This window comes from Qipengyuania triglochinis (genome assembly GCF_054655615.1).
On sequence record NZ_BAAHND010000001.1, the window covers coordinates 902169 to 958181 of the forward strand.

Genomic DNA, 56013 nt, shown 5'->3' on the forward strand with positions numbered 1-56013 from the left:
AGGTCATTTACGGTTTCACAGAGTGGAAAACCCATGCCAAGGTCAGCCTCGTCGTGCGCCGCGAAGAGGACGGCTACCGCACATACTGTCATTTCGGCACCGGTAACTATCATCCGGTAAATGCCAAGATTTACACGGATCTCAGTTATTTCACTGCCGATCAGGCGCTCGGACGCGATGCGGCAAAGATGTTCAACTTCATTACCGGTTACATCGAGCCGGACGAACTGGAAAGGATTGCGATCTCGCCGCTGGCCATGCGCGAAAAGCTGTATGAGCTTATCGATGCGGAAATCAGCAATGCGAAGGCCGGCAAGCCGTCCGGTATCTGGGTCAAACTGAACTCGATCACCAACCGCGCTGTCATCGACAAATTGTACGAAGCCAGCACCGCCGGGGTCGAAATTCGCATGGTGGTCCGCGGCATATGCTCGCTCCGCGCGGGCATTCCCGGCCTCAGCGAGAACATCAGCGTCAAATCCATTATCGGGCGTTTTCTGGAACACGGCCGCATGTGGGTATTTGCCGATGGCAAGGAACTGCCGAGCAGGCAGGCGAAAGTCTATATCACCAGTGCGGACGCCATGGGCCGCAACCTCGACCGCCGCGTCGAGGTCATGGTGCCCGTCACCAACAAGACCGTGCACGACCAGATGCTCAAACAGGTCATGCTGGCCAACATCCTCGATACCGAACGAAGCTGGTGCCTCGATGCCGACGGGCAATACCGCCGAATGGCCAAGGGCGAAGACGGGTTTAATTGTCACGAATATTTCATGTCCAACCCATCCCTTTCGGGCCGAGGTTCCGCCTTGGAGAAGCATGACGTGCCGCACCTGACGCTGCCGGGGAATGAAGCGTGAACCGTTCAAAGACGCGCAATCCGCAATGGCAGCGCCGACTGATTCATCCCCCGCGAGCCGTCATCGATATCGGGTCGAATACGGTCCGCCTGGTAATCTACGCAGGAACGGGAAGAGCGCCCGAAACGGTCTGGAACGAGAAGGTTTCGGCCCGGCTGGGACGTGACCTGTCCGACACCGGCCGCATACCTGACGAAGCTGCGGAAGAAGCGCTTGCCGCCCTTGCCCGATATCAGCTCCTCGTCAGCGATCGCGGGATCGAGAACATCCAGACCGTTGCTACAGCCGCCGCGCGCGATGCCGAAAACGGCAAGGAATTTCTCGACAAGGTTGCCGCTCTCGGCCTCGAACCGCGCCTTCTGAGCGAGGAAGAAGAGGCTTTTGCATCGGCCTATGGCGTTATCGGAGCCTTTCCGGGCGCCGAAGGGATCAGCGCAGACCTTGGCGGAGGAAGTCTTGAGCTGGTTTCGCTGGGCGAAGGCGATTGCAGAGAGGCAGTGAGCCTGCCTTTCGGAACGCTCCGGCTGCCTGCCCTGCGAACGACCGATCACAACCTCAACCGCACCATTCACGAGCGCCTGGATCGCATTCCCTGGATAAAATCACAGCAAGGGCCGCTCTACATGATCGGCGGGACATGGAGAGCTCTCGCCCATTACGCGATGGTCGAGGCCGACTATCCGCTGACCGATCCGCATGGCTTCAGCCTTTCGGTAAGCGAAACGCGCGACCACGCCCGTCAGCTTATCGATGCCCAGCCTGACAAACTGGTCAAAATATCCGGCATCAGCCAGATGCGGGCCGAATATCTCCCGGATGCTGCCGCAATGCTGTTGCCGCTGCTCGACGTGATCGAGCCCGAACGGCTGATTTTTTCGAGCTGGGGTATCCGCGAGGGCCTGCTTTACTCTCGTCTCTCCGACCTTCAACGCGCGCTCGACCCGCTGCTTGCCGGCGTGCATGCATTTGCGGAACCGCGCGATGCGCCGGTGGTCGATGCGGCGCGCGTGGTGGGCTGGACCGTCGATCTCGCCGATGGGAAGGGAAAGCGCAACGAACGCCTCAGGCTTGCTTCGGCACAGCTCGCTGCCGCTCTGCAGCGCGTCGAGCCAAACCTTCGGGTGAATCATGCAACCGAATGGTCGCTCGACAAGCGCTGGATCGATTGCTCTCCTCGCGACCGCGCGATGATGTGTGCGGCCCTTTACGGCAGTATCGGCAAAACCGAATTGCCGGACAAGCTGGACCTTCTGGCGGATAGCGAAGACCTGCGAGAAGGGCTGACCTGGGGCCTGGGCTTCCGGCTGGCGCGCAGGCTCGGTGCAGGTGCCCGCACGGCGCTCAGCTTCAGCAAGCTTAGGCTCAAGAAGAAATCGCTCGTCCTTTATCTCGATGAAAGCCGGGCCGCGCTCGCCACTTATCCGCTTACCCGGGATCTGGATATTCTGGCGGAATGGCTTGGGCGGCAGGCCAAGATCAAGATCGGGGAATTCAACTTTACCGACACGATCGAGGAGGAAGAAGAAGAATAGCCTTCAGGACGCGGTGGCAGGGGCTGCCAGCGGGAAGAAAGGAATGCGGACTTCGAACGGAGATCCATCCTCGCGATGGAAGGTGTAGAAACCCTCCATCGAACCACGCGGCGTATCGAGCGGGCAACCCGAAACGTAGTCGTGGCTGCCGCCCGGTTCGAGCACGGGCTGTTCGCCAACCACACCTTCGCCATCGACATGCGCAACCATTCCCGCACCATCGGTGATGCGCCAATGGCGCGTCATCAGCTGAACACGCTCGTGCGAGGCGTTTTCGATGCGGATATGATAAACCCAGAACCACTTTTCCGCTTCCGGCTGGCTTTGCTCGGGAAGGAAATTCACCGCGACGCGCACGGTGATGCCGTCGGTCATGGCACTGTGCTGAAAGAGTTCCTTGATCACATCTCCAACCTAATGGGTCGGGTGGCTGGCGCAAGGGCGGTGACCCGAACGGATACGATTAAACTTCGTTAACCAATATGTGTCAGACAATCCTAAGCGCCGAATGCGACTTTGTGTCAACAAAAGGGCTCTTTCGATGATTTTCGCTTTTATCAACAGAATGATAGCCGATCAGGATGGCGAAGGCCGAATCGAACTGATGCTTGCAGCGCAAGTCGTTATCGCGGCTCTCGCATTCTGAAAGTATACCTCGAAAGAGCATAGCTCTTCGCTTCCGGTCAATATCTCACGCTTGAGAGCGGCATTCACCTTTGCCGCGATTTCGGGCTGCGACCAGCGCACATCGCCCTTTTCATCCTCCTTCCTGCGGGGTTGAGGCGGCGAACCGCAACTTTCCGTATTGAATCGATGGAGGCCCTAGAGCGGCACGACCCTGAGCAGCGTTCGCAACTGGCGAATAATGTGATCGGGAGAACGCTCTAGCGTCACAAGCGAATAAATCTTTCGAAGCACTGGACAGAGTACGCTTTTGTTGCAACTCATTATCAATAGCATATTGTGGCAGCAAAGGAGAAAGCATGGCAGACACCAACGATTCGCCCGCCCTCGACATATCTCTTCCCGCACGTCGGCAGGATACGCTGGGGCTGGTCATCTTTCGCAGGATGGCGGCGCATGGCCTCAACGATGCGCGCGCGACGATGCTGGCACTCGATGCAGGGGGCCAGAATTTCCGCCGAATGCTGATCCTTTCGCGCGCTCTGGTGGTCGACCTTGCGCGCACTTCACAGCGCCGGATCCTCCTCGCCCCGTGCTGCGCCACCGGTATGACCCGTGATGAGGGCCTGCTGATGGACCTGATCAAGGGCGGCGGACTCGACATCTACGCGGCCCTCACGGATGATGCGCGCTGCAATGCGGCCCTCACCACAGCTCACGCCTATGGAGATGAGCTGGATCAGGTCGCCCGGCGAAACGGCTGGCGGCGCTAGAGGCCGCCTGCTTCCAGCGCGCGTCCCAGATCTTCCTTGAGATCCTCGATATCTTCGAGACCGACATTGATGCGGATCAGCCCTTGGGTGACGCCCATCGCGTCCCGCTCCTCGTCGGTCATCCCGGCATGGGTCGTACTGGCCGGATGACACATCAGCGTGCGGGCATCGCCGATATTGTTCGAGATATCGACGAGCTCCAGTGCATCGAGAATGGCAAAAGCCCGTTCCCGGCTCTCGACATCGAAGGCGAAGACCGGGCCCGTTGCCGTCATCTGCTCCATCGCCAGGGCGTGGCGCGGATGGCTTTCAAGACCCGGGTGCAACATCCGCGGCACGCGCGGTTCGATGAATTTTCCCAGGGCCACCGCATTCTCGCTTTGCCGTAGGGCCCGCAGGCTCAGTGTCTCGAGGCCCTTGAGCACCACCCATGCATTGAAGGGCGAGATATTGGGTCCGGTGTTGCGCTGGAAGGGCAGCAGCACTTCGTCGACCCACTCCTGCGAGCCGCAGATTGCGCCGGCCAGCACCCTGCCCTGCCCGTCCATCAGCTTGGTTGCGGAATAGGCGACCACGTCAGCGCCGAAATCCAGCGGCCTTTGCAGGGCGCTGGTGGCGAAAGCGTTGTCGACGACAGTGGTGATCCCGCGCGATTTCGCGAGCGCGCAGACATGCTTGAGATCGACGACATCGAGCGTCGGATTGGCCGGTGTTTCGAAGAAAAAGACCTTCGTGTTGGGGCGGATCGCGGCTTCCCAGGCGTCATTGTCGGCGCTGTCAACGACGGTGGTCTCGATCCCGAAGCGCGGCAAGAGATGATCGAGCAGCCAGCGGCACGAACCGAACGCGGCCCGCGCACCCACCACGTGATCACCCGCCGATAACTGACACAGAAGCGCCGTGGTCATCGCCGCCATCCCGCTCGCCTGGGCGCGGCAGGCCTCGGCACCTTCCATCAGGGCAATCCGCTCTTCCAGCATGGCCACCGTCGGGTTCTGCAGGCGCGAATAGGTCATCCCCTGCGCTTCACCGGCAAAGCGATCGGCCACCGTCTGCGCGTCGTCATAGGTATAGCCGGAGGTGAGGAAGAGCGCCTCGCTCGTCTCGCCATGCTCGCTACGCCAGGTGCCGCCGCGCACGGCCTGCGTTGCGGGGCGCCAGTTGCGGGTGATCGAACGGTCGGTTCCGGTGGTCTTCTTCATGGTGCGCGCGATAGCACGGCAGGGGCGAGCGGCAAGCAAAGGCTGTTGTCAGCACCGAAACGCTCGCTTAATCGCCGGAGAAGATGAACCGCGCGCCCGAGCAACCGACCGATCCGATCCGCTGGTGCATGGCGCTGCCTCTTGCGTTCTGGCTCCTGGTGCTGTGGAACATCGCCATCCCCAGCCAGCCCTATTTCGACGAGGTCCATTACCTGCCCGCCGCACGGGACCTGCTGGTTCTGGGCGAGTTTTCCAATCGCGAACATCCGCTGCTGGGTAAGGAACTGATCGCGCTGGGCATTGCCCTTCTCGGCGACAATCCGTGGGGCTGGCGGATCATGTCGTCCATCTCTGGCGCGCTGGCGCTCTCCGCCACCATGCGCGCCGTGTGGTTTGCGACTTGCAGCCGGTACGCCACGATTGCGGCCGGCCTGTTGGTGGCGAGCGGTTTCCACCTTTTCGTCCATTCGCGCATCGCCATGCTCGACATCTTCATGGTCTGCGCGCTGGCAATCGCCTTCTGGCAGGTGGCCGCCGCCATGCGGGAGCCGGAGACCGGCCGCCGCAGGCTGATCGGAGCCGGCATTGCACTGGGCCTTGCCATGGGTGCCAAGTGGAATGCGATAGCCCTTGCCGTGGTGCCCGGCCTTGGCTTCCTGATTTTGCGCTGGTTTGCCGGGCGGCGGCGCTTGCTCCTCAGCCGCCGCGGGATGCCTGTCCCCGGAATGACGCTGCTGGAGGCATTCGTCTGGCTCGGCCTGCTTCCGCTTGCCGTCTATTGGCTCACCTTCCTGCCCGGCTATTTCTTCGCGGCAAATCCGATCGAGGGGGGCATCGTTCAGCACCATCGCCTGATGCTCGACCTCCAGACGCAGGTGCTTCGGCCCCACCCCTATCAATCCACCTGGCCGGAATGGGTGCTGAACTGGCGGGCGATCTGGTATCTTTACGAACCCGTCGACGGTGCGCAGCGCGGCGTAATCCTGATTGGCAATCCGCTGACCATGCTACTGGGTTTGCCCGCGCTCGCATGGTGTGCGTGGCAGGGACTGAGCCGCAAGGCGGCTGCCCACGGCGGCGTGGCGCTCCTCTATGCGATCAGTCTGGGCTTCTGGATTTTCGCGGCCAAGCCGGTGCAGTTCTATTATCACTATTTCCTGCCCAGCACTTTCCTGCTTGTCGCGCTCGCACTTGCACTTGACGATATGAGGCAGGCGGGGCTGAAATGGGCAGCCAATACGGTTCTGGCCGCCAGTTTTGGCGCGTTCGCTTTTTACTACGTGGTGCTCGCTGCAGAGCCGCTCGCGGGACCGGATAGTTTCCGCACCTGGACCTGGCTGCAAAGCTGGGTCTGACGGCTTAATAGCGGCCCCAGACGAAGCGGCTCGACAGGGCGTAATTCCACACCGAACCAATTGCGATACCGACCAGCGCCGCGATCAGCGAATGGACCCCGCGTTCGAACAAGGCTGTGGCGATGGCTACATTGGCGAAGGCACCGATGGAGCATGCGAGGACAAAGCTGGCCCAGCCCCGCAGCATCTGCCCCAAGCTCTCCAGCCTGCGATCGCGATAGGTCAGGAAATTGTTCAGCCAGAAATTGAACGTCATCGCCCCCAGCGTGGCGATCGTCTGGCTCCAGACGAACTCGGCCCCCGCCGCCAGCAGACAGGCATAAAGCAGCGCGAGATGCACGCCCACGCCCATGGCGCCGACCGTGCCGAACAAGGCAAAGCGCGTAGGGATGATCCTGCCGAACGCCTTGTCGTAAAGGCCGGCAAGGAAATCGACCGCAATGGCCCGATCGAGTTTGCTTTCTCCCGATCGCCGGGCCGCAAAATTCAGCGGAAACTCGCGGACCTTCAGAGGCCTGTCGGATGTGGCGAGCAGGTCGAGCAATATCTTGAAACCGACACCTGACAAGCGCGGAGCCAGCGACAGCGCGGTGTCGGTCCGCAGCAAAAAATAGCCGCTCATCGGGTCGGTCAGTTCCACGCCGGTCAACCGCCGGGCCAGCCCGTTGGCAAAGCCCGATAGCCTTACCCGCTCGGGATTGTCCCACTCTGCCGTGCTTGCCCCCAGGGTGAACCGGCTGGCGACGGCGACATCGGCGCCTTCCTTCCGCACGCTTTCCAGCATCAGTGGGAGCAGAACAGGGTCGTGCTGGTGGTCGGCATCCATCACGGCCACGAAGGGCGCGGCGGTGGCGCAAAAGCCTTCGATGGCGGCGCTGGCGAGACCCCGCCTGCCGATCCGCTGGATCACGCGAATGCGGCGGTCCGCGCGGGCGAGGCGGCGCGCCTCGTCAGCCGTTCCGTCGGGAGAATTGTCATCCACCACGATCACTTCCCAGCCATCGGGGCCAAGCGCGGTCTCTATCCGATCGATAAGCGGCGCGAGATTCTCACGCTCGTTCAGCGTCGGCAGGATGATGGCAAGTTCCAGCGTCATGGTGAGCGGCGAGTGACGCGCTTCGCGAGCAATTTCAAGCCAGCGCAGTCAAAGCCCGCAGCACGGCGTCGCCAATCTCGCTGGTCGAGGCCGTACCGCCAAGGTCCGCGCCGCGCGTATCGCTGGCGACAACCTTGGCCACTGCCCGCTCGATCCGTCCGGCCTCCGTTTCGCGCCCCAGAGAATGGCGCAGCAGCATGGCGAGGCTAAGGATGGCCGCCACCGGATTGGCCTTGCCCTGCCCCGCAATGTCCGGCGCACTGCCATGGATCGGCTCGTACAGCCCGAAAGTGCCGTATTGGGTCTGCCGTTCGCCCAGGCTGGCGCTGGCGAGCAGGCCGATGGAGCCGACACAGGCGCTCGCCTGATCGGACAGGATGTCGCCAAACAAATTGCCGGTCAGGATGACATCGAACTGCCCTGGGCTGCGCACCATCTGCATGGCGGCGTTGTCGACATACATGTGATCGAGCGTGACGTTGGGATAATCCTTCGCCATGTCGATCACCGTTTCGCGCCAGATGCGGCTGGTTTCGAGGACGTTCGCCTTGTCCACGCTGGTCAGGCGCTTGCGGCGTTTCTGCGCGGCTTCGAACCCGATCCGGGCGATCCGGCGGACCTCATCCTCATTATAGGACATGGCGTCCCAGCCTTCGCGGCCCCCCTTGCTCTCACGCTCGCCCTTGTCGCCGAAATAGACATCGCCATTGAGTTCGCGCACCACCAGCAAGTCGATCCCCCGGGCGATTTCAGGGCGGAGCGAGGACATGTCTTCAAGCCCCGGAAATCCGGCGGCCGGGCGTAGATTGGCGAACAGACCCAGCTCGCTGCGCAGGCCAAGGATCGCCTGCTCCGGGCGGTGTTCGCGCGGCAGTTCGTCACACTCCGGATCGCCGACCGCGCCGAACAGCACCGCGTCTGCGGCGCGGGCCATCTCGATCGTTTCCTGCGGCAGCGGGTGGCCATGGCGCTTGTAGGCAATGCCGCCCACGTCCCCTTCCCACAGCGTGAGCTGCGGCAGGGAAAGCGCGTCGAGCACCCGCTTTGCCTCGGTGATGACTTCGGGGCCGATCCCGTCTCCGGGGAAGATTGCGATTTTCATGTCAGACCATCCGTTCCAGCCGCTGCATCAGAAGTTGCCTAGCGGCTAGAACGTCAGCCCTTGTGTCGGCAAGGAGATAGCGCGCAATAAGCCCCTCATTGGCGCGCAGAATTTCCAGAGCATCGTCAAGACTGTCTATGCTGGGCTTCGATCCGCCATAGCCGAGATCGCGGAGCAACAGCACTTCGTAGGACGCAAGAGCCGGCGCCCATCCCCGCGCCGATGGGGCATTGCATACCGCATCCAGCAAGGCGGAGAGCGCCTGATAGAGGCGTGGATAGGGATTGCGTTCTGGCAAGGCGCTGGCAGTGATGGCGCAGATCCAGGAGATGGCCGCCGCGGGCAGCGGCTCGCTCAGCCAAGGCCCCCTGCTTTGCGAGAGTTCCAGCCGCGCGAAGGGCAACTGGCTGTCGGACTTTGCGCGGATTTCCGCTTCGACGATATTGCCGGGGATGACCACGGGGCGCAGCTGCCGACCGCGCCCACCGGCGACATAGGCTGCCACCACGCCATGCGCTTCTGTCAGCATGCGGGCGATGACTGCCGTCTCGCCATACGGGCGGGCCGCAATCAGTATCGCAGGCGCGCGCAGGTGCATGGCCAGACCCTACCTTGCGGCAGGGATGAAGATCACTTGTGCTTGGCTTCCAGCGCAGTGACACGCGCCGCAAGGTCTTCGGCCTGTTCGCGGGCCATGGCGGCCATCTGCTTGACCGCGTCGAATTCCTCGCGCGTGACGAAGTCCATTCCGCCGAACGCTTCCTTCGCCTTTTCGCGTGCTGTTTCACGCGCCTCGCGGGTCATTCCGGCAAGCGTACCGGCCGCCGAATTGGCGAGTTTGACAAAATCGGCGATCATGGGGTTCTGGCTCTGCATGGCTCCTATCTAGGCGCCGCGCAGCCGCAGTTCAATTGCCGATGCGCACCCGTTCGACAGCGTCGCCGCCGCCCGCGCCATCCGCATCGGGATTGAGGCGCAGAAATTCGTAATTGAGCAGCGCCGCGAAGCAGACCCATGCGAGATAGGGCAACAGCAGCACTGCAGCCAGCCGGCGCACCTTCCAGAACAGCGCAATGACGACCAGAAGGCTGACAACGATCAGGCCGATGATTACCAGCGCCGCCGTGATCTGCTGCGCAGCGAAGAAGGTCGGCGTCCACGCAAGGTTGAGCGCGAAATGCACGGCGAACACCCAAAGGGCGGCTGTGCGCCCCCGCGCGCCCCATGCCGCCGCCACCAGCGCGACCGACAGGCCGATCATCACGTAGAGAATGCTCCACACGATGCCGAACCACATGGGCGCAGGAAAGATCGAGGGCTTTTCGAGCGCCTGGAACCACGCGCTGTCCGCCCCTGCCCCCATCTGCCCCGACAGGAACCCGAGCAGGACGCACAGCGGCACGAGGAAAAGCGACCAGCGCAGGAAGCTGGCGCGTATCTGGGCATGCGATGCCAACATGTTCATGGGCTAATCCTCGATCGCCGCACTTCGGCGCAGTGCATTCCGATCCACCGCGGCGGATGCGGGGCCTGTCATAGTTTGACTATGCCTTTTTGCACAAGACTGCGCACCGTATCTTCCAGCGTCCGTTCGGCGGGCGTGAAGGTGAGGCCAAGCCTGTCCTCCGTATGGCGGCCCGAGACATCGCGCATATTGCCAAGCTCGCTCCTGATCTGGCGCATCTCCGGCATGAACAGCGCCAGCAGCTTTACCAGCCAGTCCGGCATGCGGTGGCGCGGCACCTTGTGGGCGAGGTCCGGCGCGCTTTGCCGTATCGATTCCGCCATCTCGTCGAGCCACATGAACCGCTGGGCGGCGGGAAAGCGTTCGCCGCGCACCACCCCTGCTGGCGCTTCGATCGCGCGCAAGTGAGTCTCGGCCACGTCGCGCACGTCGGTCACGCAGACGCCCATGTTCGGCAGCAGCGGGATCGATCCGTCGACCAGCTTCTTCACCAGTTCCACGCTGGTCGAAAGGTCGCCGTCGTGAACCGGCCCGAACACGGCGACCGGATTGATCGAGCAGAAGACCATCCCCGGCGCATTCATCGCCACCCAGTCGCGCGCGGCCCGTTCGGCCACGGTCTTGGACTGGATATAGGGGGCGGGATTGGTGGTGAGATCGGTCCAGTCGGTATAGTCGAAGCGGTCCCTGTCCGGCTGGCCATAGGCGATGGCGGCGGCCGAACTTGTCTGCACGAAGCGCGTGATGCCCGCCTCATGCGCGAACTTGAGGACACGCAAGGTTCCGTCGCGCGCGGGGATGATCAGATCGTCCGCATTCTTCGGCACATCGAGCGGGAAAGGCGATGCGACATGGGCAACCGCATCACATCCTGCGCAAGCCTGCGCCCAGCCGCTATCGGACAGGAGATCGGCCGAAAAGACCGTAAGTCGATCACCCGCCGCGGGCCAGCGCGCCCGCAATCGTGCCTCGCTTTTCGCGGCGTGGCGCACGGTGGTGTGGACGGCGTATCCTTCCGCCAGCAGACGGTCGATAATTTCGCCGCCGATATATCCCGTGCCTCCTGTGACGAGAACCGGACCTTTCATGTGCCCTCCTGTTTGCGCCCCGGTGCGATAGTAGGCGGGCCATGGCGGGCCCGCAACGCATCCCTACCGCATCAGCACGAGTTCTTCGGCCATCGTCGGGTGGATGGCGGTGGTCGCGTCGAAATCGGCCTTGGTCAACCCGGCCTTTACCGCAATGGCCGCGGCCTGCATCATTTCGGGCGCTTCGGGCGCGATCATGTGGATGCCGACGATCTTGCCGGTCTCGCCGTCGCAGATCATCTTGAACAGGCTGCGTTCGTTGCGGCCTGCCAGCACGTTCTTCATCGGGCGGAAATCGGACAGATAGACCTTCACGCTGCCTAGCTGGTTCTTCGCCTCGCCCTCGGTCATGCCGACGGCGGCGATCGGGGGGTGGCTGAACACGGCGCTGGGGATGCAGCCATGATCCACCGCGACCGGATCGCCCTTGCCGAACACCGTATCGGCGAAGGCCTGACCTTCGCGGATCGCGACAGGGGTCAATTGCACGCGATCGGTCACGTCGCCCACGGCATAGATGTGATTGACATTGGTCTTGCTGAAGCGATCGACCTTCACCTCGCCATGTTCGCCCAGTTCCACGCCTGCCTTGCCGAGGCCGAGACCTTCGGTATTCGGGATGCGGCCCACGGCGAACATCACCAGATCGGCCTTCTCCTCGTCGCAGTCGGACATCTTCACGAAATAGCCGCCCTCGTCGCAGGGCTTGATGTATTCGAAGGTGGTGTTGAAGCGGAACTTGATGCCCTTCATCGTGCTGATCTGCAGCAGCCGGTCGCGCACCGCCTCGTCATAGCTGCGCAGGAGGCGGTCACCGCGATTGACGACATGAACATCACAGCCGAATTCGTTGAAAATGCCTGCGAATTCATTGGCGATATAGCCACCGCCCGCGATGATGATCTTCTTGGGTAGCTCGTCGAGATGGAAAGCGTCGTTCGAACTGATCGCGTGTTCCGCGCCCTGGCATTCGGGCATACGCGGGCGCGCGCCCGTGGCGATGAGGATATGTTTCGCGGTTACCTTCTGGCCGCTTGCCAGCGTGATCTCATGTGGACCGGTTATCTCGGCCCGTTCCTTGAAGATCGTGACATCATGGCTTTCGAGCGTGTTGGTATAAGCCACTTCGAGCCGGTCAACATCGGCCAGCACGTTGTCGCGCAGGACCTTCCAGTCGAACTTGCGCTCGCCGATTTCCCAGCCGAACTTCTGGCAGTCTTCCAGATCCTCGGCAAAATGGGCACCGTAGACGAGCATCTTCTTCGGCACGCAGCCGCGAATGACGCAGGTGCCGCCTACCCGGTGTTCTTCCGCAATCGCCACTTTCGCGCCATGCGCCGCCGAAACACGGCTGGCACGAACGCCCCCCGACCCTCCGCCGATGGTGAAAAGGTCGTAATCGTATTCGGTGGATTCGCTCGTGGCGGCCATGCGGCGCTCCTGTCAGGCTCGGGGAATTGTGTCCCTTGCTAACCGGACCGCCGCTGGCAAGTTCCAATTTACCTTGCGGCGCGCGACCGGCTGCGGTTGCGGTTACCGCCGGGACGACCGCCACCAGGTCGGCCCTGTCCGCCGCCCTGCCCTGCGCCCGCGGGTTTGCCCTTGCGCGCAGGATGCTTCTGCTTCGGCTTGTCCCTGCCTGCGGAACCACCGCCGGCCGGGCGCACCTTGGGGCGGGCCAGCTTGGGCTTCTGTTCGCGCTTGGTCGGGCCGACGCCTTCGACCACGGCGCGGAAATTGTCGGGCAGCGGCAGGCGTTCGAATTCCGCATCGGTTTTCTTGCGGATATCCTTCAGATAATCGCGCTCGTCCTCGGCACAGAAAGCGATCGCCACACCGTCACGGCCCGCACGCGCGGTACGGCCGATGCGGTGGACATATTGTTCGGGCACATTGGGCAGTTCGTAATTCAGCACATGGCTGACGCCGGGAATGTCGATCCCGCGTGCGGCCACATCGGTCGCGATGAGGATCGGCGTCTTGGCGCGCTTGAATTCATCGAGCGCCCGTTCACGCTGCGGCTGGCTCTTGTTGCCGTGAATGGCGTTGGCGGGAATGCCGACCTGGCCAAGCTTTTTCACGATGCGGTCGCAGCCATGCTTGGTGCGCGCGAAGATCAGCACGCGCTCGAACTTGCCTGGCACCTCATGGCGTTCCGACAGGATCATTTCGAGCAGCGTCTGCTTTTCGTCCTGCTGCACCATGAAGAGATACTGGTCGATCCGTTCTGCCGTGCTGCTTTCGGGCGTCACACTGACCTTGACCGGGTTGCGGCAATATTTGCCGACCAGTTCCTGGATCTGCTTGGGCATGGTGGCGCTGAAGAACAGCGTCTGGCGATTTTCGGGGACGAGTTCGCTGATGCGGCGCAGCGCGTGGATGAAGCCGAGATCCAGCATCTGGTCCGCTTCGTCGAGCACGAGGATTTCGACCTTGTCGAGCGTGAACGCCTTCTGGTCGATCAGGTCGAGCAGGCGGCCCGGCGTGGCGACGAGAATGTCGGTGCCCCGGTGCAGCTTGTTACGGTCCTTGTTGACCGAGGTGCCGCCCACGATGCTGTGCACCTTCAGGCCCGCCAGCGCGCCGTAATCCTTGGCGCTGTCGGCAATCTGGCCCGCCAGTTCGCGCGTCGGGGCGAGCACCAGCATGCGGCAGGATTTGAACGGCGTCTGGTTGTCGGCATCGCGCAGCCGGTCGATGCTGGGCAGCATGAAGGCCGCCGTCTTGCCGGTACCCGTCTGGGCGATGCCCATCAGGTCACGGCCTTCCAGCACGGGCGGAATCGCCTGAGCCTGGATCGGCGTGGGTTCTTTGTAGCCCTTCAAATCGAGGGCTTGGAGCACGGGCTGCGAAAGACCGAGATCGGTAAATTGTGTCATGAAAACTCGCAAAATATGCGGCGCGCAGACGCAATGGTCGCGCGGCGCGGGTGTCAAACGACCCGCGTGAAAAGGGAAGTCCTTGTAAAAGACCGAGGCGCGGCCGGGGCGATGGATGTTTCCGCATCGCCGCTTCACGCTGGCTAGCGCGCTTCGATGCCTGTCATGTGGCGATTTATCACCGCAAAGTCAACGAGACGCTTGTGCGCCGCACAAAATGCTTGTGAAAACAGGGTTTTTCTGCGAGTGCGGAGAGATTGCAGGCCCATCTACGCGATCCTGCGACTGAGAGACAGCCGTGCTTTCCGCATTGTGGAGCACGAGACATGGATCTCACCCGAACCCTTCGTCACCCTCAGGTTGGAAACATGCGCGCTTTATGGCGGCGCGGCGATTCCGGCTTAGTTGACCAGTTCCGCGCATGGTCTTCGCATCCGGCAGTGCGGTCCTGCGACGGCCGGGTATGGCAGGACAGTGGCATATGAGCGAACGTCTCATGGTCGCCTACGGAGCGATATTCCTGTTGGTCAGCCTGCTGTCCTTCATTGCCTGGCGGATCTGGTATTACGCCCCGCTCAAGGTCCGCCGACGCAATCGTCGCAAGGACATGGCAATCTATTCCGCCCGGTCGAAAGCGCGCCTTACGGATCCGGAATCGTGAGCCCGTGTTGCGCAACCCCTACGCCATACGGAGCCGCGATCTGCTGCGCCCTGACAGCACGCAGCTACACCCCCGGACGGCGCATCCGCCCGGCTGCCCAAGATAGAAAGCACCTTTATGACAATAGCTGAAAAACCGGATCAGGACGCCGCGAAGCCCAAATTCAAGCGTTCGCGCCCGATGGCGAAGATGCCGCCACAGAACGCGCGGCGACAAGGTGCCATCACCTCGCTCGCATTCCTCCAGTTCGGGAACCGCGATCGCGCCGTGACCTTCCTGAACGGTCATAACGCTGAACTCGACGCGAGGCCGCTCGATGTCGCGAGCGAAAGCAACGAAGGGTTCGAGCGCGTCAGCAACCTGATCGCTTCCGAGACGGATTGACGCCCGGACAGGCTATCAAAACCGGATCGCCGCTTCACGCTGGCTAGCGCGCCTGGTTTCTCGCCATGGTGATGCTGCAGCGCAAAAAGAAAGTGCGCCGGTAGTGCGCGGCGGTCACTTACCAAAGCTGCGGTTGTCCGACCAATCGCCCAGTTGCACGATAAGATTACGGTTTTCGAGCAAGAGGATCGTGTGCACACTGTCGCTCGCGCCATCGATGTTCACGAAGACATTAAAGACGCTTTCATGCGATCCTCCACCGCACGTGTCGAGTTGGATGGCGTCACCCTTTAGCATATCGCTACAGCGCCACGGGCCTATACCACGCCAGTACATTCCGCCGAAAACGTCCTCGGCCAGCGGACTGTCGCCGATCATGGAGAAACCCTCCAGCGTCATGAGCCGATGAAGCGCCTCGGTGACATCTTCCGGGCCTTCGAACATCTGCGTTCCCACCGTGCTCACCAAAGCAAGGCTGATTGACGGATGCGCGGACTTTCGGGCTTCGACCAACGCACCCTTGGCAATCGCGGCAAAGAACTTGTTGGGCAAATCGAATGGCAAATCGGCCGGACTGCACGCCGAGGTAGCGCCCGCGCCCAAGGCAGCGACAAGCGCTCCGGCAGCAAAAACATCGCGTCGAGACATCGTCATGCCGCCACGCTACCAACACGGCCCGGATTATCAATGCTGCAAGTTCGCCCGAAGGGGACAGACTATCAGACCTGCCGGAAGTTGAACGCCGCGTTGAGGGCGAAGACGGCGAGGCCTGCAAAGACCGACACCACCACACGCGCCACCAGATAGTTCATCGGCGTCCAGTGGGTCAGCACCCAGAACAGCCCGACTGTCACGGCCAGACCGACCACGGCATTGCCCAGGAACAGCAGGTAGCCGGTCGATACCTTGCGGTCCGACCCGGCGAAGATCCAGGTGCGGCCGAAAATGTAATGGATCGAATTGGCGACCATGAAGCTGATGCCCGTAGCGATCACGGGATCCATTCCCGCCTGTTCGACCAGTAGCCACAGCACGCCCAGCCCGACGAGGAAGACGCCGGTGCTCACCACCGTGTTGCGCAACAGCATGCCGCCGGCGCGGCGCGTCAGGAAGCGGTTCAGCATGTGAAGGGTCTCAGGCGGCGGCCATGCTGCGCGGCAGAGGCCGGGGATTGTTTTCGCCCGCATCGCGCCATTCGGTCCGCCGCGGCGCGCCGAACCACAGGAACAGCAGCGGCAGCTTGATGAACAACAGTTCGGAATGGATCATCCGGTCGGTCCAGCGCTCCCAAAAATTGGGGGTGCGGCGCTGGTTTTCCGCCAGCCATTTGTCATAGGGCAGGAAGTGATCGGGCTCGTCGACATGGACGACCTCGAAGATCTTGTGCAGCGCCTTGTCCTGTTTGACGATGGGATGGTTGAGCAGGATGTCGACCTGCTTCAGCCCGCGCTTCTCGGTCAGCGAGATCACACGGCACAGCCGTTCGAACAGATCGTCGCTGGCGATGATGGCATCGGTATCGAGGCTGTCGATCGAGGTGCCGAAGCTGATCTCGATGAAGCGGTCGATATGGCCGAATGTCCGGTCCAGCGCGATCGGCATGGTGCCGCGCAGCTGGAACCAGCGCTTGAACATGGTGTAATGCTTGCGTTCGTCGGCGCGGTGCTTTTCGACCGCCGCGATCAGCTCCGTCGCCTCGGGATGCTTGGCCTTCACCGCCTCCAGCACGCGGTCGAGCGCGGTGTAGCCGCGATGCTCGTTATAGATGTAGATTGATCCCAGAAGGTCGAGATACCGGCGTGCGAACCATGATTTCATGACCGTGGTTTACCACAGCTTACCCCGACCGTCACGATAATCCGCTTTCCTACAGGCACCTGTCCCACATACAGACACGGCTGAATATTCGGTGCCCGATAGACAGTGCCGTGAGCGCCGTGGTCAGTAGGAAAAACTGGAAATTGACACCAGCTGCACAAAAACGCGCAATAACCATCTGGGGAGACAGCGAAATACGAAGATCAGGAGTTTCTTGAAATAGCCCTGTCTGTGTCACGCCGCCCCCATTTGGCAGACCGCCTGTGTCAGTTCAGCCCGGCAGCCGCCAGCAGCGATTCCGTACTGGCGTCGAATTCCTCGCCGCCCTGCTCGATCGCCTTGGCCATCTGCTTGCCCAGCTCGACTCCGAACTGGTCGAAGGGGTTGATGCCCATCAGCACGGCGTTGGCGAAAGTGCGGTGTTCGTGGAACGCGATCAGCGCGCCCAGCGTGGCCGCGTCGAGATCGTCGACAAGGATGGTGGCCGATGGCCGGTCGCCGGGATAGTTGCGTGCCGGATCGGCGCCCTTCTTGCCCGCCATCAGCGCGGCGCCCTGGGCGAAGCAGTTCATCAGCAGGATGCGGTGATGCGCCGGGTCCAGCTCGTCGCCCGGCGCGATGCTGGCGATGAAATCGACCGGGATCAGATGGGTGCCCTGATGCAGCAGCTGGAACACGGCATGCTGCGCATCGGTGCCCACCCCGCCCCAGGTGATCGGCGCGGTGGGCCCATCGACGGGCTGCATGTCGGCGGTCACGCGCTTGCCGTTGCTCTCCATCTCCAGCTGCTGGAGGTAGTCGGGGAAGAGGCCCAGCCGCTCGTCATAGGCGAAGACGGCGCGGGTCTGGCAGCCACGGACGCGGGTGTAATAGAGATCGGCAAAGGCCGCGCGCAGGACCAGATTATCCTCGGGCGCCGTGTCGCGGAAATGCGCATCGACAGCCGCCGCGCCCGCCAGCATCTCGCGGAAATCGTCCATGCCCACGGCCATGGCGATAGGAAAACCGATGGAGGACCAGATCGAATACCGGCCGCCAACGCTTTCCTGGAAGGGCAGGATGCGCGTCTCGTCGACGCCCCATTCCACCGCGCCTTCGGGATTGGCGGTCAGCGCGATGACCCGGCCGCCGGGATCTTCCACGCCATTGTCGCCCAGCCAATTGAGCGCGCTTTCGGCGTTGGTCATGGTCTCGATCGTGGTGAAGGTCTTGCTGGCCACCGCGATCAGGGTCTTCGCCGGATCGCATTTGGCAAAGGCCGCTTCCAGCGCAACGCCGTCGATATTGGACACCACATGCACATCGCAGCGGGCGAAATCGCGGGACAGCGCGTCGACACCCAATGCCGGGCCAAGCGCACTCCCGCCGATGCCGATGTGGATCAGATGCTCGATCTCGCCCAGCGCGCCTTGGTGGATCGCCTCGACCAGCATGCCCATCCGGTCGATCAGCGCGCCCGCTTCCTCGACCTTGGCGGAATCGCCCACACCGCGGAGCGTGGCATGATCGGCGGCGCGGCCTTCGGTGGGGTTCACCACCTCGCCCGCGAACAGCTTGTCACGCACGGCGGTGAAATCCATCGTCTCCGCCAGTTCGGCAAAGTGCGCCAGCACCGCGCGGTCCAGATGGGTCTTCGACCAGTCGAACATTATGCCGCCGGGCGCCATCAGATCGCCTTCGGCATCGCCCGCCAGTTCGATCCTGCCCGATAGCATGGCTACACGCTCTGCCCCGCCGGGTTCGTCCGCACCCTCGCCCCCGTCGCGATTCGTGCTGAACAGTTCGAGCAGCGTCGGCTGCGGAAGGCTCGCAAGGTCGCTCCAGATATCGGCGGCAGATTTGGTCATGGTGGGCAAAAATCCTTTGATGGTCGCGCTGCTGCGACTAGGGAATTCCGCGATGAATGAGAACCCCCGCCTTGCAACGCCCGATGCCGATACCGATCCTGACACGATCGCCCACGAAGAAACCCGCACCGAAGAGCAGGAAAGCTGGGGCGATTTCCTCAAATTCCTGCTGAAGCTCGTGGTGATCGTGCTGATCTTCCGCAGCTTCATCTTCTCGCCCTTCACCATCCCCAGCGAAAGCATGCTGCCGGGCCTGAGGAACGGGGACTATCTGGTCGCCGCCAAATGGCCCTATGGCTATTCGAGACTGTCGCTGCCGCTGGAAGCGCCGCTGATCCCGGGCCGCATCTTCGCCAGCCTGCCCGAACGCGGCGATGTGGTGATCTTCAAGCATCCGGTCGACGGCACCGATTACGTGAAGCGCGCAATCGGCCTGCCCGGTGACACCATCGCCATGCGGCGCGGCACGGTCTATCTCAACGGCGATCCCCTCCCACAGGAACGCGGCAGTTTCGTGGATATCCCGATGAGCGCGAACACCACGTGCCGCCCGGATGGTGGCACTGTGGTCGATGGCAATCTGTGCCGTTATCGCCAGATCATCGAAACGCTGCCTTCGGGCAAAAGCTATCGGACCATCGATTTCGGCCGCACCAATCAGGACGATTTCGATCCCATCGTGGTGCCGGCCGGCAAGATCTTCGTCATGGGCGATAATCGCGACAATTCGCTCGACAGCCGCTTCCCGCCACAGGCCGAGGCCGGTGTAGGACTGGTCGATGCCGACCTGCTGGTCGCGCGCGCCACCATGGTCCTGTGGTCCACCGACGGCAGCGCGGAATGGCTGCTGCCCTGGACATGGTTCACCGCAGCCCGGTGGGACCGGATCGGGAGCACACTGTGACCAAGCTCGACCCCGCCGCCCGCGAATGGCTGGATGCCAATGGCTTCACCGTGAACGATCAGGCTTTATGGCAGGCCGCGCTAACCCATGGCAGCATGGGCGAAACGCAGGATTACGAACGGCTCGAATTCCTCGGCGATCGCGTACTCGGCCTGTCGATCGCGCACTGGCTCTATGGCGAAAGCAATGCCCCCGAAGGCAAGCTGGCCCAACGTTTGAACGCCATCGTCAGCCGCGAAATGTGCGCCACCGTGGCGCGCGGGATCGGACTTGGCGATCATATGCGCATCTCAAAGCAGGCGCGCGCCGATGGCGGCCGGGACAGCGACAATATCCTGGGCGATGTGATGGAAGCCTTGCTCGGCGCACAGTTCCTCGACAATGGCTTCGAGGCGTCGCGCCTGCTCGTACACCAGCTCTGGCGTCCCGCGCTCGAAAGCGGTGCGGGCGAAAGCAAGCATCCCAAGAGCGCGCTGCAGGAATGGGCGGCGGGCAATCGCCGCAAACCGCCCGAATACGAAGTCGTCGAAAGATCGGGCCCCGATCATGCCGCGCAGTTCACCGTCCGCGTCAGCGTGCACAAGGTGGGCGACGCGACTGCCACTGCCGGCAGCAAGGGCGAAGCCGAAAAGGCCGCCGCAAAGGAATTCATGGAGAAATACGGATGAGCGACGCCACCACGAAATGCGGCCTCGTCGCGGTTATCGGTGCGCCCAATGCGGGCAAGTCCACGCTGGTGAACCAACTGGTCGGCCAGAAGGTCGCCATTACCAGCGCCAAGGCCCAGACCACGCGGGCGCGCATGCTCGGCATCGCGCTGCACAAAAGTGACGAAGCGGATACGCAGATGATCCTGGTGGATACGCCGGGCATCTTCGCGCCCAAGCGGCGGCTGGATCGCGCGATGGTCAGCGCCGCTTGGGAAGGCGCGGAAAGTGCCGATGCCGTGCTGCTGATGGTCGATCCGATCAAGCAACGCCGGCATGAACTCGAACCGTTGATCGAAGCTCTGACGAACCGGCCGGAACGCAAGATCCTCGTCCTTAACAAGGTCGACAAGGCGAAGAAGGAACCCCTGCTCGCGCTGGCGCAGGAGCTGGGCGAAAAGGTCGATTTCAGCGAAGTCTATTTCGTCTCGGCGCTGACCGGCGACGGGGTGCCCGAACTGAAAGACGCGCTCGCCAAGCTGATGCCCGAAGGTCCGTGGATGTATCCGGAGGACCAGGTTTCGGACGCCAGCGAACGCCTGCTCGCCACCGAAATCACCCGTGAACAGCTCTACCAGCAGCTCCACGAAGAACTGCCCTACGACAGTGCGGTCCGGCCCGAGAAGTACATCCAGCGCCCCGATGGTAGCGTCGAAATCCACCAGCAGATCGTCGTCATGCGCGACAACCAGCGCGCCATCGTACTCGGCAAAGGCGGCAGCAAGATCAAGGCCATCGGCCAGGCCGCACGCGAGGAGCTGAGCGAACTGCTAGGCCAGAAGGTTCACCTCTTCCTGCACGTCAAGACCGACGAACGCTGGAGCGAGGACAAGGAAATGTTCGAGGAAATGGGGCTGGAGTGGACGAAGTAATTGTCCCTCAACCTACCAGTCGAGAAGGCCTAGACACACAGTAATTGCACCTAAGTTGATCATTGGATTTCCACAACATACTCTCCTCAATCCTAACATGAGGAATAGAGCATGATGAAAAAGGCAATCTTGGCGATAGCTGCTGCAGGTGGACTTTTCGGTACTGCACTTGTGCCAACCAACGTCGCGGCTGGCACTTGCGAATTGATTTTCTCAGAACAGTACGGCTCCTGCAATGGAGACGAAATCTGTCAGCAGTTCGCCGTTTGGGATTACGCTGCCTGCCTCGAAGATGACAGACCTAAAGAAACCACCAATCCCCTCCCAGTGGGCGGCTGAGTGAAAAAGGAACCTGTTTGATCAAACAGTGACCCCAAGGCTAAGGCTCAAGAGGATCCAGCGTCCTCTTTTGAAATAGCATTGCTGCTGTTCCGGGGCCGCAGACTCTAGCGCTTCTTCGCCACTTTGATCTTGTTCTTCTTGGCGAAGTCCTTGGTGGACTCTTCGCTGCGGCCCAGGGCCTTGGCAATTTGCTTCAGGCCTTGCCCCTTCGCGGCGAGGGTGCGGAGTTGCCCCGCCTCCTCGCCGGTCCACGGCTGTTTGTGCCGCTCGAAGCGCTCCTTGCTCATCAGTCGGCCTTCTTCTTGGCAGCGGCTTTCTTGGCCGGAGCCTTCTTCGCCGCCGGCTTCTTCTTGGGAGCGGCCTTCTTCTTGGCGGGGGCTTTCTTCTTGGTCTTCTTCGCGGGGCCCTTGGCTGCACGGGCGTCGATCAGTTCGATTGCCTGCGCGTCGGTCAGGTCCTCCGGTTTCATGTCCTTCGGGACGGTCGCATTGGTCGTACCGTCGGTGACGTATGGACCATAGCGGCCGGGCATGACCTTCATTTCGGCACCGCTGGTCGGATGTTCGCCCAGCGTCTTGATCGGTTCGGCCTTGCCCCTTCCGCGGCCGCCCTTCTGGGCAGCCGATTGCGCAAGGAGATCGACGGCGCGGTTCATGCCGATGTCGAAGATTTCCGGCGTGCTCTGGAGCTTGCCGTAAGTTCCTTCGTGGCGGACTGCCGGGCCATAGCGCCACAGGCCGGCCTCGATGTCCTTGCCGGTTTCCGGATGCTGGCCGATGATGCGCGGCAGGCTTAACAGCTTCAGCGCCCATTCGAGACCGAAATCGTCGATATCCTTGGGAATGCTGGCGCGCTTTGCGTCCTTGCCATCGCCCAGCTGAACATAGGGGCCGAACCGGCCCGTCTTGCGCTCCACCGGAAGTCCCGTGTCGGGATCTTCGCCCAGAACGCCGTCATTCGCGCCCTCGTCACCGTCGCTACCCGGCTTGGCGAATTGGCGGGTGAACTTGCATTCAGGATAGTTCGCGCAGGCGACGAATGCGCCATAGCGACCGCCGCGCAATGCCAGCCTGCCACCTTCACGGCCTTCGGCTTCGCACAGCGGACAATGGCGCGGATCCTTGCCGTCGGCGCGTTCCGGGAAGAGGTAGTCGGACAGGAACCCGTCCAGCACCTCGGTGACTTCGGAAGGCTTCTTCTCCATGACCTCTTCGGTCTTGGGTTTGAAGTCCTTCCAGAACTCGGCGAGCAGCTTCTTCCATTCCTCGCGTCCGTCGGAGACGGTGTCGAGCTCGTCCTCCATTCCGGCGGTGAAATCGAAGGCGACATAGCGTTCGAAGAAGCGTTCGAGGAAAGCGGTCAGCAGCCGTCCGGATTCTTCGGCGAAGAACCGGTTCTTTTCCATCCGGACATAGGCGCGGTCGCGCAGCGTCTGGATGGTCGAGGCATAGGTCGAAGGCCGGCCGATGCCGAGCTCTTCGAGCCGCTTGACCAGACTCGCCTCGCTGAAACGCGGGGGTGGCTGGGTGAAGTGCTGGTTGGCTTCCACGTCCTTCTTCAAGGGGCTGTCCCCCTTGCTCATGTTCGGCAGCAGGCCGTCTTCATCGTCTTCCGAAGGTTCGTCGCGGCCTTCCTGATAAACGGCGAAATAACCGGGGAATTTCACGACCTGGCCGGTTGCGCGCAGCTCGTGCTTGCCGGTCCCGTCACGCAGGGTGATCGTGGTCCGCTCGAGACTGGCCGAGGCCATCTGGCTGGCCATCGCGCGCTTGAAGATCAAATCGTAAAGCTTGGCCTCATCGCCGCTGCCCGCACGATCTTTCTTGAAATCGGTTGGGCGGATTGCCTCGTGGGCCTCCTGCGCATTCTTGGCCTTGGTCGAATAGAAACGCGGCTTGTCGGGCAGGTAATAGGCGTCATACCGGTCCGCGATCGCCTTGCGGCAGGCATCGATCGCGCTCGGGTCCATCTGCACACCGTCGGTACGCATGTAGGTGATCGCACCCGCTTCATACAGCGACTGCGCCAGCCGCATGGTATGGCTGGCCGAATAGCCAAGCTTGCGCGCAGCTTCCTGTTGCAGGGTCGAAGTGGTGAACGGCGGCGCGGGGCTGCGCTTCAGCGGCTTGGTCTCGATGTCCTCGACCGTGAAGCGCGCTTCCTCGACAGCCTTCTTGGCCGCCTTGGCGCTGCCTTCATCGCCCAGCGTCAGCTTCTGCAGCTTCTGCCCGTCGAACTTGACCAACCGCGCATCGAACTGTGTGCCGTCCTGTTCCAGCTTTGCCAGAACCGACCAGTATTCATCGGCCCGGAACTGCTCGATTTCGGTCTCGCGGCCAACGATCAGGCGCAGCGCCACCGACTGGACGCGCCCTGCACTCTTGGCCCCCGGCAAGCGGCGCCACAGCACCGGCGACAGGGTGAAGCCATAGAGATAGTCGAGCGCGCGCCGCGCCAGATAGGCATCGATCAGATCCTGGTCGAGCTCGCGCGGAGCCTTCATCGCATCGGTGACGGCCTGCTTGGTGATGGCGTTGAAGGTAACGCGGTCGACCTTGTCGGGCAGCGCCTTGCGCTTCTGCAGCAATTCGCGGACGTGCCAGCTGATCGCTTCTCCTTCGCGATCAGGGTCAGTCGCGAGAACGAGGCGGTCAGCCTTCTTGGCATTGTCCGCGATTTCCTTGAAGCGGCTCTGCTTGTCGCGATAGAGTTCCCAGTCCATCGCGAAATTCTCGTCGGGCCGCACGCTGCCATCCTTGGGCGGCAGATCGCGGACATGGCCGTAGCTGGCCAGAACCTTGAAGTCCTTGCCGAGGTATTTTTCGATGGTTTTCGCCTTGGCCGGCGATTCTACGATGACGAGTTGCATTGTGGTCTGGGACGTCCCTTACGTGTGTACGTGCGTATACGCGCGAAAATGGGGATCGGCCTCACTCAGCGTCAAGCGTCTTTCTGCTGCTCTGTCCTTTCGGCGAAGTCCGGGGGCAGGATGCACTTGCCCGCATCATATTGCCCGACTGCACGGATCACCTCGTTCTTCTCCGGTTCAATACGGCGACCGGAGAGCTGGCTGTCGATCACCCGGCGGAGCAATTGATCGAGCCGGGTCACGAGATAGCAATCGATCGCTGGCTTCGCATGGGGATTGCCGATCCCGCTATCGTCGGTGAGGAAGGTGTAACGCGACTGGGTGGCCGCTGCCATGGCGCGCATTATATACTCCGCCACATCGGCTACGCCCGAGGCGCCCACCGGGATCACATGCACGCGCTCGGCCCGCAGATGTTCGGTCGCGAGCCACGTTTGCGGGATGTCCCGGTCATGCGGCGGTGCATCGCCGACCAGCAGAAGTGACTTCACGGCGTCATCGCGCCAGTTCAACTGCGCTGCCCGGACCAGCGCATCCTGCATCGCTTCCTCGTAATCGCCACCGCCGCCGGCATATTGCGCGGCGAGGCGGGTCTGGGCGCGGGCCACGTCGCTGTCGAAATCGAAGGTCCGGGTGACGAAATCATCACCCTCATCGCGATAGAAGCTGAAGGCCACGCGGATATCGATATCCTGATGGCGCGCCTCCAGCGAGTCGAGGATCGAACGCAGTTCTGCCTGGAGGAAGCGCAGTTCGTCGCTCATCGATCCGGTCACATCGACGACAAGCGCGATGTCCAGCTTGCGAACAGCAACGGCGTTCTGATCGGTCTGGATCGTGACTGTCTGTGCTCCCGCGGTTTCCGGCAGACGCAAGGCGCGCCATTCCCCGCCACCGGCGCGCACCCAGACCGTCTCGCTCAGACGATCTAGGCCGGGGAAGAAAACCGCGCTGCCATCGGCCACTGAGTTCAGCTTGATCGAATTGCCATCTTCGCACCGCAGTTCGATAGGCATGAACGGAACCGCCCGGCCCCGCGCGTCCTTAGCTTCCACGCGCAAGATACGGGACGTGTCGAGCAGCGGCAGAGCTGCAACGCGCTGACCGAGGTCGGACTGCCGCACGTAAGCGGCATAGAGTTCGGGATTGAGCAGATCGTCATGCTCACCCGCGGTGAGGAGCCCGCTCTGCGGATTGGGCTGGGGCGGACGCGGCATGATCGGCCGCGTATATCCCGGCATGGCGCTGGCGGGTGCGCGGCCCTCGGCCTCGGCTACATCCACGGTCGCTACGCTAGTTACTTCCGATGCCGAACTTTCGCCCGCGCGGCTCACACGCGAACCGGTGACCACGATCCGCTCATCTCCACCGGCAGAGGGTGATGGAGGAGGTGGCGGCGGGGGTGGAGGTGGAGGTGGAGCGGCCGGAGGCGGAGGCGATGCCACAGCCATGGCAACCGGCGGCGGCACGGAACGGGCGGGCCTTTGCTGATTAACGATTGCTTCCCGGCCAAGGTCGGGCAGCGCATCAGGGGTCCTGCAATATCCCCTTTCGCCAGCGGAACTGCCGCTGCGGGCCGCACCATCGGTCTGCGCGTTGAGCGCCATGGGCCCAGGAACCAGCAGTGATACCGAACATGCGGTAGCCAGAATTTTCCTCATCAAGATACTCCCCCAATCTCTGATGCCATGAAACTGTGTTACATAAATCCGCGCATCGGGATTAACCGCTCCTGACTTGAAATCGGCCCGATGACACCGGGCCGTTTCAATCTCGCAGGCCCGCAATTTTCAGCAAGCGACGCGCCAGCAGCTTCGGCGCCCATCGAAGGGCAAGTTGGCGTGAAGTCATGACCGGCGTTTCTTCCGATATGCTGTAAAACGCAGGCTTTCGGTCGTTGCAAATCTGGAAGCTCAGCGAGAAATCGTCTGGCTTGAATAATCCCGCGGAAACGGCAAGTTCAGGCCCATCCTGCGGGCGGTGGAATATCGCCGATCCGCATCCGGCGCAGAAGCCGCGCTCCGCGAATGCGGAAGATCTGAAGACTTTCAGAGTTTCGCCTTCGATCGTGGCCTCGGACGACTGGATCGCCATCCACGGGCCGCTGCACCATTGGCGACAGGTATCGCAATGGCATACCCCTACTTCGACTTTCGAAGCAGGGATAGCCACCGAGACGCGGCCGCAGAGGCATTGCCCTCGCCGCATCTTAGCGACGGTCATTTCAGGCTGACCTTGCCAGCAGCATGCCGCTCGAGCCGGCCGGCGATTTCCAGTTCCAGCAGTGCAAGCTGGACCGAGGCCGCGCCCTGCCCCGACTGCCTCACCAGTTCGTCAACACTGACCGGGGCGGTGGTGAGCAGGCTGCCGATGTCCGCAGGATCGGCTTCGGCCAGTTCCTGCGGCTCGAAATCGAATTGTGCCACCGGCTCGCGAAAGGTCGAGCGTGGCGCGCCGTCGAAAGATGACAGCAGTTCCACGACATCTTCCGGCGATTGTACCAGCACCGCGCCTTCGCGGATCAAATGATTGCAGCCATGGCTGCGCGCTTCGAGCGGGCTGCCGGGAATGGCCATGACTTCCCTCCCCGCCTCACCCGCTAGCCGCGCGGTGATCAGGCTGCCCGACTTGACCGCCGCTTCTACCACCAGCGTGCCACCGGCGAGCCCGGCGATGATGCGGTTCCGGCTGGGGAAATGGCTTCCGCGTGGTTCGGTGCCCGGCGGTTGTTCGGCGATGAGCAGACCCTCTTCCGCAATCCGTTCCTGCAGTTCGGCGTGCTGGGGCGGATAGGCGATGTCGATACCGCTGGCGATCACGCCGATGGTCGCAGGCATCGCCCCCTCGTGAGCGGCCCCATCGATACCGCGCGCCAGGCCCGAAACCACGGTAAAGCCTGCCTCTGCCAGGCCCTTGGCAAAATCGCGCGCGAGCTTGACTGCCGCAGCGCTGGCATTTCGCGCGCCGACCATTGCCACGCACGGTTTCGCGGCAAGGCCGAGATTTCCCCGGCACGTCAGGATCGGCGGCGCACCGTCGATTTGCGCCAGCAGGCCAGGAAAATCGGGCTGGTCGTGGAAGAGATATTTGGCCCCGGCCTTGCGAACGCCGTCTACCTCCCGTTCGATCTGTTCCACCGGGGCGGCGCGGTATTGGCGCCCGGCTTTTCCGCCCAGATCCGGCAGCGCTTCCAGAGCCTCCACCGCACTGCCGAAGCGTCCTAACAGCATGGCATAGCTGACCGGCCCGAGGCGGGGCGATCGCAGCAGGCGGATACGGGCAAAGGCCTCTGCTTGCGTCAAGCTTGCCGGGGCCGGATGCACCGCTTCGTTCACTTGGAGGAACCGACCCTTGGTTCCGTCCCCGCCATCAACCGGCGGATGTTTTCCCGGTGCAGCCACACGACCAGCAGCGCGATCAGGGCCAGCACCACGGCATAGCCCGGCCAGCCGAAGATCACAGCGGCGATAGCGGCCGCCACCACGGCCGACATTCCGGCAAGCGAGCTGATGCGGGTAACGGCCAGCAGGCCGATCCACACGGCGGCGTAAACCAGTCCCAACTGCCATGCGAGCCCGAAGCACACGCCGGCATTGGTCGCCACGCCCTTGCCGCCCTTGAAGCCGAGCCAGACGGGAAAGCAGTGGCCGATGACTGCGAACAGCGCCGCCCAGCCAACCGCTTCGGGGAAGAATTGCTTCGCCAGCAAGACCGGCAGCAACCCCTTGGCCAGATCGAGCAGCAAGGTCGCCGCAGCCAGCCATTTGCTGCCCGTACGCAGCACATTGGTGGCGCCGATATTTCCGCTGCCCTGCTCGCGAATGTCGCCCTTGCCCGCCAGCTTGGCGAGGATCAGCCCGAACGGGATCGAGCCGAACGCATAGCCCAGCAGCGCGGCCCAGAGCGCGTTGACAGTCAAATCGATGCCGATATCCATTATTTTTCCCTAACCATTCGGCCCAAGCTTGTCGAAGAGCCGTACTTCCTTTTAAGACCGATTTGGAAGAAAAAAGCAGGGCGTCGACATGCCCGTCCCCCCACGGCCCGCTCATAACGGATTGTCAGCCTTGAACGCGAATTCCCCCATCCTGATTTTCGACTCCGGCGTCGGCGGGCTCACCGTGCTTGGCCAATTGCGCAAGGCGCTGCCCGATGCGCCGGTAATCTATGCCGCGGACATGGCGGGGCTGCCCTATGGTGCGAAAAGCGAGGCGGAGATCGCCGCGCGGGTTTCGGGCCTGCTGGGGCGGATGGCGGAGCGCTATCGCCCGCGACTGATCTGCATCGCCTGCAACACTGCCTCCACCATTGCGCTGGGCATGGTGCGCGATGTGCTGGAAATCCCGATCGTCGGCACGGTCCCTGCGATCAAGCCCGCCGCAGCCCTCACCCGCAGCGGCACATTGGGGCTGCTCGGCACCGAAGCCACCATGCGCCAGGGTTATGTCGATAATCTCGAACGCGAATTTGCCGTGGGCAAGACATTGCTTCGCCACGGCGCGAACGGGCTGGTCCCGCTGGCCGAAGCCAAACTGCGCGGGGAGAAGATCAGCGTGGGCGCCGTTGCGGACGAAGTAAAGGCGCTGGTCCTGCAGCCCGGCGGGCGCGAACTCGACACGGTGGTTCTCGCCTGTACGCATTTCCCGCTGCTCGAACCCGAACTGCGCGAGGCAATGGGGAAAGATATCACCTTCGTCGATGGCGCAGACGGCATTGCGCGGCGGATTACCTATCTCACGCAGGAACATGCTTTCGAACGCGAAACGCCGGACTTTGCCGTAACCACCGGCGAATTGGCCGATTTCAAGAAACTCGATCGCGCCTTCGCCAATTACGGCATCGAGGTGCTCGAAAAGTTCTGAAACTGTTGCGAACGGATCGCAAAGATCGCGGTAGCAAAAGCTGCGTGCTTTCCCTATGTGCGCCCCTGTATCCAGCCGCGCAAAGGGCGGCGCAGAACGGGCCGGTGCCTCGTGAATTACGACCAGATCTTCGATGAAGCCATTGGACGCCTCCATACGGAAGGCCGCTATCGGGTGTTCATCGACATAATGCGCAACAAGGGTGCGTTCCCCAATGCGCGCTGCTTTCACGGTCACAACGGCCCAAAGCCGATCACGGTCTGGTGCTCGAACGACTATCTCGCCATGGGCCAGCATCCCAAGGTGATCGAAGCGATGGAAAATGCGCTTCACGATGTCGGTGCGGGATCAGGCGGGACTCGCAATATCGGTGGCAACACGCATTTCCATGTCGAGCTTGAGCGCGAGCTGGCCGATCTTCACGGCAAGGACGGCGCGCTGCTGTTCACCAGCGGCTATGTCTCGAACGATGCGACCCTGTCGACGCTGGCCAAGCTGCTGCCCGGCTGCATCATCTTTTCGGACGAGCTCAACCACGCCAGCATGATCGCGGGCATCCGCAATTCGGGCTGCGAAAAGCGCGTTTTCCGCCACAATGATCTGGAGCATCTCGAACAGCTGTTGGCTGCCGAAGATGCTGAAACGCCCAAGCTGATCGCTTTCGAGAGCGTCTATTCGATGGACGGCGATGTCGCCCCCATTCACGAGATCTGCGATCTCGCCGAAAAATACAACGCGCTGACCTATATCGACGAAGTCCACGCGGTCGGCATGTACGGCAAGCGCGGCGGCGGCATTTCCGAACGCGATGAAGCCGCGCACCGCATCGACATCATCGAAGGCACGCTGGGCAAGGCGTTCGGCGTGATGGGCGGCTATATCGCTGCCGACACCCGCGTGATCGACTGCATCCGCAGCTATGCGCCCGGCTTCATCTTCACCACCTCGCTCAGCCCGGTGCTGGTCGCCGGTGTCCTGGCCGCGGTGAAGCACCTCAAATCCTCCAGCGAGGAACGTGACGGCCAGCAGGCTGCCGCCGCCCAGCTGAAAGAGAAGATGCGCCGCGCCGGTCTGCCGGTCATGCCGTCGACCACGCATATCGTCCCGCTCATGGTGGGCGACCCGGTGCATGCCAAGAAGATCAGCGACATCCTGCTCGCCGAATACGGCGTCTATGTGCAGCCGATCAACTTCCCCACCGTGCCCCGCGGGACGGAGCGTTTGCGCTTCACCCCCGGCCCGGCCCATTCGCCCGAAATGATGGACGAGCTGGTCGAAGCGCTGGTGGAAATCTGGGACCGCATGGAACTGGAACTGGCACAGGCGGCCTGATCCGTAGGGGATTTTGCCGCTCTGCCGCCCTGGGCTAGGGCGTCCTCGAGAGAGGAAAAATCATGAGCGGAAATCCCAGCCTACCCTATGACGAAATCGTGCGGTCGCGCCGCTCCATTCGCGGCTATCTGGACAAGCCGGTCTCCCGCGAACTGATCGAGGAAATCCTCGCGCTCGCGATGCGGTCTCCGACCTCGATGAACACGCAGCCCTGGCATTTCCACGTCATCACCGGCGAACCGCTGAACCGGATTCGCAAGGGCAATACCGAGCGCATTCTGGCGGGTGAACCCGACAGCCGGGAGTTCCGCCGGGGCGAACCCTTCGCTGGCGTGCATCGCGACCGGCAGATCGGAGTGGCCAAGCAATTGTTCGGGGCGATGGGGATCGAACGGGACGACAAGGACGCGCGGCAGGACTGGGTCCTGCGCGGGTTTCGCCAGTTCGATGCCCCGGTATGCGTGATCGTGACCTATGACCGGGAATTATCGGGCAGCGACGATACGGCCTTCGATTGCGGCGCCGTCACCACCGCGCTGGTCAATGCCGCGTGGAGCCGTGGTCTCGGCTGCGTGATCAATTCGCAAGGCATCATGCAGAGCCCCGTCGTGCGCGAACATGCGGGCATTCCGGACGATCAGATCATCCTGAAGGCCGTGGCCATGGGCTGGCCCGACGCAAGCTTTCCCGCCAACGCAGTGGTCAGCGAGCGCAGGAGCGTGGACGAAGCCGCACGCTTCGTCGGCTTTCCATAAGAAAAGGGCGGCCGGGGTTACCGACCGCCCTTTCTTCTTCCAAAAAACCCGAAATCAGATTTCGAGGCCCTTCTCAGCAATCTTGAGCTTGTGGCGCGCCATGGCGAGGTTTGCCTTCGACTTGTCGAGAGCCAGATAGATGAAGAGACCCTTGCCCGTCTCGCTCGAGAGCGGGCGGATCATGTGATATTGCGTGCTGAGAGTGATGAGAATGTCCTCGATCTCTTCCTTCAGACCCAGCTCGGCCATCGTCTTCATCTTGGCGCGCATCACGTTGGTGTTGCCGGCGGCTGCCACATCGAGATCGAGCGACTTGGTGTTGCCGCTGCTGGCAACCAGCATGCCGCTTTCGATGTCGACAATGGCGACGGCGAGCGCGCCGTCGATTGCCATGATGTCTGCAAGTTTCTTGTCCATGAGTGCTCCTAACCTGTCCTTGAGTTTTTGTAGTTTCGAAGTGTCTGTTGGTGTTTCCGTGGCCAGCGGTTGGGGTACATCCGCTTGCGCCGAAACGAGCTTGAAGCCGATGAAGCCGACCACCGTATCGACCTTGCCGCTGTCCCCCATGCAGGGCAGCACGATGGCGTGATACGCAAGCTGACGCCCGCTCTCGTCCTCGAATTCGGCTTCGAAGCCGACCGGGGCCAGATTGGCGATGGGTTCGAGCGCATGCTCGGTGATGCGGGAAAGCAGCGAGAGGCTGGGGACTTCCTTGATGATGATCGGCAGCGCCTTGCCACCCATTTCGCGCGTCAGTTCCCCGCCGATATGCAGGATCGGGGACTGCCTGAAATTGTCGTCTATCCGCAATGCCAGGGCGTGGTCCTTCAGCGCACCGCCACCGAACTGCAGCACGTCCTGCCAGTCCGGAAAGCGGCCGATCGCCGCCCCTGCCGCCCATTCGTCATAGGCACGGATTACCAGCTTGCGCTCCTTGCCGCTCTTGGCATCTTCGAAGGGGCCGCTGGACACGATTTCCGGCCTGATGGGGGTCTTGGATTGTGCGACGCTTGGCATGCGGCTGCCGCTAGGTTGATAGTATTAAAAAATGCTTTTGAACCGCGGCCCCGACTGTCCGATTTCAGCGCAAGATGTTCACTCTATCGGCGCGCCCCATTTTTCGTGGCTGCCCATTCGCATCAGCCTCTGATGCCAATTTTTAAGAGCGTGGTAACCATGACAATATCGGAATCCCCTAATATCCCGCGCCGCTTTTGTGGCTCGGAAACCTAAGCGATGCCCCGCGTTCAGCATGTAGACGAACCAAAAGGGGCAACGGAAAACCGATGAAAAAGCTGGGCGAAAATTTTTGGATGATCCGCGGCGATCTCCGCATTGCAGGCATGCTCAACGTCGGGACTCAATGCTCGCTGGTTCGCCTGGAGGATGGAAACTTCGTTTTCCTCGACAGCTACACGCTCGATGACCAAACCCTGGCAGAGGTCAATCGCCTTACCAATGGCGGCCGGGATGTATCGGCTATCATCAACCTTCACCCTTACCATACGCTCCATTGTGAATGGATGCATGGCGCATTCCCTCAGGCGAAGCTGTACGGCACACGCCGCCATGAAACCGAATTGCCGGATCTTCCGTGGGAGAGCACCTATTGCGAAACCGCTGCATTCGGTAACATCATCGGTCCTCAGCTTCAGTTCTCGACGCCGGACGGGACGCGTCTGGTGTGCGAAGACGATACGGTTCATTTCGCTTCCGTGCTGGCCTACCATCCGGAAAGCGGCACGATCCACGTCGACGATACCCTATCGCGTCTAACGCTGCCCTTCCCGCTTTCGGCATTGCCCATATCGGGCAGGATCGGCTTTCATCCTTCCTTGGAGAAAGCGCTCGAACCCGAAGCGGGCGCCGCAGACCGGTTCCGCGAGTGGGCTATTGGTCTGGGCGTGGACTGGGCGGATGCTCGCCATTTGACGATGGCCCATAATTCCATGGTCGACCTTGGACCCGATGGTTTTGCCGACGTTATCGGTAAAGCGCTTGGGCGAGTGAAGCCGGTGCTCGACAAACATCGCGAGACATATGGCTGACCAGGACGGCGTGTGAAAAATCACCCGGTAAGCCCACTACCTGCGCGGGTTGCTGTTCTATTCGAGTAAAGTCGGTGAACGGCATTACAGATGCGACGCACGACTTTTGCATTAATGTAGAATTCACCGGGAAAAGCCGATTCCGGGACGGCGATCATTACACGATTTTTCGATGATCGGCGGAGTAAGTTATGAAGAAGAATATCCTCCTCGTTGCAAGCGGCTCGTTCATGGCTCTCCATGGTGCATCGGCCTCTGCCCAGCAGGAACCTCAGCATGCTGGCGGTACGCGGCCCGATGTGGCTCAGCCCTCCAACGATGCCGAAGCGCCCGCATCGCGCGAGGACAATCGCGGCGTCGATGTGCTGCCCCGTCCCGAAGCAGTCCCGGAAAATGACTATGCAGCGGATCAGATCGAGCCAGAAGATGATTTGATCGAAGCACACGGCGCGATGGATCATTCTGCGCCGGAAGATCAGCAAGTCGAGCAACCGGAGAAGAAATCCGACCCTCTCTGATCCACCATTTTATACGGGCGCCGTTCCCTCTCCCCAACCCAGGCGCCCTTGCCGGAAATAACCCGGCTGGCGGCTCGCGCTCCCCCAGGCGCGGGCCGTTTTCCTGTTTGCGGTAGGAGTGGAAGCGAACCCGCGCTCTTAGCGCAGGTTCACCACATTGTCGGCCGCCGGACGGGCACGGCTGCCGTCGTAAAGGCTGGCCATAGGCTCGTCTGTCACGATGATCCGCTCGGCAGCGCCGAAACCGTTGAAATCGGTTTTCATCGCCGCGCCATAGGCACCCAGCATGCCGATCTCGATATAATCGCCGGCCTGGATATCTTCGGGAAGGCAGAAGGGGCCAGGCATATAATCGGCATCGTCGCAGGTCGGGCCGTAGAAGGCGAAATCCATTTCCGGCTTGATCAGATCGTCTTCGAGCGGACGGACCGGGAATTTCCAGTCCACATGCGCGGCATCGAACAGCGCACCGTATGCACCATCGTTGATGTAGAGCTCCTCGCCGCGGCGCTTCTCTACTTTGACCACGAGGCTGGAATATTCCGCGCACAGCGCACGACCGGGCTCGCACCACAGTTCGGCGTTATAGGCGATCGGCAGCGCGTAGAAGTGCTGGTGGATAATCTTGAAGTAATCTTCCAGCGGCGGCGGTTCCATGCCCGGATAGACGGACGGAAAGCCCCCGCCCACATCGATCATGTCGATGACCACCGAAGCTTCGGCAATCGCGGCACGCGTGCGGTCGAGCGCCTGCACATAGGCATGCGGGCTCATCGCCTGGCTGCCGACATGGAAGCACACGCCCAGCCAGTCGGCATATTGGCGGGTTTCCTGCAGCAGCGCGGGCGCTTCGGTCAGGTCGCAGCCGAACTTGCTCGCAAGGCTCAGCGCCGCGTGTTCAGAAGATACGCGCAGCCGTACGCAGAGCCGCAGATCGGCCGCCTCGGTGCCGTCTTCGGTACGGGTCGCGGCCACGATCTTGGCCAGCTCTTCCGGCGAATCGAGGCTGAAGGTTTTGACGCCGTGCTGGAAATAGGCTTCGCGGATCGCGCCGGGCGATTTCACCGGATGCATGAAGCACAAGGTGGCATCGGGCAGGACCGAACGCACCATGCGCACTTCGGCGATGGAGGCGACGTCGTAATGCGTAACGCCGTTATCCCACAGGATCTGCACGAGATCGGGCGAAGGATTGGCCTTCACAGCATAAAGTGATTTGCCCGGGAATTTCTCGACAAAGAAACGCGCCGCGCGCGCAGCCGCGTGCGGGCGGTTGAGAATGATTGGTTCGTCCGGCGAAAGAGCGCGGACTACAGCCTTGGCGTCTGGGAAATGCTGCAATTCAAGGGACCCCCTAAACGGTCCTTGCGGACCATGAAACGACAAGCTGCCTTGCGGTTAGGAAGTCCCCTTGGGGCAGCAGGAGGCGCGCATATAAATCGTGGTTCATGAAACGCAAGTGAATACGAGGGTCTTTGTCCGCAAGTTTTGCGGGCTGCTTCGGTCCTGAGATGCGATGGGTCGTTCCCTCAGCTCAGGCGATCGCGGAAAGTGGAGTAGCCGAACTCCTTCACCAGCTCGATCTGGTCGGTCTCGCTGTCCCACATATAGATGCTGGGCAGCTGCACGCCGTTGAACGTGTTGGTTTTCACCATCGAATAATGCGCCTGGTCGAGAAAAGCGAAGCGCTTGCCTACTTCCGCGCCGCCCGCGATGCGGTAATCGCCGATCACGTCGCCCGCGAGGCAGGACGGCCCGCCGATCCGGACCTCGGGCGTTTCGTGGTCCGTCGCCTCGCCCAGCATGGCGGGGCGATAGGGCGCCTCGATCACATCGGGCATGTGGCAGGTGGCAGAAACATCGGCGATGGCGACCGGCAGTCCGTTGAAACCGGTATCGAGAATCGTGCCGACGAGGATGCCGGCATCAAGCGCCACGGCCTCGCCCGGTTCGAGATAGATTTCCGCGCCCGTATCGTCCTTCGCATCCTTGAGGAACTCGACCAGTTCCTCGCGCTGGTAATCGGCGCGGGTGATGTGATGGCCTCCGCCCATGTTGATCCATTTCAGCTGGCCGAACCACGGTTCGATCGCGTCGAACACCCGGTCCCAGGTCTGGATCAGCGGTTCGAGATCCTGTTCGCACAGATTGTGGAAATGGATGCCGTCCACCCCTTCCATCATCTCGGGCGTCAATTGGTCGAGCGGGAAGCCGAGGCGGCTGCCGGGGCTGGAGGGATCGTAACGCGGGACTTCGCCGGTCGGCACCTGCGGATTGATGCGCAGGCCGACTTCGAAATTCTGGCCCGACGCGCGCGCATTTTCCAGGATCAGTCCGGCGCGGTGCATCTGGCCGGGCGAATTGAAGATCACGTGGTCCGAAAGGCGGCAGACCTCGTCCAACTCCTCCGGCTTGTAGGCGGCGCAATAGGTGCTGATTTCGCCATCGTAGAACTCGCTCGCCAGCCGCGCTTCCCACAGGCCCGAGGTGCACACGCCGTCGAGATATTCGCCGATGATCGGTGCCGCGCTCCACATGGAGAACGCCTTGAGAGCGGACAGCACCTTGATGTCCGCCTCGTCGCGTATTTCGGCGAGGACCTGGCAGTTGGCGCGCAGTTTCGCGGCATCCACCACGAAGGCTGGGCTGTCGACACGATTGAGATCGAAATGGGCGAAGGCGCCCGGGTCACCGGCTTTTGTTTCCATGGCAGCGCATCTAGGCGCGGGGGCCGCCAAGCGAAAGGGGTGAAGTCAGTCCTCGTCCTCGACCCCGGCCGCCGCCAGCTCGAATTTGACCACCCGCCCGGTGCCACTGTCGACGAGGTAGACGCTGCCATCGCGCCCGACGGCCAAGTCTTGGCCGATGCTGTTGGCGGTGCGGTGATCCACCCCTGCATCGAACACGCGCTCCAGCTCGCCATCGGGTCGGTAGATGCGTCCGATCGCGCCGGGCCGGCTCAGCCCGTCGCGCCCTTCCATCACGAGGACATAGCTGCTGCCGATGGGCTTCACCGCATAGGGCCGCCCGCTCCGGTCTGCACCGATCTCGTCTTCGCGTTCACCGGCGGGCGAAAACACTTGCACGGCGGAGGACCCGCTGTCGGCCACATAGACCCGTTCACCATCCGCCGCGATGCCGCGCGGCCGCGTCAGACCGACCCATTGGTCGAGGAAATTGCCATCGCCATCCAGCACCACGATGCGGTTGTTCGAAAGCCCGTCTGCCACCAGCACGCGCCCTTGGGAGAAGGCGATATCCGCAGGCCCGCCGAAGTGGCTCTGATCGTCACCGGCAACGCCGCGTTCGCCCAGCACGAGTTCTTCCGTGCCTTCATGGCTAAAGCGAAACACCTGCTGGCGAGCGGTGTCGGTAATCCAGACCTTGTCGTCACCATCCACCGAAAGGCCGTGGGGCTCCACGAAGGTATCCGCGCCCCATTTGCCCAGCAGCTTGCCGTTCGCTGCCAGCATGAAGGCGGTCGGTTCGGATATCGTCTCCGCACCTTCACCATCCGTATCGCTGTGCCCAGCGCGGTGGAGGATGAAGATATGCCCGTGGCTATCGACATCGACTGCCATCGGCTCGCCAAACACCGCGCTGTCCGGCAAATCCGGCCAGCTTTCGTCGATCACGACATCGGGCGCCTCTTCGCGCCCGCCCCGCCCGCCACTGCAGGCAGCCAGGACGAGCGCCGAAGCGATGATGGTCAGTCCACGCATATTCCGTTTTCGATCCGGCCGTTTTCCACCTCGCCGAAGCAGCCGAAGAGCTTGTCGTCGCGCTGGCAGATCCCCGTGGTCGTTTCGCCGGGCGGGGTACCGACTGCGCCTTCGGCAATGCATTTGCCTTCGCACTGATCGCCATCGGTGCAGGCCTTGCCCGCATCGGCATAGGGAACGACGCAGAGTTCAGCCTGCATCCGCCCGCGCTGTTCGACCATGCCGCCCTTGGCCATGCAGGCTTCGCGCTCTGCCGAAGACAGCGTGGGATAGGCTGGCGAAACCGCCTGCGGATTATCCTGCGGCGCTTCGGCTGCAGGTTCGGTGGTCGCGACGCATCCACCCAGGGCCAGCGGCGCGAACAGGAAAAGGCTGCCAAGCCGCATCAGAAGTCCACCGGTCCGTCGAGTTCCTTGACCTGCCAGGGCAGGCCGTGATCGTTCAGCATGTCCATGAACGGATCGGGATCCATCTCTTCCATGTTGAACACGCCGTCCCCTTCCCACTTGCCGGTGACCACCATGGCCGAACCGATCATGGCGGGCACGCCGGTGGTGTAGGACACGGCCTGATTGCCGGTTTCCTCGTAAGCGGCCTCGTGGCTGCAGATATTGTTGATGTAGAAGGTCTTCTCGCCCGAGCCATCCAGCGCTTCGCCCGTGGCGATCACGCCTATATTGGTGTTGCCCTTGGTCGTTTCGCCCAGCGTTTCGGGCTTGGGCAGCACGGCGGCGAGGAACTGCAGCGGGATGATGTCCTTGCCCTGATAGCGGACCGGATCGATCCGGGTCATGCCGACATTCTGCAGCACGGTCAGGTGCTTGATATATTCATCGCCGAAGGTCATCCAGAACCGCGCACGCTCAAGCTCGGGATTGAACTTGGCGAGGCTTTCCAGTTCCTCGTGATACATCATGTACATGTTCTTCTGGCCGACGGCTTCGAAGTCGAATTCCACCTTCTTGCCCATGGCCGGGGTCTCGACGAATTCGCCGTTTTCCCAGTGGCGCGCAGGCGCGGTCACTTCGCGGATGTTGATTTCCGGGTTGAAGTTGGTGGCAAAGGCCTGGCCATGATCGCCGCCATTGCAATCGAGAATGTCGAGCTGGCGGATGGTCTTCAGCTTGTGCTTCTTCAGCCACATGGTGAACACGCTGGTCACGCCCGGATCGAAGCCTGAGCCCAGCAGCGCCATCAGGCCCGCTTCCTTGAAGCGATCGTGATAGGCCCACTGCCATTTATATTCGAACTTCGCCTCGTCCTTCGGTTCGTAATTCGCCGTGTCGAGGTAATCCACGCCCGCTTCGAGGCAGGCATCCATGATCGGCAGATCCTGATAAGGCAGCGCAAGGTTCACCACCAGGCTGGGCTGGATCTTGCGGATCAGATTGATCATCGCAGGCACTTCTTCCGCGTCGATCTCGTAAGTCGCCACATCCTCGCCGGTGCGCTCTTTCACGCTGGCGGCGATGCTGTCGCATTTGGACTTGGTACGGCTGGCGAGATGGATGTCGGAGAAGATCTCCTTATTCATCGCCATCTTGTGAACGCAGACCGAGCTGACGCCGCCTGCACCGATGACCAGAACTGTCGACATGGATGAAACCTCTTGTGTCAGAATGAAATATCGCGCGCCCCTTAACCGAATGCACGGGCCTGTCCAAACGATCCGTCGAAGGTGCTTTCCTACCGGTAGCCTTTTCGGGCATGGCGGTTCCATGAACCACCCCAGCATCCCCTTTTCGCCGCCCGGATTTCCGCCTCTTTTGGCAGAGCGGAGTTTGTTCTCAGGACTGTGTCAACTGTGTCAACTTGGTCAAGGAAACGGGGCGCGAACATGAACAGCGATCGCTCTCCGAATCGCGATGGTGTGATCGCTGCGGCGCACTCCATCGCCGCCATTCTCCCGCCCACTCCGCTGCTGCCGTTGGAAATCGGCGGTGTCCGCGCGCATGTGAAGGCCGAAAGCCTGCAGCCAGTCGGCGCGTTCAAGATACGCGGCGGGTGGTGGCGCCTGTCGAACCTGTCGGATCAGGAAAAGGCGCGCGGCGTGGTTGCCGTGTCATCGGGCAATCATGCGCAAGGCGTCGCCTGGGCGGCGCGCAAGCTCGGCATCGAAGCGGCCATCGTGATGCCGCGCAATGCCCCCAAAGTGAAGCTTGAGGCCACCCGCGCGCTGGGCGCGGAAATCGTGCTCTATGACCGGCCCGGCGAAGACCGCGATGAAGTGGCCGCCCGCGAAGTGGCAGCGCGCGGGGCCACCCTGGTCCATGCTTTCGGTGATCCATGGGTGATCGAAGGACAGGGCAGCGCGGGGATCGAAGCCGCCGAACAGCTTGGCCGTGCCCCCTCCCGCTTCGTGGTGTGTTGCGGCGGCGGCGGGCTGGCCGCCGGCCTCGCCCTGTCCTCTCCCCCAAGCGCGATCCATGTGGTGGAGCCGGAAGGCTGGGACATGGTGGGCCGTGCAATGGCGGCGGGCGAGATCGTCCGCGTGGGGGCCAACCCGCCCTCCACCATCTGCGATGCCTTGCAGCCCGATGCGACCAAGCCGATCAATCTGGAGGTGCTGCGCGGGCGGGCAGAACCGGGCGTCAGCGTCACCGATGATGAAGTGCGCAAGGCACAGCGCTTTGCCTTTTCGCAGCTCAACCTCGTCGTCGAACCGGGCGGTGCCGCGGCGCTGGCGGCCGCGCTGGCGGGCAAGGTTCCAGTGGATGAAGGCACGGTGATCATGGTCACCGGCGGCAACACCGATGCGGATAGCTTCGCGGCCACATTGGTTGAGGTTTGACTTTCGCGCACCATCGCCGCAGTCCTGCGGCCTGAGAGAGGGAGACGATTTCAATGCAGGCTCAAATGCTCGCCCCCGCCGCAGTGCTGGTTGCGTGGTCGCTTATCATGCTGATGTGGATGGCGTTCACCCGCCTTCCCGCGATGAAAAAGGTCGGATCGGGCCTCGGCGAAGCCAAACCCGGCGGACGCGGCCAGGATCTCGAAGGCGTGCTGGATGACCGGGTGAACTGGAAAGCGCATAATTACGCGCATCTGATGGAACAGCCGACCATCTTCTATGCGGCCAGCGTGATCATTGCGATCATGGGGGCGACCGCGCTCGATGTGGTTTTCGCCTGGGTCTATGTGGCGCTGCGGATCGTCCATTCCGTGTGGCAGGCGACGGTGAATGTCGTTTCCATCCGTTTCCTGCTCTTCATGCTTTCCACTTTGGCCATGGTGCATCTGGCGTGGCGCGCGATTGCGGTCACGCTGTTCCACGATCCCAGTCTCGCCCCTGTTTGAGGTTGCTGCCATGATCGATGCCGAAATCCTGCGCCCCGTTATCGTCCTGCTGGCCTGGACCATGGTCATGTGGGTGTGGATGTACATCACCCGCATCCCCGCCATGACCAAGGCGAATATCGCGCCCGACGATGCCCGCAAGACCGGCACGCTCGATGCGAAGCTGCCTGCAGAGGTGCAGTGGAAAGCGCATAATTACAATCACTTGCACGAACAACCGACCGTGTTTTACGCGGTCTGCCTGCTGCTGGCGATGGTCGGCTTGGGTGACGGGATGACTGCGTTTCTGGCGTGGATTTATGTCGGCCTGCGCATCCTGCATTCGCTGGTCCAGGTCACCGCTAACAAGGTCATGGTGCGCTTCGTCCTGTTCGCCCTGTCGGGCGTGGTGCTGATCGCGCTGATCGTCCACGCCGCGATCTGGGCGTTCGATCTGAGCTAATTACAAAGCACGAGGAGGCGACGCGGCAATCCACCTCCTGCCCTCACGCCAAGAGGCCAGGCCATCCCATGGATCGCCGCGCTACGCTCGCGATGACGTACTTCAAAAGTCATTGCGAGGAGCCAAAGGCGACGCGGCAATCCATCCTCGCCTCAGGCAAACCGCTGACAGGTCGGGTGATGGATTGCTTCGCCTTCGGCTCGCAATGACTGGAATGTAGCCTACTCGGCAGCTTCCGCTTCGTGCACGTGGCCGTCGGCGTCGATCTCGATATTGGCCAGGAAACGCTCTGCATCAAGCGCGGCCATGCAGCCCATGCCGGCCGCCGTTACCGCCTGGCGATAGACATGATCGGTCACGTCGCCCGCTGCGAACACGCCCGGCACTTCGGTCTTCGGCGATCCGGCTTCGGTCAGGAGATAGCCGCCATCGTCCATCGGCAGCTTGCCCTTGAACAGCTCTGTCGCCGGGGCATGGCCGATCGCCACGAAGGCACCGTCGACTTCCAGCTGGCTGTCTTCGCCCGTCACCGTGTCGCGCATGTTGAGATGATGCAGCGCGCCATTATCGCCCGCTTCGAAGCTTTCCACCGCCTTGTTCCAGATGACGGAGATCTTGGGATGATTGAGCAAACGCTCCTGCAGGATCCGCTCCGCCCGCAATTCGTCGCGGCGGTGAATCAGCGTCACGTCGTCGGAATGGTTGGTGAGATACAGCGCCTCTTCCACAGCGGTGTTACCGCCGCCGATCACTGCGACCTTCTTGCCGCGATAGAAGAACCCGTCACAGGTCGCGCAGGCCGATACGCCCTTGCCGCCCAGCTCCTGTTCGCCCGGCACGCCCAGCCACTTGGCCTGCGCGCCCGTCGCGATGACAAGCACATCGGCCACATACTGGTCCCCGCTGTCGCCCGTCGCGGTGAAGGGAGAACCGCCAGCCACATCGACATCGACGATGGTATCCCACATCATCCGCGTGCCGACATGCTCCGCCTGCTTCTGCATCTGCTCCATCAGCCAGGGGCCCTGGACGACATCTTCGAAGCCGGGATAGTTCTCGACATCGGTGGTAATGGTCAACTGCCCACCGGGCTGCAGGCCCTGCACCACGATCGGTTCCATCATCGCCCGCGCGCCGTAGATGGCGGCGGAATAGCCAGCGGGGCCGGAGCCGATGATGAGCATCTTGGTGCGATGGGTGGCCATGATCGTGAATCTCGTATGCGTGTCGGGAAAAATCGTGAGGCGGCTATATGGGCATTGGCCCTGAAGATGTCACGCCACGAAGCGCTGCCGAAGCTGCTCCTTCAACAGCTCGTCCACACCTATGACGCTCTCGAGATAGGCGTCGAGCGATCCGTGCTCGTCCTCCACCTCACGCCAGTAGGTGGCCAGATATTCTTCGCGCACTCCGAGCAGCGCCTGAACCGCGCCTTCTTCAAGCTTGCGGCCCAGCTTCTGCTCGATCCCCGGCACGGACTGCCTTGCAAGCACTTCCATGGTCGGCGCATCGTTGGTGCGCAAGAATTCGGCCATCTGGTCGCCCCGGTCGACTCCAAGGATATGGAGCATCAACATCGCCGCAACCCCGGTGCGGTCCTTGCCGGCAAAACAATGGACAAGGCTTGCTCCATCGCGCTCTGCCAGAAGCCGCAAATAGCGCGAGAACATGCTGATCATCGCCGGATTGCGGGGCATGCGGGTATAGACGGCAAGCATCCGCTGGCGGGCATAATCCTCGGTCGAGCTATGCTCGTCCACGTCCATATGCGGCGGGCTGGAAGAGGTTTCCCCGTCGTGGAAGAATACCTCGCCGCCAAAGTTTTCGGATCTGGTACAGGGATTACGCTCGCGCTCGGAAGCCCCGCGCAGGTCCACTACTGTTCTGATATCAAGTGCGTCGATTGCACGAAGATCGGCCGGGCTCGCCCCCACATGCTGACCAGACCGCCAGAGAAGGCCTTGGCGCACTGCACCTCCGCCCTGTGTCTTCCATCCGCCATAGTCGCGGAAGTTGTGAATGCCTTCAGTTTCGAGAAAGGGCGCGAGAATCATGATCGCAGACTGACAGCTAGGCGCGCCCGGCGAAAGCCCCTGCCGTCTAGCCACAGCCTTTCGTCAGTCCTCTTCAGACGCAACCGTGTCCAGATCGTTCAGGAAATCTTCGGTCCACTTCTGAACGTTATCGTCGCGGACAGTACCGATCAGCTTCTCGTAACGCTCTTTGCGTTCGGCCAACGGCATGTCGAGTGCGGTACGGATGGCATGGGACAGATCGTCGGGGCTGTGTGGGTTGACCAGCAAGGCATCGGGCAGCTGCGCCGCGGCCCCGGCAAAGCGCGACAGGATCAATACGCCGGGATCTTCAGGATCCTGCGCCGCAATATATTCCTTGGCCACGAGGTTCATTCCGTCACGCAGTGGGGTTACGAGCCCGATCTTCGCCGCGCGGAAAAAACCGAACAGTTCTTCATGGCTGTAGCCGCGATTGACATAGCGCACAGGCACCGCATCCACTTCACTGCGAGCGCCGTTTATCTGGCCAGCCTTCTGCTCGAGAGTGGCCCGGATTTTCTGATAGCTTTCAACGTCCTCCCTGCTCGGCGGGGCGATCTGAACGAAGACGAGATCCTTCACGTTTTCAGGGTACTTGTCGAAAAAGCGCGATATCCCATCGAGCCGCTCAGGAAGGCCCTTCGAGTAATCGAGGCGGTCCACACCGATCATGGCAATGCGGCGGCGCGTGGAACTCATCAGCCTTTGTTGCGCCTGACGGGCCTCGCCTTTCTCGCCCAGCTTGCTGAAATGCTCCCAATCAATCCCGATCGGATAGGCCCGGGCTACTGTGGTCCGTCCGTCGAGCGTTATCGTCCCGTCTTCCTCGCTTACATCGGCATGCAACTCGGTCCGGCAATAATGAAGGAAGCTTTCAAGCCATTCCTGCGTCTGGAAGCCTACCAGGTCGTAGTGCAGCATCGTTCGAACGAGCCGCTCGTGATAGGGTAGCGAGACAAAGAGCCGCGTAGCCGGCCACGGAATGTGGAGGAAAAACCCGATCCTGTTCTTGCAACCATGAGACCGCAATCTCTCACCCAAGGGGATCAAGTGATAATCGTGGACCCAGATAACGTCGTCCGGCTCGATCAGGGGGGTAACGAGTTCGGCAAACCTCTCGTTGACCCGCTCGTATCCCTTGCCGGTTTCGCGCTCGTATTGCGCGAGATCCAGGCGATAATGAAACAGCGGCCACAGCGTCGCGTTGGCGTAGCCGTTGTAATATTCTTCAACGTCCGTGTCGGAAAGATCGATGGTAGCAGTGGTGACGCCGTCATTCGTCTGCGTAGCGATATTACCGGTCTCGCCGGTTTCGCTCTCTTCACCAGACCACCCGAACCAAAGGCCTTTTCTGGACTTGAGCGCCGCGTGAAGAGCGCCCGCCAATCCGCCCTGTGCCCCCGCAGCGCCTCTTGCTTTTGGCACGGCGACGCGGTTGGAAATAACCACAAGGCGATCGTTAGTACTCAACGTACTTCACTCCAGGATTTCGAGAGATGGCCGGCTGAATTGATGATACCTACCAGCGAATAGGTTTGGGGAAAGTTCCCCCATAACTCTCCGGTATCATAGTCGAGATCTTCGCTAAGAAGACCTGATCTGGTCGTATGCCCAAGCATGGCTTCGAACAACTGCCGCGCTTCTTCGCTTCTCCCGGTCAGGTGCAATGCTTCGATCAGCCAGAAGGTGCAGACGTTGAACGCGGTTTCGGGCGCGCCAAAGTCGTCCTCTGCGGCATAACGGAGCATATGATTGCCGCGTCGCAAGTCACGTTCGATAGCTGCAAAGGTCTTCAGAAACCGATCATCGTCCGGCTCGAGATAACGAAGTTCGACCATCTGGAGCAGGCTGGCATCGAGGTAATCGCTCTCGAAGCTGGCACCGTAGTGCTGCTCCTCCTCGTTCCATGCCTCCTTATCGATCTTGGCGCGGATCGCCTCGGCCCGCTCTTGCCAGAAATTCACGCGATCGGCCCTGCCCAGGCTCGCCGCGACATTAGAGAGGCGATCGCATGCGGCCCAGCACATAACGGCAGAATAGGTATGGACTTCCTGGCGGGTCCGGAACTCCCAGAGACCGGCATCAGGCTTGTCGTGCTTGGCCCATGCAGCCTCTCCTACCTCTTCCAAATGGGCGAAATCGCGCTCATCGGCCATGCGCAGGAGACGGGTGTCAAAGAAAGCCTGCGCGGTAGGCATAACGATTTGGCCATAACAGTCGAATTGCACCTGCTTGTAAGCAGCATTGCCGATACGAACCGGGCCGTTGCCCCGATAACCGGCCAGACTGACTGCCTCGAACTCGTGCAGCTCGGGGTCGCCCATGACAGAATAGAGCGGCTGTATCTGCCCTCCACGGGCCTGATCGATAATGTTTCGAAGATAGGCGAGGTATTTTTCCAGAACGTCCAGGGCGCCAAGCCGGTTCAAAGCCTGCACCGTGTAGTAACTGTCCCTGATCCAGCAATAACGATAGTCCCAATTTCGCTGGCTTCCAGGGGCCTCAGGGATCGATGTAGTCAGTGCGGCGACGATGGCGCCCGTTTCCTCATGCTGGCAAAGCTTGAGGGAAATTGCCGCGCGAATGACCTCTTCCTGCCATTCCAGCGGAATGTGCAAACCGCGGACCCAGTGCTGCCAGTACTTGCGGGTCGCTTCTTCCATCCGCCGTACTTCGCTGCGGATATTGCCGACAAAGGGTTCGTCGGGTCCGAGGAAAAAGTGCTGGTCGCTTTCGACGCGATACCCACGATCTTCGAGAATATATCCCACAGGCGCATCGGTCGTCAGGCGCATGGCCTGGCTGCCGAGCAAATAGCGGACGTGGTTGGTGCCGTTCGTAGTCTCGGCCAGAGCTTCGCCGTAGTTCTTCATCGGCGCCATCCGAACGCGCAAGCGCGGGGCGCCCGCAACCGGCCGAACTATGCGAGCAAAAGCGACCGGGCGATACATACGGCCCGAACGTTCGAAGCGCGGAGCGAAATCGAAAATCTCGAGCGCGCTGCCGTCTTCTGCTTCGAGTCGCGTCACAAGGATCGGCGTATTGCGGACGTAATGCTGGCTGGAGGAAACCTGCCCCTCCAGTTCGAAACGCCATGTTCCCTCATCGCGCCGGTCGCCATTGAGCAGCGAACAGAAGACCGGATCGCCATCGACCCGTGGGACACAGCCCCAGACGAAACCTCCGTCGGTATCGACCAGTGCGCTGACCTGGCAATTGCCGATGGGAGAAAGTTCGAGATTTGGTTGGTTCATATATTCAGCCAATTGTGCACCGCAGCGACGTTTTCGAGGTGATAGCGCGCAGCCTCGCTTTTCCGTTCCCCGACTGCAATGCCGAAGCCCCCGCATTCGATTGCGGCCTGCATTCCGTCCTCGTCCGTAGTGTCATCACCGATGAAGATAGGCAGCGATCCGGCGAAGGGTTTCTCTTGCATGAAGGCTTGCACAGCGCCGCCCTTGTTCGCACCCGGGCGGACCAGTTCTGCTACGCCCTTCCCGCTGGTAACTTCCAACTCGTAACGCTCCGCCAGCCCGTGCGCGAACTTCAGTGCCTCATCCTTTCGGTCGGGTTGAGCGCGGAAATGCAGGGCTCCGCCATGCGCCTTTGTCTCGTAGTAAAGCCCGTGGAGATCAGCGTAGGAGCGCATTTCACTGACACAATCATCGGTGAGTGCAGATGGCTCGTCGCCTAGGCGTGAGCCATCGGGCAGCAGCCGCGACGCCCCGTGAGAGCCTGCCCGACATACCGAAACTTCACCGAGATGCGATTGCAGGTCGTCCAACGCACGGCCTGTAATCAGGGCGAGGCGGCCACCGAGCCTGTCGCGCAAGGAATGAAGCGCCGCCGGCAATTTGTCCGGGACATCGATCGCACCCGGCTCGGCGGCTATGCCTACCAAAGTGCCATCGAAATCGAGGAAAAGCGAAACATCGCCCTCTTGCAGTAGACCGTCGAGGGGGGGCGGACAGGGTAGCGAACTGGCTTTTTCCATTGCGGCAGCCTTAGTGGCTCCGTCCGCCTCGTCAAAGCCTTAGCCTTCTTCAAGACCGCCCGGTTCCAGGATCAGTTCGCCCTGCTTCACCCGCCAACCTTCGAGACGACTGAGAAAATTCATGCCCAGCACGTTGGTATTGCCCAGATTTGGCGCGATCACGGCATCCAGCCCACCCGCTTCGATATTGCCGAAGCGCAGACTGTCCAACGTTGTAAGTTCGGCAGTCACGGCTCCATTCGCGGTATTCAACATGACCGGAAGGCCGCCAGTACGCGGCTCGAGTCCGGCTCGTCGCGCAGATTCGGTAGACACTGCGGTCAGCGTTGCACCGGTATCGATAAGGAACCGGGTGGGCACTCCGTTCACTTCTGCGATGAGCCAGTAATGTCCGTCTGCCGCAAGCGGGATGACCGTTTCTTCACCAACGATTGTCTGCGCCGGCATCCCCAGTTCGGTGACTGCATCGAGCCGCGGGTCGAAGCGAGCCAGTTGGAGGAATACTGTCACCAGAATGGCTGCCAGAGCAAGAGTGCTGAGCGTTCTGATCAGCCGGCCGCCGGCAACTTTGTGTCGCAGCATCACGGCGCCGATCCATCCCAGCACCAGTGCACCGATAGTCCCCACCAGCAGGCCGGAACGCGGCACCGCACGGATTATTTCGGCAAGGGCATCGAAAGCGCTCTGCAGGTCCATCGTCAGTCCATATAGGGAGGTCGAGCCGTATCGTCGATGAACGCGGTTGGATAATTCAGGGCGCGTCGCGCTTTTCGGTGGCTTCAGCCAGGATCAGCGAGAAACGTTCGCCGCTATCGGTCCAGCGCGCTTTGGGTGTCCATCCCCCGGCGAGAAGCAGGGTATTGGCGCTTCGGCGTGTAAACTTGTGGCTGTTCTCGGTGTGGATCGTCTCGCCTTTACGCATGGAAAAGCTTTTGCCGGCAACTTGGAAGTCGATATTCTCCGTCGCCTCGAGATGCATTTCGATCCGCGCAAAATCGTCGTTCCACGGCGCGGTATGGCGGAGTAGCTCCACCGGAATAGTACCCTCGAGTTCGCGGTTTATGCGTCTGGCGAGATTGAGATTGAATTCGCCTGTAATACCCTGCGAGTCGTTATAGGCGGCTTCGAGAACGCTTTGATCCTTGACCAAGTCCATTCCAATGAGAAGCAGGGGCTTGCCGCCATTTTCGGCACCTAATGTGGCGCGCATCGAACGCAGCAGATCAACCGCCGTGCGGGGTACCATGTTGCCGATGGTCGAGCCGGGAAAGAAGCCGAGTTTTGGAATATCCGCGACCTGCTCCGGTAACTCCACCTCCCGCATAAAATCCGCCTCTACGGGGAAGACATCCAGTTCCGGAAACTTTTCCGCAAGAGCGGAAGCGGATTCCCGTAGAAACTCGCCGGAAATATCGAGCGGCACATAAGCGGCCGGGTCAATCGCGCGAAGCAGTAAGGGTGTCTTAACCGAACTGCCAGAGCCGAACTCCACAACCGCCCGATCAGAACCGATCAGAGCGGCGAATTCGCTGCCGCGCGCATCCAGTATTTCGGCTTCCGAACGGGTCGGATAATATTCGGGAAGGTCCGTAATATCCTCGAACAGTTGTGATCCGGCATCGTCATACAGCCACCGTGCCGGGATCGCTTTTTGCTGTTGCCCCAGCCCTTCCAATACATCGTCACGAAACGCGCGATTCACCCCTTTTTCATCACGATCGACGAGAGCGATACCTTGTTCTGTTTTCATAGATCCTTGGCCAATCTCAGGCCGGTGAATTGCCAGCGCTGGTGGGGATAGAAGAAGTTGCGATAGCTTGCCCGGGAATGCCCGCGCGCCGTAGCGCAGCTCGCGCCCTTCAACACGAACTGGCCGCTCATGAATTTGCCATTGTATTCGCCAACCGCGCCCGGTGCAGGTTCGAAACGCGGATAGGGCAGATAAGCCGAGCGGGTAAATTGCCAGCAGTCGCCGAACAGTCCTTCAGAACCGTTTGGCAGCGGGGGCGCAGCCTGATCGAGCTGGTTTCCGGATTCTGGATCATGCGCAGCAGAAGACCCTTCCTGCCCCCGCGCAATCGCTTCCCATTCGAACTCTGTAGGGAGTCTGTATCCCGCCCAGGTGGCGAACGCGTCAGCCTCATAATAGGATATATGTGTCACCGGAGCGTCCGGATCGCGGTCCTGCCAGCCGGAATGTGTGAAATGTGCATCATCGTGCCAGTAAGAAGGATGACGGATCGAATTCTCCTGTACCCAGCCCCAGCCATCGGACAGCCACAGACGCGCATCCTCATATCCGCCATCGGCAATAAATTCGTCCCACTGGCCATTGGTGACAAGTCGCGATGCCAAAGCAAAAGGTTCGAGCAAGACGCGGTGCACCGGCCCTTCATTGTCGAAAGCGAAGCAGTCCGACTGATGTCCGATACGCGCGATGCCGCCCGGATGGGCATACCAGTCGTCATCGTACGAAGCGGCACCCAACGATGCCGTTTCCGACCACATTGCGGGGCCCAGCGGGTTTTGGAACAGGGCATGCTTGATATCGGTGAGAAGCAGCTCCTGGTGCTGCTGTTCATGAGCGAAACCAAGCTGGATCAGTGGCCGCAAATCATCCCGTTGCAGCAGGGGCTGCATTGCCTCATCCACATGGTGGCGCCAGGCAAGGACGTCGGCCAATGTGGGCCGGGAGAGCATACCGCGAGAAAAGCGCGCTATCCTCTCGCCCTCAGCCTCGTAATAGGAATTGAAAACGAACGGAAACCGGTTGTCGAAAAGTTCGTAGCCATCCAGATGGTCGCGCAGCAGGAAGGTTTCCCAAAACCAGGTTACATGGGCGATATGCCATTTTGCAGGTGATGCATCTTCCATGGACTGGAGCGTTGCATCCGCTTCGGACAACGGCTTGACCAGCGCCTCACTAAGCTTGCGAATTTCAGCAAAGCGCTCGGCAAGATCACTACTGGTGACGCTCTGGCTGGCCTGCGCGGCGGTCATAGCCGCTCTCCCCTTGCGGTTACCGGTCTGCGGCAACCATGTGTCAGCATGGCGGATTTAAGTGAAGGTTTAAAGGCCCGCCAACCAGAAACCTGAAACCGGTTGCCAGTCGGCAAATGACGGTTTCAGATTTAAATGGCATAGCGCGCGCATGGTTCCAGCCTTCACTCGCTGAGTGACGAGAGCGCCGCTGACGTCTAACCCGCAAGCAGAATGAGAAGAGCCGAGGTTCTAGGCGGCGTCCGCCTGCTGTTGTCCATGCTCGACATTCAGAGTTTCCGCGATGAGAAACGCTAGCTCAAGCGATTGTGCCGCATTGAGCCGTGGGTCGCAGTGCGTGTGATACCGGTCTTTCAAGGCTTCATCCGTGATCGCCACGGCACCGCCAACGCATTCGGTCACATCCTGACCGGTCATCTCTACGTGGATGCCGCCTGGGTGAGTTCCCTCGGCCCGGTGCACGGCGAAAAAGCCTTTCACTTCCGAAAGGATCCGGTCGAACGGCCTGGTCTTATAACCGCTTTCCGATTTCACGACGTTTCCGTGCATCGGATCACAGCTCCATACGACCGGATGGCCTTCTGCCTTCACGGCTCGAACGAGCCGTGGCAGACCGTCTTCCACCTTGTCGTGGCCGAAACGGCTGATGAGAGTGATACGGCCCGGTTCGCGACCCGGATTGAGCGTATCAAGCAATTTTAACATGACATCGGTCTCGAGGCTTGGACCGCATTTCATGCCGATGGGATTGCCGATGCCCCTCGCGAATTCAACATGTGCGCTACCTTCAAAACGGGTGCGGTCGCCGATCCACAGCATATGGGCGCTGGTATCGTACCAATCGCCTGTGAGGCTGTCGCGGCGAGTGAGCGCTTGCTCATAAGGCAGCAACAGTGCCTCATGGCTCGTGTAGAAGCTTGTGCCCTGCAATTGCGGCACGGTTGCCGGATCGATTCCACAGGCTTCCATGAAATCCAGAGACTCACCAATCCGGTCGGCAACGTCCGAGAACTTGTCAGCCCATGGGCTGCGGCCCATAAAGTCCAATGTCCATTGATGAACCTGCCGCAAATTGGCGTACCCACCTCCCGCAAAAGCGCGAAGCAGGTTCAGCGTTGCCGACGCCTGAAAATAGGCACGGACCATTCTTTGCGGATCATTGATACGCGATGCCGGATCGAAATCAATGCCATTTACATTGTCGCCGAAATAGCTCGGCAGCGTCAGGTCCCCCTGCGTTTCCGTATCCGAACTGCGTGGCTTGGCGAATTGCCCGGCCATCCGGCCCACCTTTACGACCGGTTGCTTGCTGGCGAACGTCATGACGACCGCCATTTGCAACAAGACGCGGAAAGTATCGCGAATATTGTTCGGATGGAATTCGGCGAAACTTTCCGCGCAATCACCACCTTGCAGGAGGAAAGCATTTCCAGCGGCAACCTCAGCAAGATCGGCTTTAAGAGCCCTTGCCTCGCCCGCGAAGACCAATGGCGGATGGCTTGATAGCGATTGCGTGGCATCATCCAGAGCCGCAGGATCTTCATAGCGCGGGAGATGCTTCGCTTCGAAGTTCTGCCAGCTATCCGGTGACCATTCGCGTGCCATTACCAGTCCAATTCATGATTATTCGAGATCGTGAGCCAAGCGCACCCCGCTTAACGGCGCAAGCAGCATAAACTTGCCTAACACAAAAGTGCGATTGCGCCGATCGGCTTAGCGACCCGTTTGCGCTCCGCTCTTAGCAGACCCACTCGTCAATGTCTGGCCCTCGGGTATCACCGCCATGCGCCAACCTGATGTCCCCCCGAAGTACTCGGTCGCAAGGGCAAGCATCGCCTCGGGTGTAGTCTGCGCGTAATCATTCAGAATTCCGCGAAGCGCCTGCATCCTACGTGGGTCTGACGTCGACCCTTCCAGTTCGAGAAGGTAGAAATAGTTACCGCTCGAAATCCGTTCGTAATAATTGCGCAGCGGTTCGGTCGCGCGGGCAAGCTCGTCGGCTGTCGGTGGCGTCTGCGTCAAATCACGGGCGATACGATCCGCCTCTGCAAAGAAGACTGGAACATCCTTCGGTTGGAGTTGAGCATATCCCATGATCGATCCACCACTTTCGACATCAGTGGGCCAGTCGAGCCTGACCGACGGGGCATAGCTCGCCCCGGATTTCTCGCGCATTGCATCAAGCAACCGGTTGGAGAACACCTCGGTCAGGATTGACAACTGGCGAGACTTGCGAATTTCCGCAACGCCGCCGCCGACAGGCCAAGCAATGACAGCTGCTGCCTGGTTGGCTTCACCCTTGTGGTAACGCACCACGGTTTCCCCAGCAGAAGCTACCTCGAAGTCGCGGTTCAATACTTCCTGTGAAATCGGCTTGCGATCGGGAAGAGCGCCGAAAGTGCGGGAAAGCGCGGCGACCGCTTCCTCGCGATCATAGTCACCGAAGATGAGGATTTCGATCGGACCCTGCTGCAGGATCGGTTCCCACACCCCGCGGAAGCCTTCGACACTGGTGTTCGCCAACGCTTCCGGGTCGGAGGTACGGAAAATAGGATTCTTGTTGTAGATGTAATATTCAAGGTCGCGGTTCAGGACGCCGCTGGGGCTCGCCTCATAGCTTTGATAGGCCAGCCTGCCCGCTGCCTTGGCGCGCGCAACCGGATTGGGATCCCAGCGCGGCATGCCCAGTTTGGCGGCGAAGAGATACAACTGGTCGGCCAAATCCTGTCGACGGGTCATGGCACTAAATGAGAAAGTCCCTTCGCCGATCTCGAAATCGAAGCCCATCTTGCGGCCCGTACTGATACGGTCGAGCTCTTCCTGTCCGAGATCACCCAGACCTGACTGTACCAATGCGCTCTCGCCAAGGCCGATATATGGCGCGTCATTTGCGTCGAAAGCACGCAGGCCAGCACCGAACCGAACCTTCACCGCCACCCGGCCCGGTTCGTGATCATTCGCCAGCAACAACGCCTTGACACCATTGCCAAACTCGATGCGCTCCACATCCCCAAGTCCGTGTGGCGTGCGCAGGACGATATCACCTGGCGCACCGATTGGAGGGAGATCCGCAAAATTGATGCTCTGCACAGCAAGACGCGCGTTGTTGTCAGCGTCGACGCTTTCGCGAAGCGCGGTTTTTATCGATGTTTCGGTGGCCTCGCCAGACTCTGGGGTCACGTAGGTCGCCCTGATGACCGAGCCGGAGAAAAGGTCGCGCGTATCTTCCAGCAGCGCCTGCGGAGTAACCTTTGCTTTCATCGAATTGAAAACCATCAGGAAGGTTTCGGGAGCGGCGATTGCCTCGCGAATGTCGACGGCATTCACAAGGTCATCTGCATACCCCGATGCTGCCAGAACCGAGCGTTGTTCGACCATATTGGCAAAACCAACTTCCATTTCCGCCAGCTCGCGATCCATCTCCTCCTGAGTGGGCGGGTTCGCCAACGCATCGGCAATCACCGAGCGCACATCGGTAAGCGCTGCTTCCCAGTCTTCCGTTAGCGGAGCGAACTGGACCAGCGTGGCGTGGGCCGAACGGCTGATCTTTGATTCACTTGCCTGAGCATAGAGATAGCTTCCACCGGCGCGGGCGCGGGCTTCAAGCCGGCGATTGATAAGCGCAAGCGCAACAGATTCCCGCAGGCGTCCTTCGTTGTAAACGATGGTATCGTCCACCTGCCGCCAAGGGCGGAAGTAGCCGAAGGTGAAGGCACGCGGCAGCGTCGGCTCAACGATAACGGCTGTCTCGCCAACGGGATTTGCGGGATCTGCATTGCCGGGCGCGACTGGATCACCAAAGTCCGGTGCTTTAGCCAGCTCTCCGGCCTTCTCCCAATCACCGAAATATTTCTCGATCATCGAAGCAAAAAGGACAGGGTCGAGGTCACCGACTACAGATATCACGGTATTCTGCGGACGATACCACCGGTCGTAGAATGCGCTTACCGAAGTTCCGTCAGCCGCCTGAAGGCTGTCTTCGGTTCCGATGGTAATCCGCTCTGCCAAGCGCTGACCTGCAAAAAGCGTCTGCATCGTCCGCTCGCTAACTCGCTCCCCAACCCCGCCACGCTCGCGCTTTTCTGCAAGAACGATCGGGACTTCCGCCCTCACATTGGCATCGGAAAGGACCGGCTCCCGCACCATTCCGGAGAGCAACTTCATACTCTCGTCAAGCTTGGCGGCATTCACATCAGGCAGGTCGAGCTTGAAAACCGTATGTGTCGGGCTGGTCTCCGCATTGGTGTCACTCCCGAAGGTCGCACCCAGCCGCTGCCAAGTAGGAATAGCTTCCGCCACACCAAGATACTTGCTTTCGCGGAAAAGCAGATGTTCGAGCAAGTGGGCATAGCCGAGCTCGCTATCGCTTTCATAAAGCGAGCCAGCATCGATACGCACCCTGATCGAAACCTGCCCAGGAGGAACGCCGTTTTCCCGGACGCCATACCTAAGCCCGTTGGCAAGCTCACCGAACTGCCATTCTTCGTCCCGCGGAACATCGCTATTCTCGTAAATCCAGGGAGTTTCTCCCTCCCTCTGCAGCGACGCGGGAGGTTCGACCTCCTGGGCAGGCAAAGTCTGCGGAGCGAGCAGTAGAAGCGGGAGAAGCAAAGCGATACGCCGTGCGGCGCGCAAACTATCAGTCATGGCGCGGGATATAGGAGGCGCCCAAATGAAGCGCCAGTGAATGAAGGAAAACCTTCGCTTGTGGAACTCAACTAGCCTTGTCCACACACGCCCCCAAACCTACATTGTTGTTATGTTCATCGAAACCGAAACCACGCCCAATCCTTCCAGCCTTAAATTCCTTCCGGGCCGCCCGGTCATGGGTCAGGGAACCCGCGAATTCGCTTCGCCCGAAGCAGCAGAAGCCAGTCCGCTGGCGCAAGCGATATTCGATACCGGCGAAGCAACGAACGTGTTTTACGGTGGCGACTTCGTCACGGTCACGGCGGCTCCCGGTGCAAATTGGAGCGATCTTAAACCGCAGGTTCTCTCGATATTACTCGATCACTTTGTTTCCGAAGCGCCGCTGTTCGCACCGGGCACGGCGGCAGGCATTGCCGTGCCCGGAGAAAGTGATCTTCTTGTCGAGGAAAGCGACGGCGATGCCGATATTGTCGCGCAGATCCATGAGTTACTGGAAAGCAGGGTAAGACCTGCGGTTGCCGGCGACGGCGGCGACATTCAGTATCGCGGTTACAAAGACGGCGTTGTTTATCTTCAGATGCAGGGGGCATGCGCAGGATGCCCATCTTCCTCCGCGACGTTGAAGCACGGGATCGAAGGCCTCCTGAAACATTATGTGCCGGAGGTCGTTGAGGTCCGCGAAGCGTGATTTCACGCAATCATACCCAAGGATTTCCATGACCCAGCAATATCACGATAACCACCTTTCTGCCGAAGCGCTTGACCAGATTTTCCGCGAAGCGCGCAGTTACAATGGTTGGCACGACAAGGACGTGAGCGATCAGCAGATAAAGGAAATCTACGAACTGCTGAAGATGGGGCCGACATCCGCCAATATGCAGCCGGCCCGCTTCGTATGGTGCAAATCGCAGGAATCCCGCGACAAGCTCGCCGAGTTTGCTTCTGAGGGCAATCAG

The 56013-nt window shown here is 61.1% G+C and carries 57 protein-coding genes (2 of these 57 running past the window's edge); 21 read left to right on the top strand and 36 right to left on the bottom strand.

All coding sequences use genetic code 11. The features are described from left to right. Positions 1-863: the 3' end of an RNA degradosome polyphosphate kinase gene (locus ACYQ0G_RS04460; RefSeq protein ID WP_460100635.1), read on the top strand. The gene continues 1279 nt to the left of window position 1, outside the view; the window shows 863 of its 2142 coding nt (coding positions 1280-2142); the start codon falls outside the window, past its left edge; the stop codon is at positions 861-863. Continuing rightward, complete coding sequence (locus ACYQ0G_RS04465; RefSeq protein WP_460099789.1) at positions 860-2395, top strand: Ppx/GppA phosphatase family protein; 1536 nt, start codon at positions 860-862, stop codon at positions 2393-2395. The genes ACYQ0G_RS04460 and ACYQ0G_RS04465 overlap by 4 nt, the downstream gene beginning before the upstream one ends. 3 nt (positions 2396-2398) lie before the next feature. On the opposite strand, the gene apaG is transcribed toward ACYQ0G_RS04465, so the two are convergent. Beyond that, positions 2399-2797 carry a Co2+/Mg2+ efflux protein ApaG gene (gene apaG / locus ACYQ0G_RS04470; RefSeq protein ID WP_460100638.1) on the bottom strand — a complete coding sequence of 133 codons (399 nt, stop codon included), beginning with the start codon at positions 2795-2797 and terminating at the stop codon, positions 2399-2401. A gap of 581 nt (positions 2798-3378) precedes the next feature. On the opposite strand from apaG, the gene ACYQ0G_RS04475 reads away from it, so the two are divergent. After that, on the top strand, positions 3379-3792 hold the full coding sequence (locus ACYQ0G_RS04475; protein WP_460099791.1) for a DUF6628 family protein: 414 nt from the start codon (positions 3379-3381) through the stop codon (positions 3790-3792). Here the strand turns inward: ACYQ0G_RS04475 and ACYQ0G_RS04480 are convergent. After that, a complete protein-coding gene (locus ACYQ0G_RS04480; protein WP_460099795.1) occupies positions 3789-4994 on the bottom strand; it encodes a trans-sulfuration enzyme family protein in 1206 nt (401 codons plus the stop codon). The two genes, ACYQ0G_RS04475 and ACYQ0G_RS04480, sit on opposite strands and share 4 nt — an antisense overlap. Before the next feature lie 83 nt (positions 4995-5077). On the opposite strand from ACYQ0G_RS04480, the gene ACYQ0G_RS04485 reads away from it, so the two are divergent. Beyond that, positions 5078-6349: a phospholipid carrier-dependent glycosyltransferase gene (locus tag ACYQ0G_RS04485; RefSeq protein WP_460099798.1), complete on the top strand. Its 1272-nt coding sequence runs from the start codon at positions 5078-5080 to the stop codon at positions 6347-6349. 4 nt (positions 6350-6353) lie between these two features. Here ACYQ0G_RS04485 and ACYQ0G_RS04490 read toward each other — a convergent pair whose 3' ends face one another. The 8 genes from ACYQ0G_RS04490 to ACYQ0G_RS04525 form a co-directional block, all read right to left on the bottom strand. Beyond that, positions 6354-7445 carry a glycosyltransferase gene (locus ACYQ0G_RS04490; RefSeq protein ID WP_460099801.1) on the bottom strand — a complete coding sequence of 364 codons (1092 nt, stop codon included), beginning with the start codon at positions 7443-7445 and terminating at the stop codon, positions 6354-6356. A 34-nt stretch (positions 7446-7479) separates the two neighbouring features. Then, entirely contained in the window at positions 7480-8547 is a 1068-nt protein-coding gene (leuB, locus tag ACYQ0G_RS04495) for a 3-isopropylmalate dehydrogenase (RefSeq protein WP_460099804.1), read from the bottom strand. Position 8548: 1 nt separating this feature from the next. Next, positions 8549-9145, bottom strand: coding sequence for a DNA repair protein RecO (recO, locus tag ACYQ0G_RS04500; RefSeq protein ID WP_460099806.1), 597 nt, complete (start codon positions 9143-9145; stop codon positions 8549-8551). A 32-nt stretch (positions 9146-9177) separates the two neighbouring features. Continuing rightward, the gene (locus tag ACYQ0G_RS04505) at positions 9178-9423 is read right to left on the bottom strand and encodes an accessory factor UbiK family protein (protein ID WP_460099808.1); all 246 of its coding nucleotides are present in this window, start codon (positions 9421-9423) and stop codon (positions 9178-9180) included. 31 nt (positions 9424-9454) lie between these two features. Beyond that, on the bottom strand, positions 9455-10012 hold the full coding sequence (locus ACYQ0G_RS04510) for a TspO/MBR family protein (protein WP_460099811.1): 558 nt from the start codon (positions 10010-10012) through the stop codon (positions 9455-9457). 68 nt (positions 10013-10080) lie between these two features. Further along, entirely contained in the window at positions 10081-11100 is a 1020-nt protein-coding gene (locus tag ACYQ0G_RS04515) for an NAD-dependent epimerase/dehydratase family protein (protein WP_460099814.1), read from the bottom strand. A 63-nt stretch (positions 11101-11163) separates the two neighbouring features. Next, positions 11164-12531, bottom strand: coding sequence for a glutathione-disulfide reductase (gene gorA / locus ACYQ0G_RS04520; RefSeq protein ID WP_460099816.1), 1368 nt, complete (start codon positions 12529-12531; stop codon positions 11164-11166). 68 nt (positions 12532-12599) lie between these two features. Next, positions 12600-13979 carry a DEAD/DEAH box helicase gene (locus ACYQ0G_RS04525; protein ID WP_460099819.1) on the bottom strand — a complete coding sequence of 460 codons (1380 nt, stop codon included), beginning with the start codon at positions 13977-13979 and terminating at the stop codon, positions 12600-12602. 481 nt (positions 13980-14460) lie between these two features. Here ACYQ0G_RS04525 and ACYQ0G_RS04530 point away from each other — a divergent pair, with 481 nt between their 5' ends. After that, positions 14461-14640: a hypothetical protein gene (locus ACYQ0G_RS04530; RefSeq protein ID WP_460099821.1), complete on the top strand. Its 180-nt coding sequence runs from the start codon at positions 14461-14463 to the stop codon at positions 14638-14640. Between the two features lie 117 nt (positions 14641-14757). Then, the gene (locus ACYQ0G_RS04535; protein WP_460099824.1) at positions 14758-15024 is read left to right on the top strand and encodes a hypothetical protein; all 267 of its coding nucleotides are present in this window, start codon (positions 14758-14760) and stop codon (positions 15022-15024) included. Between the two features lie 114 nt (positions 15025-15138). Here ACYQ0G_RS04535 and ACYQ0G_RS04540 read toward each other — a convergent pair whose 3' ends face one another. The 4 genes from ACYQ0G_RS04540 to pgi all read right to left on the bottom strand — a co-directional run bounded on the left by ACYQ0G_RS04540 (position 15139) and on the right by pgi (position 18689). Continuing rightward, on the bottom strand, positions 15139-15672 hold the full coding sequence (locus ACYQ0G_RS04540) for a hypothetical protein (RefSeq protein WP_460099826.1): 534 nt from the start codon (positions 15670-15672) through the stop codon (positions 15139-15141). Positions 15673-15743: 71 nt separating this feature from the next. Beyond that, complete coding sequence (locus ACYQ0G_RS04545) at positions 15744-16148, bottom strand: GtrA family protein (protein ID WP_460099828.1); 405 nt, start codon at positions 16146-16148, stop codon at positions 15744-15746. Positions 16149-16158: 10 nt separating this feature from the next. Further along, positions 16159-16842, bottom strand: a complete 684-nt coding sequence (locus ACYQ0G_RS04550) for a ferritin-like domain-containing protein (RefSeq protein WP_460099831.1) — start codon at positions 16840-16842, stop codon at positions 16159-16161. 266 nt (positions 16843-17108) lie between these two features. Beyond that, positions 17109-18689 carry a glucose-6-phosphate isomerase gene (gene pgi / locus ACYQ0G_RS04555; RefSeq protein WP_460099834.1) on the bottom strand — a complete coding sequence of 527 codons (1581 nt, stop codon included), beginning with the start codon at positions 18687-18689 and terminating at the stop codon, positions 17109-17111. Between the two features lie 52 nt (positions 18690-18741). On the opposite strand from pgi, the gene lepB reads away from it, so the two are divergent. The 4 genes from lepB (at position 18742) to ACYQ0G_RS04575 (ending at position 21511) form a co-directional block, all read left to right on the top strand. Further along, a complete protein-coding gene (gene lepB / locus ACYQ0G_RS04560) occupies positions 18742-19593 on the top strand; it encodes a signal peptidase I (RefSeq protein WP_460099837.1) in 852 nt (283 codons plus the stop codon). After that, positions 19548-20261 (top strand): ribonuclease III, encoded by a 714-nt coding sequence (gene rnc / locus ACYQ0G_RS04565; RefSeq protein WP_460100640.1) that lies wholly within the window; start codon positions 19548-19550, stop codon positions 20259-20261. Before lepB ends, rnc begins: the two co-directional genes overlap by 46 nt. Further along, complete coding sequence (gene era, locus ACYQ0G_RS04570; RefSeq protein WP_460099840.1) at positions 20258-21172, top strand: GTPase Era; 915 nt, start codon at positions 20258-20260, stop codon at positions 21170-21172. Before rnc ends, era begins: the two co-directional genes overlap by 4 nt. Before the next feature lie 111 nt (positions 21173-21283). Continuing rightward, positions 21284-21511 (top strand): hypothetical protein, encoded by a 228-nt coding sequence (locus ACYQ0G_RS04575; protein WP_460099843.1) that lies wholly within the window; start codon positions 21284-21286, stop codon positions 21509-21511. A gap of 107 nt (positions 21512-21618) precedes the next feature. On the opposite strand, the gene ACYQ0G_RS04580 is transcribed toward ACYQ0G_RS04575, so the two are convergent. From ACYQ0G_RS04580 to ACYQ0G_RS04590, 3 genes are all read right to left on the bottom strand, one after another. Next, positions 21619-21801, bottom strand: coding sequence for a hypothetical protein (locus tag ACYQ0G_RS04580; protein WP_221543032.1), 183 nt, complete (start codon positions 21799-21801; stop codon positions 21619-21621). Further along, a complete protein-coding gene (topA, locus tag ACYQ0G_RS04585; protein WP_460099845.1) occupies positions 21801-24383 on the bottom strand; it encodes a type I DNA topoisomerase in 2583 nt (860 codons plus the stop codon). Before topA ends, ACYQ0G_RS04580 begins: the two co-directional genes overlap by 1 nt. Before the next feature lie 71 nt (positions 24384-24454). Continuing rightward, positions 24455-25600 carry a vWA domain-containing protein gene (locus ACYQ0G_RS04590; protein ID WP_460099847.1) on the bottom strand — a complete coding sequence of 382 codons (1146 nt, stop codon included), beginning with the start codon at positions 25598-25600 and terminating at the stop codon, positions 24455-24457. Between ACYQ0G_RS04590 and ACYQ0G_RS04595 the strand changes: the two genes are divergently transcribed. Further along, positions 25599-25874: a hypothetical protein gene (locus tag ACYQ0G_RS04595; RefSeq protein WP_460099849.1), complete on the top strand. Its 276-nt coding sequence runs from the start codon at positions 25599-25601 to the stop codon at positions 25872-25874. The genes ACYQ0G_RS04590 and ACYQ0G_RS04595 overlap by 2 nt on opposite strands. 276 nt (positions 25875-26150) lie before the next feature. On the opposite strand, the gene ACYQ0G_RS04600 is transcribed toward ACYQ0G_RS04595, so the two are convergent. The 3 genes from ACYQ0G_RS04600 to plsY are packed head-to-tail and all read right to left on the bottom strand — an operon-like array spanning position 26151 to position 28320. Continuing rightward, positions 26151-26606 (bottom strand): GFA family protein, encoded by a 456-nt coding sequence (locus ACYQ0G_RS04600; protein WP_460099852.1) that lies wholly within the window; start codon positions 26604-26606, stop codon positions 26151-26153. Beyond that, on the bottom strand, positions 26603-27718 hold the full coding sequence (gene dprA / locus ACYQ0G_RS04605) for a DNA-processing protein DprA (protein WP_460099855.1): 1116 nt from the start codon (positions 27716-27718) through the stop codon (positions 26603-26605). Before dprA ends, ACYQ0G_RS04600 begins: the two co-directional genes overlap by 4 nt. Next, entirely contained in the window at positions 27715-28320 is a 606-nt protein-coding gene (plsY, locus tag ACYQ0G_RS04610) for a glycerol-3-phosphate 1-O-acyltransferase PlsY (protein ID WP_460099858.1), read from the bottom strand. Before plsY ends, dprA begins: the two co-directional genes overlap by 4 nt. 130 nt (positions 28321-28450) lie before the next feature. Between plsY and murI the strand changes: the two genes are divergently transcribed. The 3 genes from murI (at position 28451) to ACYQ0G_RS04625 (ending at position 31332) form a co-directional block, all read left to right on the top strand. Then, positions 28451-29245, top strand: coding sequence for a glutamate racemase (gene murI / locus ACYQ0G_RS04615; RefSeq protein ID WP_460099859.1), 795 nt, complete (start codon positions 28451-28453; stop codon positions 29243-29245). 111 nt (positions 29246-29356) lie between these two features. Next, complete coding sequence (gene hemA, locus ACYQ0G_RS04620) at positions 29357-30577, top strand: 5-aminolevulinate synthase (RefSeq protein WP_460099862.1); 1221 nt, start codon at positions 29357-29359, stop codon at positions 30575-30577. 62 nt (positions 30578-30639) lie between these two features. Further along, the gene (locus ACYQ0G_RS04625) at positions 30640-31332 is read left to right on the top strand and encodes a nitroreductase (RefSeq protein ID WP_460099865.1); all 693 of its coding nucleotides are present in this window, start codon (positions 30640-30642) and stop codon (positions 31330-31332) included. Positions 31333-31386: 54 nt separating this feature from the next. Here ACYQ0G_RS04625 and ACYQ0G_RS04630 read toward each other — a convergent pair whose 3' ends face one another. Beyond that, positions 31387-32349, bottom strand: a complete 963-nt coding sequence (locus ACYQ0G_RS04630) for a PAS domain-containing protein (RefSeq protein WP_460099867.1) — start codon at positions 32347-32349, stop codon at positions 31387-31389. Positions 32350-32618: 269 nt separating this feature from the next. On the opposite strand from ACYQ0G_RS04630, the gene ACYQ0G_RS04635 reads away from it, so the two are divergent. Continuing rightward, positions 32619-33380, top strand: coding sequence for a hypothetical protein (locus ACYQ0G_RS04635; protein ID WP_460099870.1), 762 nt, complete (start codon positions 32619-32621; stop codon positions 33378-33380). Between the two features lie 191 nt (positions 33381-33571). Further along, positions 33572-33898 carry a hypothetical protein gene (locus ACYQ0G_RS04640; RefSeq protein ID WP_460099872.1) on the top strand — a complete coding sequence of 109 codons (327 nt, stop codon included), beginning with the start codon at positions 33572-33574 and terminating at the stop codon, positions 33896-33898. A 138-nt stretch (positions 33899-34036) separates the two neighbouring features. On the opposite strand, the gene ACYQ0G_RS04645 is transcribed toward ACYQ0G_RS04640, so the two are convergent. The 5 genes from ACYQ0G_RS04645 to ACYQ0G_RS04665 form a co-directional block, all read right to left on the bottom strand. Continuing rightward, positions 34037-35239 carry a type III PLP-dependent enzyme gene (locus ACYQ0G_RS04645; RefSeq protein WP_460099875.1) on the bottom strand — a complete coding sequence of 401 codons (1203 nt, stop codon included), beginning with the start codon at positions 35237-35239 and terminating at the stop codon, positions 34037-34039. Between the two features lie 188 nt (positions 35240-35427). Further along, positions 35428-36606 carry a carboxynorspermidine decarboxylase gene (locus ACYQ0G_RS04650; RefSeq protein ID WP_460099877.1) on the bottom strand — a complete coding sequence of 393 codons (1179 nt, stop codon included), beginning with the start codon at positions 36604-36606 and terminating at the stop codon, positions 35428-35430. A gap of 45 nt (positions 36607-36651) precedes the next feature. Further along, complete coding sequence (locus tag ACYQ0G_RS04655; protein ID WP_460099880.1) at positions 36652-37620, bottom strand: NHL repeat-containing protein; 969 nt, start codon at positions 37618-37620, stop codon at positions 36652-36654. Further along, the gene (locus tag ACYQ0G_RS04660; protein ID WP_460099882.1) at positions 37608-38006 is read right to left on the bottom strand and encodes a hypothetical protein; all 399 of its coding nucleotides are present in this window, start codon (positions 38004-38006) and stop codon (positions 37608-37610) included. Before ACYQ0G_RS04660 ends, ACYQ0G_RS04655 begins: the two co-directional genes overlap by 13 nt. Beyond that, the gene (locus ACYQ0G_RS04665) at positions 38006-39217 is read right to left on the bottom strand and encodes a saccharopine dehydrogenase family protein (RefSeq protein WP_460099884.1); all 1212 of its coding nucleotides are present in this window, start codon (positions 39215-39217) and stop codon (positions 38006-38008) included. The genes ACYQ0G_RS04660 and ACYQ0G_RS04665 overlap by 1 nt, the downstream gene beginning before the upstream one ends. Before the next feature lie 240 nt (positions 39218-39457). Here ACYQ0G_RS04665 and ACYQ0G_RS04670 point away from each other — a divergent pair, with 240 nt between their 5' ends. From ACYQ0G_RS04670 to ACYQ0G_RS04680, 3 genes are read left to right on the top strand one after another with little or no spacing between them, the layout of a single operon-like run. Then, positions 39458-40411 (top strand): threonine ammonia-lyase, encoded by a 954-nt coding sequence (locus ACYQ0G_RS04670; RefSeq protein WP_460099886.1) that lies wholly within the window; start codon positions 39458-39460, stop codon positions 40409-40411. Positions 40412-40464: 53 nt separating this feature from the next. Further along, positions 40465-40917, top strand: a complete 453-nt coding sequence (locus ACYQ0G_RS04675; RefSeq protein ID WP_460099888.1) for an MAPEG family protein — start codon at positions 40465-40467, stop codon at positions 40915-40917. Positions 40918-40927: 10 nt separating this feature from the next. After that, positions 40928-41359, top strand: a complete 432-nt coding sequence (locus ACYQ0G_RS04680; RefSeq protein WP_460099891.1) for an MAPEG family protein — start codon at positions 40928-40930, stop codon at positions 41357-41359. Positions 41360-41580: 221 nt separating this feature from the next. Here the strand turns inward: ACYQ0G_RS04680 and trxB are convergent, their stop codons facing one another. From trxB to ACYQ0G_RS04730, 10 genes are all read right to left on the bottom strand, one after another. Then, complete coding sequence (gene trxB / locus ACYQ0G_RS04685; RefSeq protein WP_460099893.1) at positions 41581-42564, bottom strand: thioredoxin-disulfide reductase; 984 nt, start codon at positions 42562-42564, stop codon at positions 41581-41583. 69 nt (positions 42565-42633) lie between these two features. Further along, a complete protein-coding gene (locus ACYQ0G_RS04690) occupies positions 42634-43413 on the bottom strand; it encodes a tyrosine-protein phosphatase (protein ID WP_460099896.1) in 780 nt (259 codons plus the stop codon). 63 nt (positions 43414-43476) lie between these two features. Beyond that, positions 43477-44883 (bottom strand): alpha,alpha-trehalose-phosphate synthase (UDP-forming), encoded by a 1407-nt coding sequence (gene otsA / locus ACYQ0G_RS04695; protein WP_460099899.1) that lies wholly within the window; start codon positions 44881-44883, stop codon positions 43477-43479. Continuing rightward, positions 44880-46667, bottom strand: coding sequence for a glycoside hydrolase family 15 protein (locus tag ACYQ0G_RS04700; RefSeq protein ID WP_460099901.1), 1788 nt, complete (start codon positions 46665-46667; stop codon positions 44880-44882). Before ACYQ0G_RS04700 ends, otsA begins: the two co-directional genes overlap by 4 nt. Further along, positions 46664-47407 carry a trehalose-phosphatase gene (gene otsB, locus ACYQ0G_RS04705; protein ID WP_460099904.1) on the bottom strand — a complete coding sequence of 248 codons (744 nt, stop codon included), beginning with the start codon at positions 47405-47407 and terminating at the stop codon, positions 46664-46666. The genes ACYQ0G_RS04700 and otsB overlap by 4 nt, the downstream gene beginning before the upstream one ends. A gap of 39 nt (positions 47408-47446) precedes the next feature. Beyond that, entirely contained in the window at positions 47447-48103 is a 657-nt protein-coding gene (locus ACYQ0G_RS04710) for a retropepsin-like aspartic protease family protein (protein WP_460099907.1), read from the bottom strand. A 55-nt stretch (positions 48104-48158) separates the two neighbouring features. Then, positions 48159-49157 carry an L-histidine N(alpha)-methyltransferase gene (gene egtD, locus ACYQ0G_RS04715; RefSeq protein ID WP_460099910.1) on the bottom strand — a complete coding sequence of 333 codons (999 nt, stop codon included), beginning with the start codon at positions 49155-49157 and terminating at the stop codon, positions 48159-48161. Then, positions 49154-50407 (bottom strand): ergothioneine biosynthesis protein EgtB, encoded by a 1254-nt coding sequence (gene egtB, locus ACYQ0G_RS04720; RefSeq protein WP_460099913.1) that lies wholly within the window; start codon positions 50405-50407, stop codon positions 49154-49156. The genes egtD and egtB overlap by 4 nt, the downstream gene beginning before the upstream one ends. A 231-nt stretch (positions 50408-50638) precedes the next feature. Then, entirely contained in the window at positions 50639-52012 is a 1374-nt protein-coding gene (locus ACYQ0G_RS04725) for a class II 3-deoxy-7-phosphoheptulonate synthase (protein ID WP_460099916.1), read from the bottom strand. 108 nt (positions 52013-52120) lie between these two features. Next, positions 52121-55054 (bottom strand): M16 family metallopeptidase, encoded by a 2934-nt coding sequence (locus ACYQ0G_RS04730; RefSeq protein ID WP_460099918.1) that lies wholly within the window; start codon positions 55052-55054, stop codon positions 52121-52123. Positions 55055-55166: 112 nt separating this feature from the next. On the opposite strand from ACYQ0G_RS04730, the gene ACYQ0G_RS04735 reads away from it, so the two are divergent. Next, positions 55167-55745 carry a NifU family protein gene (locus ACYQ0G_RS04735; protein WP_460099921.1) on the top strand — a complete coding sequence of 193 codons (579 nt, stop codon included), beginning with the start codon at positions 55167-55169 and terminating at the stop codon, positions 55743-55745. A 28-nt stretch (positions 55746-55773) separates the two neighbouring features. Next, on the top strand, positions 55774-56013 hold the start of the coding sequence (locus tag ACYQ0G_RS04740) for a malonic semialdehyde reductase (protein ID WP_460099924.1). The gene runs 369 nt beyond the window's last position; only the first 240 of its 609 coding nucleotides appear in the window; it begins with the start codon at positions 55774-55776; its stop codon lies off the right edge, out of view.

Coding starts and splice junctions, on each gene's coding strand:
- ACYQ0G_RS04475 (WP_460099791.1), top strand. CDS start 3,379: ATGGCAGACACCAACGATTCGCCCGCCCTCGACATATCTCTTCCCGCA.
- ACYQ0G_RS04480 (WP_460099795.1), bottom strand. CDS start 4,994: ATGAAGAAGACCACCGGAACCGACCGTTCGATCACCCGCAACTGGCGC.
- ACYQ0G_RS04485 (WP_460099798.1), top strand. CDS start 5,078: ATGAACCGCGCGCCCGAGCAACCGACCGATCCGATCCGCTGGTGCATG.
- ACYQ0G_RS04490 (WP_460099801.1), bottom strand. CDS start 7,445: ATGACGCTGGAACTTGCCATCATCCTGCCGACGCTGAACGAGCGTGAG.
- leuB (WP_460099804.1), bottom strand. CDS start 8,547: ATGAAAATCGCAATCTTCCCCGGAGACGGGATCGGCCCCGAAGTCATC.
- recO (WP_460099806.1), bottom strand. CDS start 9,145: ATGCACCTGCGCGCGCCTGCGATACTGATTGCGGCCCGCCCGTATGGC.
- ACYQ0G_RS04505 (WP_460099808.1), bottom strand. CDS start 9,423: ATGCAGAGCCAGAACCCCATGATCGCCGATTTTGTCAAACTCGCCAAT.
- ACYQ0G_RS04510 (WP_460099811.1), bottom strand. CDS start 10,012: ATGAACATGTTGGCATCGCATGCCCAGATACGCGCCAGCTTCCTGCGC.
- ACYQ0G_RS04515 (WP_460099814.1), bottom strand. CDS start 11,100: ATGAAAGGTCCGGTTCTCGTCACAGGAGGCACGGGATATATCGGCGGC.
- gorA (WP_460099816.1), bottom strand. CDS start 12,531: ATGGCCGCCACGAGCGAATCCACCGAATACGATTACGACCTTTTCACC.
- ACYQ0G_RS04525 (WP_460099819.1), bottom strand. CDS start 13,979: ATGACACAATTTACCGATCTCGGTCTTTCGCAGCCCGTGCTCCAAGCC.
- ACYQ0G_RS04530 (WP_460099821.1), top strand. CDS start 14,461: ATGAGCGAACGTCTCATGGTCGCCTACGGAGCGATATTCCTGTTGGTC.
- ACYQ0G_RS04535 (WP_460099824.1), top strand. CDS start 14,758: ATGACAATAGCTGAAAAACCGGATCAGGACGCCGCGAAGCCCAAATTC.
- ACYQ0G_RS04540 (WP_460099826.1), bottom strand. CDS start 15,672: ATGTCTCGACGCGATGTTTTTGCTGCCGGAGCGCTTGTCGCTGCCTTG.
- ACYQ0G_RS04545 (WP_460099828.1), bottom strand. CDS start 16,148: ATGCTGAACCGCTTCCTGACGCGCCGCGCCGGCGGCATGCTGTTGCGC.
- ACYQ0G_RS04550 (WP_460099831.1), bottom strand. CDS start 16,842: ATGAAATCATGGTTCGCACGCCGGTATCTCGACCTTCTGGGATCAATC.
- pgi (WP_460099834.1), bottom strand. CDS start 18,689: ATGACCAAATCTGCCGCCGATATCTGGAGCGACCTTGCGAGCCTTCCG.
- lepB (WP_460099837.1), top strand. CDS start 18,742: ATGAATGAGAACCCCCGCCTTGCAACGCCCGATGCCGATACCGATCCT.
- rnc (WP_460100640.1), top strand. CDS start 19,548: ATGGTTCACCGCAGCCCGGTGGGACCGGATCGGGAGCACACTGTGACC.
- era (WP_460099840.1), top strand. CDS start 20,258: ATGAGCGACGCCACCACGAAATGCGGCCTCGTCGCGGTTATCGGTGCG.
- ACYQ0G_RS04575 (WP_460099843.1), top strand. CDS start 21,284: ATGATGAAAAAGGCAATCTTGGCGATAGCTGCTGCAGGTGGACTTTTC.
- ACYQ0G_RS04580 (WP_221543032.1), bottom strand. CDS start 21,801: ATGAGCAAGGAGCGCTTCGAGCGGCACAAACAGCCGTGGACCGGCGAG.
- topA (WP_460099845.1), bottom strand. CDS start 24,383: ATGCAACTCGTCATCGTAGAATCGCCGGCCAAGGCGAAAACCATCGAA.
- ACYQ0G_RS04595 (WP_460099849.1), top strand. CDS start 25,599: ATGATCGGCCGCGTATATCCCGGCATGGCGCTGGCGGGTGCGCGGCCC.
- ACYQ0G_RS04590 (WP_460099847.1), bottom strand. CDS start 25,600: ATGCCGCGTCCGCCCCAGCCCAATCCGCAGAGCGGGCTCCTCACCGCG.
- ACYQ0G_RS04600 (WP_460099852.1), bottom strand. CDS start 26,606: ATGACCGTCGCTAAGATGCGGCGAGGGCAATGCCTCTGCGGCCGCGTC.
- plsY (WP_460099858.1), bottom strand. CDS start 28,320: ATGGATATCGGCATCGATTTGACTGTCAACGCGCTCTGGGCCGCGCTG.
- ACYQ0G_RS04625 (WP_460099865.1), top strand. CDS start 30,640: ATGAGCGGAAATCCCAGCCTACCCTATGACGAAATCGTGCGGTCGCGC.
- ACYQ0G_RS04630 (WP_460099867.1), bottom strand. CDS start 32,349: ATGCCAAGCGTCGCACAATCCAAGACCCCCATCAGGCCGGAAATCGTG.
- ACYQ0G_RS04635 (WP_460099870.1), top strand. CDS start 32,619: ATGAAAAAGCTGGGCGAAAATTTTTGGATGATCCGCGGCGATCTCCGC.
- ACYQ0G_RS04640 (WP_460099872.1), top strand. CDS start 33,572: ATGAAGAAGAATATCCTCCTCGTTGCAAGCGGCTCGTTCATGGCTCTC.
- ACYQ0G_RS04650 (WP_460099877.1), bottom strand. CDS start 36,606: ATGGAAACAAAAGCCGGTGACCCGGGCGCCTTCGCCCATTTCGATCTC.
- ACYQ0G_RS04655 (WP_460099880.1), bottom strand. CDS start 37,620: ATGCGTGGACTGACCATCATCGCTTCGGCGCTCGTCCTGGCTGCCTGC.
- ACYQ0G_RS04660 (WP_460099882.1), bottom strand. CDS start 38,006: ATGCGGCTTGGCAGCCTTTTCCTGTTCGCGCCGCTGGCCCTGGGTGGA.
- ACYQ0G_RS04665 (WP_460099884.1), bottom strand. CDS start 39,217: ATGTCGACAGTTCTGGTCATCGGTGCAGGCGGCGTCAGCTCGGTCTGC.
- ACYQ0G_RS04670 (WP_460099886.1), top strand. CDS start 39,458: ATGAACAGCGATCGCTCTCCGAATCGCGATGGTGTGATCGCTGCGGCG.
- ACYQ0G_RS04675 (WP_460099888.1), top strand. CDS start 40,465: ATGCAGGCTCAAATGCTCGCCCCCGCCGCAGTGCTGGTTGCGTGGTCG.
- ACYQ0G_RS04680 (WP_460099891.1), top strand. CDS start 40,928: ATGATCGATGCCGAAATCCTGCGCCCCGTTATCGTCCTGCTGGCCTGG.
- trxB (WP_460099893.1), bottom strand. CDS start 42,564: ATGGCCACCCATCGCACCAAGATGCTCATCATCGGCTCCGGCCCCGCT.
- ACYQ0G_RS04690 (WP_460099896.1), bottom strand. CDS start 43,413: ATGATTCTCGCGCCCTTTCTCGAAACTGAAGGCATTCACAACTTCCGC.
- ACYQ0G_RS04700 (WP_460099901.1), bottom strand. CDS start 46,667: ATGAACCAACCAAATCTCGAACTTTCTCCCATCGGCAATTGCCAGGTC.
- otsB (WP_460099904.1), bottom strand. CDS start 47,407: ATGGAAAAAGCCAGTTCGCTACCCTGTCCGCCCCCCCTCGACGGTCTA.
- ACYQ0G_RS04710 (WP_460099907.1), bottom strand. CDS start 48,103: ATGGACCTGCAGAGCGCTTTCGATGCCCTTGCCGAAATAATCCGTGCG.
- egtD (WP_460099910.1), bottom strand. CDS start 49,157: ATGAAAACAGAACAAGGTATCGCTCTCGTCGATCGTGATGAAAAAGGG.
- egtB (WP_460099913.1), bottom strand. CDS start 50,407: ATGACCGCCGCGCAGGCCAGCCAGAGCGTCACCAGTAGTGATCTTGCC.
- ACYQ0G_RS04725 (WP_460099916.1), bottom strand. CDS start 52,012: ATGGCACGCGAATGGTCACCGGATAGCTGGCAGAACTTCGAAGCGAAG.
- ACYQ0G_RS04730 (WP_460099918.1), bottom strand. CDS start 55,054: ATGACTGATAGTTTGCGCGCCGCACGGCGTATCGCTTTGCTTCTCCCG.
- ACYQ0G_RS04735 (WP_460099921.1), top strand. CDS start 55,167: ATGTTCATCGAAACCGAAACCACGCCCAATCCTTCCAGCCTTAAATTC.